Below are 41,000 nucleotides of genomic sequence, written 5' to 3' on the forward strand. Positions count from 1 at the left end.
TACGACGGTCGGCCGGCATCGGCGGATCAAGGCGGAGGACCTGTTCGCCTATAAGCAGAAGCAGGCGGAAAAGCGCGGTGCGGCCTTGTCCCGTCTTGCTGAACTCGACGCGGATCATCTCTGATCCATGTTCGCAAATCGCTTCACGGCCTTCGTCGATGCCTGCACGCTGGCCGGCGCATTGAAGCGGAATATTCTCCTGACCTTGGCGGAGGCCGAATTTTTCCGGATCCGCTGGTCGGCCGAGGTCCTGGCGGAAACGCAGAGCGCGATCGAAAAAATCCTCACGCACCGCGGTTTCGTCGATGCGGCGGACCGAGCGTATCGAGCCCGGCAATTCATGGAAGACGCCTTCGCGGAGGCACTGGTCGTCGATTTCGACGACTTCCTGTGTGCCTGCAATGGCCTGCCCGATCCCGGCGATGCCCACGTCGTGGCGGCGGCATTGAAAACGCGCGCGGCGACGATCGTGACGGATAACCTCAAGCATTTTCCCGCCGACTTATTGGCGCCGCTGAACATCGAAGTGCGGTCGGCCGACGATTTCATCGCCGACACGATCTCGCTCGATCCCGGTCGGGCCGTAGCGGCGCTGCGGCGGATGCGTGTCCGTCTGAAGAAGCCGGAGAAGACAGCGGAGCTTCTACTTCTCGACATGGAGGCCGTCGGCCTGGTCGGCACGGTCGACGTCCTCAAGCCGCACGCCCTGTCCCTCTGAAGCTGGCCGGCATGGGATACCGGCGTCGCAAGCCCTGGACAAGCGCCGCGACCGCGCCAAGATCGCGCTATCGGCCGCAGCGGGCGGCCTTCGACGAGGAAACGACAGCGATGACCCGAAAGATCACGATCGCCCTGAGCCTGGCGCTGGCCTGCCTGGCCGCCGCCTGCAACACCATCGAGGGCGCGGGCCGTGATATCCGGAATACGGGCGACGCCATTTCCGGCGCGGCGCGCGACGTCAAGGACGAACTCTGACGTCGGGCGCCGCCCGGAGCGGGGTCGCGGAGCCTATTCCGCCGGCTGCGGCGCCGGGGCGGGCTGGATCCGGCGCGAGAACAGGCTGCGGATCAGGAAGAAGAACACCGGCACGAAGAAGATGCCGAGGATCGTCGCCGCCAGCATGCCGCCCATGACGCCGGTGCCGATGGCGTTCTGCCCGCCCGAACCGGCGCCGGTCGCCAGCACCAGGGGCAGCACGCCCAGGATGAAGGCGAAGGACGTCATCAGGATCGGCCGCAGCCGGAGGCGCACCGCCTCGAGGGTCGCGGCGACCAGGTCCTTGCCCATCTCCTGCTGTTCCTTGGCGAATTCGACGATCAGGATCGCGTTCTTCGCCGAGAGACCGACCGTGGTCAGCAGGCCGACCTGGAAATAGATGTCGTTCGACAGACCCCGCAGGTTGGCCGCGATCACGGCGCCGAGGACGCCGAGCGGCACCACCATGATCACCGAGAAGGGCACCGACCAGCTCTCGTAGAGGGCGGCGAGGCAGAGGAACACCACCAGGATCGAGATGGCGTAGAGCGCCGGCGCCTGATTGCCGGACGAACGTTCCTGATCGGACAGACCGGTCCATTCGAAGCCGACGCCGGGCGGCAGCTTGGCGATCAATTCCTCCATCGCCAGCATGGCGTCGCCCGACGACAGGCCGGGCGCGGCCGAGCCCTGAATCGAGAACGACGGCATGCCGTTGTAGCGTTCGAGGCGCGCCGGGCCATAGTCCCAGCGGGCGGCGGCGAAGGCCGAGAAGGGCACCATCTCGCCCGACGCGTTCCGCACGTGCCAGCGGTTCAGGTCATCCGGCGACATGCGGTAGGGCGCATCGGCCTGGACATAGACCTTCTTGATACGGCCGCGGTCGACGAAATCATTGGCATAGGTGCCGCCCCAGGCGGTCGCCAGGGTCGCATTGACGTCCGCCAGCGACAGGCCGAGCGCGCCGGCCCGGAGGGTATCGATCTCGACCCGGTACTGCGGCTCGTCCTCCTGGCCGTTGGGGCGCACCTGGGTCAGGCGCGGATCCTGTCCGGCCATGCCGAGCAGCATGTTGCGCGCCTCGAGCAGCTTGTCGTGGCCGATGCCGCCGAGATCCTGGAGCTGCAGGTCGAAGCCGGTCGCATTGCCGAGCTCGATCACCGCCGGCGGCGCGAAGGCGAAGACCATGGCGTCGCGGATGCCCGCGAAGGCCCCGAAGGCCTTGCCCGCTACGGCGCCGACGGCGAGATCCGGGCGCGTGCGTTCCGCCCAGTCGCGCAGGCCGATGAAGCCGATCGCGACATTCTGGCCGTTGCCGCCGAAGCTGAAGCCCTGGACCGTGAAGATCGAGCGCACGGCTTCCTTCTGGTCCTCCAGGAAGTGGTGCTCGATCTGCTTCACGACGTCCATCGTGCGCTCCTGGGTCGAGCCGACGGGCAGTTGCGCCTGGGTGAACATGATGCCCTGGTCCTCGTCCGGCAGGAACGAGGTGGGCAGCCGCACGAACAGGAAGCCGAGGCCGACCACCAGCGCGATGAACACCACCATGACATGAGGCACCCTGCGCAGCAGCCCGCCGACGGTCCGCTCGTAGGCCCGGCTCGATGCCTCGAAGCCCCGGTTGAACCAGCCGAACGGGCCCTTGCGGGCCATGCCGTGGCCCTTTTCGACCGGCTTCAGCATGGTGGCGCACAGCGCCGGCGTCAGGATCAGGGCAACCAGCACCGAGAGCACCATGGCCGAGACGATGGTGACCGAGAACTGGCGGTAGATGACGCCGGCCGATCCGGTGAAGAAAGCCATGGGCACGAACACGGCGGACAGGACCAGGGCGATGCCGACCAGGGCGCCGGTGATCTGCGTCATCGACTTTCGCGTCGCCTCGCGCGGCGGCAGGCCCTCCTCGGACATCACGCGCTCGACGTTCTCCACGACGACGATGGCATCGTCGACGAGGAGGCCGATGGCCAGCACCATGGCGAACATGGTCAGCACGTTGATCGAATAGCCGAGCGCGAACAGGACGCCGAAGGTGCCGAGCAGCACGACGGGCACCGCGATCGTCGGGATCAGGGTGGCACGGAAGTTCTGCAGGAAGACATACATGACGATGAAGACGAGGATGATCGCCTCGATCAGCGTCTTCACCACCTCCTCGATCGAGATCTTCACGAAAGGCGTGGTGTCGTAGGGAAAGACGACCTGAACGCCTTGGGGGAAGAAGGCCGACAGTTCGGCCATCTTGGCGCGCACCGCTTCCGCGGTGGCGAGCGCATTGGCGCCGGAAGCGAGCTTCAGGCCGATGCCGGCGGCCGGCTGACCGTTGTAGCGGGCGATGACGTCATAACCCTCGGCCCCGATCTCGATCCGGGCGACGTCGGCGAGGCGGACCCGCGATCCGTCCTCGCCCGCCTTGAGCAGGATGGCGCCGAATTCCTCGGGCGTGTTCATCAGCGTCTGCGCCACGATGGTCGCGTTCAGCTGCTGGCCGGGCGCGGGCGGCGTGCCGCCGAGCTGACCGGCCGAGACCTGAATGTTCTGCGACTGGATCGCCGCCACGACGTCGCCGGTCGTGAGGTGGAAGGCCGTCAGCTTCGCCGGGTCGAGCCAGATCCGCATCGCGTACTGATTGCCGAAGACCTGAATGTCGCCGACGCCTTCCACGCGGCTGAGGGGATCGACGAGACTTGAGCCGATGTAGTCCGCCAGATCGACCTGGCTCAGCCCGCTCTCGCCGGAGACGAGGCCGATCACCATCAGGAAATTGTCCGTCGCCTTGGCGACGACGACGCCCTGCTGCTGCACCGACTGCGGCAGGCTCGGCGTCGCCAGCGACAGCTTGTTCTGCACCTGGACCTGGGCGATGTCGGGATCCGTCCCCGCCTCGAAGGTCAGGGTGATGATCGAGAGGCCCGAGGACGAGGACGTCGACGACATGTAGCGGAGGTTGTCGATCCCCTTCATGCGCTGCTCGATGACCTGGGTCACCGATTCCTCGAGCGCCTGCGCGGACGATCCCGGATAGGTCGATGTGATCGAGATGGTGGTCGGCGCGATCGCCGGATATTGCGAGACCGGCAGGCCCATGATGGCGAGCCCGCCCGCCATCATGATCACGATGGCGATCACCCAGGCGAAGATCGGGCGGTCGATGAAGAAACTGGCCATGGTATCCCCGCCTCAGTTCGCGGGCGCCGTTGCGGGCGCGCCGTTCTGCGCCGTGGCGCCGGCGGGCACCGGCGTCACCTCGGCACCCGGATGGATCTTCTGCAGGCCGTCGACGATCACCCGGTCGCCCGGCTTCAGGCCCGAGGTCACCAGCCATTTGTCGCCGATGGCGCGGTCCGCCACGACGACGCGGGGCTCCACCTTGTCGCCCTCGCCGACGACCATGGCGCTGGCCTGGCCGGTCGGCGTGCGGGTGATGCCCTGCTGCGGCACCAGAAGGCCCTGGGGATCGACGCCCAGCTGGATCTCGGCGCGGACGAACATGCCGGGCAGCAGGCGCTGGTCCGGATTGGGGAAGACGGCGCGCAGGGTCACGGCGCCCGTGCCCTCGTCCACCGTCGCCTCGGAGAATTTCAGGCGCCCCTTGACGCCGTAGGTCGAGCCGTCCTCGAGGAACAGGGTGACTTCGGCGCTTTCGGCATTGACGCCCGTCAGCCGGCCGCTCGCCATTTCCGCCTTCACGCGGAGCAGCTCCGCGCTCGACTGGGTGACGTCGACATAGATCGGGTCGAGCTGCTGGATGGTGGCCAGCGCCGTCGCCTGATTGGCGGTGACGAGGGCGCCCTGGGTCACCGTGGAGCGGCCGATCCGGCCCGGAATGGGCGCGATGATGCGGGCGCGGTCGAGGTTGATGCGCGCGGTCGACAGGCTGGCCCTGGCGGCGGCGAGGTCGGCCTGGGCCTGCTTCAGGGCGGCGACCGCGTCGTCGTAATTCTGGCGGCTGACCGCATTGGTCTTCACGAGCTGGCGATAGCGCTTCTCGTCGAGACGGGCGATCTCCACCCCCGCCTCGGCCCGGGCGAGGCTGGCCTCGGCGGCGTCGACCATGGCCTGATAGGTCACCGGATCGATCTGATAGAGGGGATCGCCGGCCGCGACCTCGGCCCCTTCCTCGAACAGGCGCTCGGTGATGATGCCGTCGACCTGGGGCCGGATCTCGGCGATCCGATAGGCCGCCGTCCGGCCCGACAATTCGCTGGTGATGGTCACAGGGGCGGCTTCGATGGCGACGACGCCGACCGGCATCGGACCGCCCATGCCGGGCATGCCGCCACCGCCGCCGGCCTGCTGTTCGTCGCAGCCGGCTAGGGTCAGGGCGCCGGCCAGAAGGACGGCGGAAAAGGCGATCGACAAGGGAACCCGCGACGGCATAGGCATGACACACCTTTGAGAGTACTGGATGGCCGCCGGAACGAGCCCGGCCGTTTGCCCATCGGCTTCCCCCCCGATGCCGAATGGTGCCGTTCTAATGCGACGTTGCCTAGAATGAACGTTCATTCTAATATGAAGTCAAGATGCATTTCCGAAAGGGTGGTAGGCATGGGCATGGGCGACGCGGCCGGGACCGAGACGCGCCAGGAATCGCGGCGCCGTCAGATTCTCGACGCCGCCATTCGCTGCTTCCGCAACAATGGTTTCCATGCCACCTCCATGGCCGCGCTCGCCAAGGAGGCGGGCATGAGCGTCGGCCACATCTACCATTACTTCGAGAACAAGGAGGCGATCATCGCCGCCTTCATCGAGGAGAAGTTCGAGGATTTCCGCACCTATGTGGAAACCCTGAAGCAGCACCAGGGCTCCATCGCCGACGCCATGATCGAACAGGTCGAGGCCGGCTACGACGGCATGAGCGATCCTGACAAGGCGGGCCTGTTCCTCGAGATCACGGTCGAGGCGTCGCGCAACCCGAAGGTCGCCGCCATGGTGCAGGAAGCCGACCACACCATGCGCACCACGCTTGCCGGCATGATCGCCGAGAGCTGCGGCTGCACCGAACCCGACACCGAGGACCGCCTGATGGCCCGGGTCGACATGATCGTCACCCTATACGAAGGCCTGACGATCCGCGCCATCCGCAATCCCGGCATCAACCGCGACAGCGCCATCGAGGCCATGCGCCTCGCCTTCGACCGCCTGCTGTCGCCCTGAAGCTCATCCGGTCAGGCCGAAATCCGCCAGATCGCGGTCGCGCTGAACCGCGTCCTCCTCCAGGAAGAATTCGTCGAGCTGCGGTGGCGCCACCGGCGTTCCTGAGAGCATGGCGTGGACCTGCCCCCGGTGATGGATCTGATGGATGAAGAGATGGGGCAGCACCGTGCCCCGCGTCTCGCGGCGCAGGCCCCGCGCGCCGCGATCGAGAATGACGGCGCGCGCGAGATCGCCGTCGCCCTGCCCCCGGCACAGGGCCAGCAGGCGCCGGTCGACCGCCCGCTGGGCTTCGACCAGGGCCGGAACGTCCGACACCTGATCCATTTCGCCGCGGACCGCGGGATCGGCCCGCCCCGTTTCCAGCCCGCCGACATAATAGAGGTCGACCAGCAGGATATGGTTCAGGGTCTCGCGCAGGGAGGGAAAGAAGCTCGTCCGCGTCGCGGTGTACTGCGCATGATCCAGGCCCGCGACGGCGCCAAGCAGGCGCGCGTTCGACCAGGCATTGTTCAGCGCCATGCGCTCGAAATGGCGGGCGAGGCCGGTCATCGTCGTCCCCTTCTCAGGCCGGCACCGTGCCGGGGGCATTGGCGTCGCCCGGCGCGGTCTCGACCGCCAGCTCGGGCACGGCGATCACGCGCTGGCCCCTGAAGTCCGTGCGCATGACCAGAAGACCGCATTCCTCGAGATAGGCGAGGAGCCGCCGCGCCCGACCGAGGGACTGGGTGCCATAGGCCCGCGCCACTTCGGCGTCCGGCGGGCAGGGCCGGCCGTCGATCGCCGCCTGGGCGATCAGCAGGAACACGCCCTGCAGATCCTCGGTCAGGCGCGACGCCATCTCGACCGCGCGGGCCGCCGCCGAATCGTCGCCGGCGGCGGGATCGATGCCCGCGCGCACCATGGACAGCAGGCGGCGGAAGGCCGGCAGTTCGGGCACCGCGCCGGTCAGGCGGCGAATGCGCCGGCGCACCAGGAAATCCTGGTAGAGCACGGCATGGGTGCGATAGGCGGCGTCGGGATCGGCCAGGATCTCGGCCATGATCTCCTGATGGATGCGGTCGCGTTCACCGGCGTCGAGGCCGTCGTCGGGCTCCTCGGCGGCCGGCGGCGGGCCGAGGCCGGCGGGCCGCCCGCGCGCCAGTTCCAGCATGACCTCGGCCGTCGGCGCGGCCTGGGGCACGCGCGGCGCCGGCCGGAACACCGGCGGCTCGTCGGCCCCCGCCGTGAAGATCAGATCGGCGGCGTCCGCCGGTGGTTGTTCCGGCAGGGGCACCAGAATGGGGCTTGTCGAGCGGCTGGAGGTTTCGACCGCGCCGATCCGGATCGCCAGCGGGGCGCGCGACAGCGCGGGACCCAGCGCCACGAAATGGCCGCGTTCGAGATCGCGGAACATTTCCGCCTGGCGCTTGTCCATGCCCAGCAGATCGGCGGCGCGCGCCATGTCGATGTCGAGGAAGGTGCGCCCCATCAGGAAGTTGGAGGCTTCGGCGGCGACATTCTTGGCCAGCTTGGCCAGGCGCTGGGTGGCGATCACGCCGGCCAGCCCGCGCTTTCGCCCGCGCGACATCAGGTTGGCCATGGCGCCGAGGGTGAGTTTCCGCGCCTCGTCCGAGACCTCGCCGGCGGCGGCGGGCGCGAAGAGCTGTGCCTCGTCGACCACCACCAGCATGGGGTACCAATGGTCCCGTTCGGCATCGAACAGCCCGCCCAGGAAGGCGGCGGCGGCGCGCATCTGCGCCTCTGCGTCCAGCCCTTCGAGATTCAGGACGACGGAGACCCGGTGCTGGCGCACCCTTGCGGCGATCCGGGTCAGATCATCCTCGCTCCGCGTCGCGTCGACCACGACATGGCCGAAACGATCGGCCAGGGTGACGAAATCGCCCTCCGGGTCGATCACCGCCTGCTGGACATGGGGCGCGCTCTGTTCGAGCAGGCGGCGCAACAGATGGGATTTGCCGGAACCGGAATTGCCCTGCACCAGAAGGCGCGTCGCCAGCAGTTCCTCGAGGTCGAGCATCGCCGGCGCGCCGTTGCGCTGGGCCCCCATCTCGATCCCGATCTTCATCCCGATAAACCCCGCCTTACAATGCAACGACCCCGGCGGATGCCGCCCGCCGGGGTCATGCATTCTAGCGGGCGGCGGGGCGCCCGCAACCGGATCGGGCGCTCAGACCGCCCGAAGTTCGCTCATGCGCACCAGGCGGCCCGGGCGGGCACCGGTCAGTTCGTCGTTCTCGATCACAGGAACACCCGCCACCAGGGTGGCGCGATAGCCGACCGCATCCTGCAGCAGGCGCTGGCCGCCCGCCGGCAGGTCGTGGACCATATGCGGCGCCTTCAGGGTCAGGCGGTCGAAATCGATCACATTGATGTCCGCGCGCTTGCCCACCGCGAGGGTGCCGCGATCACGGAAGCCGCCATGGGCGGCATTGGCGCCGGTCAGCATATGGACCGCCTGTTCGATGGTCAGACGCTCGCCCCGCACCCGGTCCCGCGCCCAATAGGCGAGAAGGAAGGTGGAGAAGCTGGCATCGCAGACCGTGCCGACATGGGCGCCGCCGTCCGACAGCCCGGCCAGCGCAAGGGGGTGGCGCATCATGGTCAGCACATTGTCGAGAGAGAATTCGACATAGTTCGAGAAGGGGAAATAGAGCATCGCCCGCCCCCCGTCCTCGAGCATGGCGTCATAGATCGCCGACAGCGGCGAAACGCCGAGGGCCTGGGCCCGCGCATACATCGATTTCTCGAACGGCTGTTCGTAGTCCGGCGTCTCGCCCAGTTGGAACAGCATGGTCGAGACGAAATCGACGGCACCCAGGAATTTGTCGACCATGGGCGGGACCGAGGAACCGTCGGCCGCCATCTTGTCCGGCGTCTCGGCCATGATGCGGGCCTTGACCTCGGGATCGCACAGGCGCGCCACACGCTCCGCCAGGGGCAGATGGGCGATCGCCTTGTAGGACGGATGGCCCATGAAGGGATGGAAGGTGCATTGGAAGCCGACCATCACGCCGACGGCACGGGGCGCCGTCTGCATGCGGATGGTGATGCCCTTCGCCTTCGCCGCCTCGGCCCGCGCCACGATCTTCTTCCATTGCGCGGGATCGAGCGGGCGTTCCATCAGGGTGATGGAGGTCGGGTGGTCGGGCGCGGTGGCGGCATAGGCTTCGACGATGTCGAATTCGCGCTCGAATTCCGCCGGGCCCTTTTCGAGATCGAAATCGGAGACGGCCTGGAGCACGCCCCAGTCGAGACCCTTCATGGCTTCGGCGATACCCGAAAGCTCGGCGATGGTCGCCTCGGACGCCGGGGTCGCCAGACCGTCGGAGGTGCGGTGGGTGTCGCTGCGCCCGGTGGCGAAGCCGAAGGCGCCGGCCTCCATCGCCTCGCGCACCAGATCGCGCATCCTGGCGACATCCTGGGCCGTCGCCGCCTCGCCGTGGACCGCGCGCTCGCCCATGACATAGACGCGCAGCGGATCATGCGGGACCATGGCGGCGAAATCGATCGTATGGGGGAAGTCGATCGCCTTCATGTAGTCGGGGAAGCTTTCCCAGTTCCAGGTCAGGCCCTCGGCCAGCGCCACGCCGGGGATGTCCTCCACCCCTTCCATCAGGCGGATCAGGCAGTCGTGATCCTGCGGCCGCACCGGCGCGAAGCCGACGCCGCAATTGCCGAGCACGGCGGTGGTGACGCCGTGATTGACCGAGGGGCGGAGATCCGCGTCCCAGCTCACCTGGCCATCGTAATGGGTGTGGAGGTCGACGAAGCCGGGGGTGACGATGGCGCCGGTCGCGTCGATCACCCGCGCGGCATCGCCCGGGCAGGCGCCCAGCGCGACGATGCGCCCGTCCTTCACCGCGACGTCGCCCTCATAGGCGGGCGCGCCGGTACCGTCGACGATGGTGCCGCCGGTGATCTTCAGGTCGTAGTCCATGCTTCCCTCCCCTTGGCGGCGACGCCGCTTTTTTATTTCGTCATCCCGGCGCCGGCCGGGATCTTTTGCAGAACGGGCGCCCCTTCCGTCGAAAGGTCCCGGCCTTCTGCCTGGACGACGATGTAAAGCGCATCCCTGTCGATGATCAGATTTAGTCTCGTTTCAGTCTGGCGTCATTGACCGGCACCGCCTGAAAATTGACATTTCGTGCCAGCATGCCGAAAATCCGATCATGATCGGCAGCGGCGTTTCCACCGCCTATGTGCGGACCGTGATCGAGACGGCGGCTGGCCTGGTGCCGGGCCTCGCCCCCGGCGACGTGCTGGCGCGCGCCGGCGTGGATCCCGCCCGCCTTTCCCGCGCCGACGGGCAATTGACCCTGGGGGAGGTGGACCGCATCTGGCAGGCCGCCGCCGCCCTGGCGGCGACACCCGCCCTCGGCCTCGCCGTCGGACGCCAGGCGCAGCCCGCGAGTTTCAGCCTGGTCGGTCAGGTGATGATGACGGCGCCCGACCTCGGCACCGCGCTGCGCGAGGCGGTGCGCCTGACGCCGCTGATCGGCGAGGGCGGCTTGATCGAGATCGGCCACGAACCGGGCCGCGTGCTGATGCGCTATACGCCCGCCAGCGCCGACTGGGTGCTGAAGGAAATGCGCGTCGACGCGGCGCTGGGCGCCAGCCTGATGCTGGCGCGCATGATCACCGGCCACGACCTCTCGCCCGTCGAGGTCCGGCTGGAGCGGTCCGCGCCCCGGGACGCCGGCCCCTGGGCCACCCTCTTCGGCACCAAGGTCCGCTTCGGCGCCGGACAGAATGCCCTGGTCTGGAACCGCGACCAGATGGCCATGCCGCTGCGCGCGGCGAACGAGGCGGTGAACCGCTTGCTGCTGGCCCATGCCGAGGATGTGTGCCGCGAGCGCCTGTCGGGCGGCGGCATGCCGGCGGCGCTGCGCCGGGTGCTGCAAGGCCTGCTGGCGGCGGAGAAAGGCCCGAGCGTGGAAGCGGCGGCGGACGCGCTGAACACCAGCGTGCGCAGCCTGCAGCGGGCGCTGGACGCCGCCGGCACGACGTTCAGTGCGGAGCGCGATGCGGTGCGCCTGGCGCTGGCCCGGCGTTACCTGTCGCGTCCCGACCTGAAGGTGGAGGCCGTCGCCGCCCGTCTCGGCTTCGCCGAGGCCGGGGTCTTCGTCCGTGCCTTCCGGCGCTGGACCGGGCAGACGCCGGCGCGCTGGCGCAGGGTCACCCTCGGTGAATCCGGTCTCAGTGGATCCCCATCATCGGCTTCATCATCCGGCGCAGCAGACCCGGGAACAGACCCGCGACCTTGAGCCCGAAGGAGACCTGACCGTTGCCCGGCCAATGGACCTTGTCGCCCTGCGCCGCCTTATAGGCGAGATTGGCGATATCCTGCGGCGTATGGGCGATGCCGCCCATCTTGGCTACCGCCTCGCCGGCGCCGTGGCCCTGGCTGTGCACCATGTCGGTCGCGACGAAGCCGGGCAGGATGTCGGTCACCTTGATGCCCAAGGGGGCGAATTCCTGGGCCAGCGCCTCGGTCAGGGCGCGGACGGCGAATTTCGTCGCCGAATAGACCGCGAGCCCCGGCGTGCCGTACATGGCGGAAGCCGAGCACAGCGACACGATCGCGGCGCCCGGCGTCTGCTTCATGTAGGGCAGCGCCGCGTGGAAGCCGTTCACCACGCCCTTCAGGTTCACGTCGATGGTCTTGGCGTGGAATTCCGGCGTGATCTGCTCGAAGGCGGCGAATTTGGCGATGCCGGCATTGTTGACCAGCACGTCCAGCCGCCCGCCCGCCGCCGCCACGAAATCCGCCATGACCTTTTCGAAGGCGGCGAAATCCGTGACGTCCAGCGTGGCATGGAAGCAGCGGTTGGCGCCCAGTTCCGACGCCAGTTTCGCCACCCCCTCGGCGTCGAGATCGACGAGACCGACGAAATAGCCCTCGCGCGCGAAACGCCGCGCGATCTCGGCCCCGATGCCGCGCGCGGCGCCGGTGATGAAGACGGATTTGGTCATGCGTTCTCCCCTTATTTTACTTGGACGTCATCCCGGCGAAGGCCGGGATCTTTCGTCGTGTTTTCGATGCCCGCCGCGAGGGCGGCGTGTCTCTCTTTCAGGCTCCCCACAGGTCCAGCGGCACCTCGAACGGCTTGTTCTGATAGGCGGGCCGCGAGGGCGTCATGGCCGCGACCGCGCCGGTCAGCCGTCCGTCGAGGCCGAGCAGCCCGTCGGCGATGGCGATGATGCGCCGGTTGGGCGAGGCGGCCGGCGATTGCAGGCGGATCGCCTCCGCCGCCGCGCGCTCGCGCCCCGGATTGTGCAGGGCGAGCGTGATCAGGGCACTGGCGGTCGAGCGCGATATGCCGGCGAAGCAATGGATCAGGATCGGCTCGCGCGCGTCCCAGCCGCGCAGGAAGGCGATCAGGGCACGCACATGCTCGACTTCCGGCACGACCATGCCCTCCTGGGCTTCCGCGTAGTCATGGACGCCGACCCGGTGGTGCCGCTCGGGCACCACTTCGGGCGGGGTTTCCGGCCAATCGTCGGGATCGAGCAGGGAGACGAGATGACTGGGGCGGACGCGCCGCGCCACCATGGGCAGATCGGCCCAGGGACAGACATGGACGACCGGCATTTTCCCCTCCCCGCGCGTCGCCGGCCTTAATCCGGCGATGCGCCATTGCCTGCGCACCCTAATGTGATCAATACTCATGTACAAGCGCCCGCAAGTGGCGCCGACGGAGGAGGATACAAGATGGAAGCCGCCTTGCCGCTGATTTTGGCGGCCCTTGCCGCCGCCGGCCTGATGGCGGCGATCTGGTTCGTCTCGCGCGGGGCCCGCCCCCCCGCCCTGGACGAGCCGCTGGCGCGCCGCCGCCTGACCGAGGACTGGCAGGATTTCGAGCCGGCGGAAGTCTGGATCGCCGCCGATCGCGGCGCGGCGCTCGCCACCGACCGGGCCTCGAGCCGGCTCGGCCTCGTCTTCGCCTTCGGCGACAAGCTGCCGAGCCGCCTGCTCGGCCCCGGCGACGTCGTCTCCTGCCGGCTGGAGGGCGGTCGCCTGCTGGTCGAGACCAAGGATTTCGGCCGCCACCATTTCGAGATGGCGTCGACCGGCGACGCCGCCACCCGCCCCTGGGTCGACCGGCTGCGCGGCCTGGCCCACGGCTGAGGATAGAGACGCCATGGAAATGCTCGCCCTGCTGCAATATGCGGTGCCCGGTTTCGTCCTCCTCGTCCTGGCGGAACTCGCCTGGATGAGATGGCGCGGCGGCGTCGCCTATGAATGGCGCGACAGTGTCGCCAGCCTGACCATGGGCCTCGGCAATCTGGTGGACGGCGCCCTGATCGCCCTCGTGCTCTATCCCCTCTTCGCGCTCCTTTACGAATACCGGCTGTTCGACTGGGACGCGGCGGTATGGTGGGCCTTTCCCGCCGTCCTCCTGATCCAGGATTTCTGCTTCTACTGGAGCCATCGGCTCAGCCATCAGTGGCGCTGGTGGTGGGCGGCCCATGTCACCCACCATTCGTCCCTGCACTTCAACCTGTCGACGGCGCTGCGCCAGCCCTGGTCCGGCTTCTTCGCCATGTCCTGGATCCCCTATGCCCTGATGCCGGTCGTGGGCATCCCGGTGGAGGCGATCGCCGTCGCTCACGGCGTCTCCCTGGTCTATCAGTTCTGGATCCATACCGAGGCGATCGGCAGGATGCCGGCATGGTTCGAGGCGGTGTTCAACACCCCGTCGCACCACCGCGTCCACCATGCCACCAACCCGCGCTATCTGGACCGCAATTACGCCGGCACGCTGATCATCTGGGACCGCCTGTTCGGCACCTTCGAGCCCGAGAACGCGATGGACCCGCCGCGTTACGGCATCGTGAAGAACATCGGCACCTTCAATCCGGCGGTCATCGGCTTTCACGAATGGGTCGGCATCTTCCGCGACCTGCGCGCGGCCCGGACCTGGCGCGGCCGCGTCCTGACCCTGTTCGGCCCGCCCGGCTGGCGCGAGGACGGCAAGGGCTCCACCTCCGAGACCATTCGCGACGCCTGGCGCCGTCGGCCCGAGGCAATGCCAGCCGAATAGGTCAGCGCGCCAGGCGGCGCGCCGCCGCCATGCCCACCAGCGCCAGGGGCACGCAGGCGACGAAGATCCAGGGTCCGGCGGCCAGTGCCGTCGCCGGGCCCGGATCGGCGCCGAGCCCCCTTGCGTTGGCGACGATGCCGGCCCCGGCGGCGCCCAGCGCATAGCCGAGCAATTGCACCGTCGGCACCACCGCCGCCGCGAGGCCGCGCTCTCCCTCGTCCACCGCCTCGACGATACGGCGGGTGACGAAGGCCCAGACCATGCCCATACCGCCGCCCTGCAGGAAGGCGACGACCGCCACCCAGAAGAGGCCGCCGAAGGGCACGGCCCAGGCCGAGAGCGGCACCGCGAGGCCGGCGGCGGCGGCGCCCGCCAGGATCACCCGGCGCTCCGCCCTGGGCCCGACGCCGGCGAAGACGACGGCGGTCAGGGTCCAGGCCACCGCCTCCACCGCGATGACGTAGCCGACCACCAGGGGCCGCGTGCCGTGCAGATGTTCCATCAGGATCGGCGCGAAGACGGTGAACGGCATGGTGGCGATCGAGACCGCGAGCACCAGCATGAAGCCGGCGGCGGCCGCGCCGGGCCGGAAGGTGGCGCGCGGCAGGATCGGCACCGCCGCCCGCCGGTCGAGGCCGATGGCAAAGCCGAGCAGCGCCAGCCCGGCGAGCCCGGCGCCCAGCGCCGACGGCACATGGCCGATCACCCCCGCCGCCGCGATGCCGAGCACGCCGAGCGCGACGACGAAGAGCCGGGCGAGCGGCATGGGCGTCGGCGCCTCTCCCGCCCGGGCCTTCGCCGTGCCGTCGCCGGGCAGGAAGCGAGCGAAGGCGAGTCCCAGCACGAGGGCCTGGGCGGCGAAGGCCCAGAAGGCGCCGCGCCAGAATCCCGCCTCGGTGAAGAGACCGCCGATCAGTGGCCCGAACAGCGCCGCGACGCCCCAGATCACGGCGACGACGGCGAAGAGGCGCGGCCAGAGCGCCGCCGGAAACAACCGCTCCAGCGCGACATAGGCAAGCGCCACCATCGCCCCGCCCCCGGCCCCCTGGAGCGCCCGGCCGAGCAGCATCACCGCCATGTCGGGTGCCGCCGCGCTGGCGACGCAGCCGACGCCATAGAGCAATGCGCCGCCCGTGATCGCGGCGCGGATCGTGAAGCGCCGCATCGCCGAGCCGGCGGCGGCACCCGCGACGATGGAGGCAAGGACATAGAGCGCCGTCGCCCAGGCGAGATAGGCGGCGCCGCCGATCTCCGCCACCACGGTCGGCATCGCCGTCGCCACCAGCAGGCTGTCGGCGGCATGAAGCCAGATGCCGAAGCAGAGCAGCAGGAAAACCGGAAAATGGCGTTCCCGCAGGACGTCGGCCCAGCGCGCCGTGGCACCGTCGCTCATCGCGGGACCGACCCGTTGCGACGCATCATCATGGTTCGACAGATCGTGTTTTGGCGGTGACCGCGCCGGGGTGCCCCGCTAATATCCACGAAAAACATGAGGAAACCCCCGGCATGACCCTGCCCGATCCGGTGTTCTATGCCATTCCCGCCTTCGGGATCCTGATCTTCGCCGAACTCGCCTGGATGAAGCTGCGCGGCGGCGTCGCCTATGAGGGCCGGGATGCGGCGGCGTCCCTGACCATGGGCTTCGGCAGCCTGATCCCCGGCCTTCTGAAGGGGCTGGTGCTCTATGGCGCCTTCGAATGGGTGCATGGTTTCGCGCTCTTCGACATCGGTTTCCAGTGGTGGGCCTTCGTCGCCGTCTTCTTCGCCGAAGACCTCTGCTACTACTGGTTCCACCGTCTCAGCCACGAGCATCGCATCTGGTGGGCGGCCCATATCAATCACCATTCCTCGCAGCACTACAACCTCTCGACCGCGCTGCGCCAGACCTGGACCGGGCAATTGGCCCTGACCTGGATCTGCTGGCTGCCGCTCGCCCTGATCGGCTTCCCGACGGAGCTGATCTTCTTCCAGATGGGCGTCAGCCTGATCTATCAGTTCTGGATCCATACCGAGGCGGTGGGCAGGCTGCCCGCCTGGTTCGAGGCCGTGTTCAACACGCCATCGCACCACCGGGTCCATCACGCCACCAATCCGCGCTATCTGGACGCCAATTACGCCGGCATCCTGATCGTCTGGGACCGGATGTTCGGCAGCTTCGTGCCGGAGGACGGAACGGAGCCCTGCCGTTACGGCATCGTGAAGAACATCGGCAGTTTCAATCCCCTGGTGATCGCCTTCCACGAATGGCGGTCGCTCGCCCGAGACGTCGCCCGGGCGCGGACCTGGCGCGGCCGGCTGCACACGCTGTTCGGCCCGCCCGGCTGGCGCGAGGACGGCAAGGGCACCACCTCGGCCGAGATCCGCCGCCTCTGGGCCGCGCGTCAGGCCGCGGTCCGGCAGCACGTCCAGCCGGCCGAATGACCGGACGCCGGGAATCCGGCCCGAAACATCGGGGGATGATTTAGGGGAGAGCTTTCCGGAAGCGGATCACGCCGCCGAAATCGTCGCCCGCCGGACCGATCAGCGGCGGCAGGCCGTCGTCGCGCGGGCCGCCGAAATCGAAGGATTCGCCGCTGCCGCCGGAGCGCGCCGTCGGACCGGAGCGCGCCGTCAGGCCCGGCGGCGACGCCAGGGGTCGCAGGCCGGGGCTCGGCGGTACCATGGCGGTCAGCCCCGGCACCGTCGGCCCCAGGGCCGGACCCGAGCGTGGAATGGTGACACGCGCACCGTCCCGTCCTTCGCCGATCGCCCGCCCGTCACCGATGGCGGGCGCGATGTCGACCTTGCCGGAGTCGCGCAGACTCTCGGCCCGGGCCCCGAGGCCCGCGCCCCCCCATAGGGCAGCCGCCACCGCGATGGCGGAGAGTATCGACCGGAAGGCGTGCATGAATGCACGCTACGCCCCGAGCGGGCGGAGTCCAGCAGGACTGCGACCAATGCGGTTCGACCCGATTCGGGAGGGTCAGGCGAGCGGCGTCGAGGGGTCGTGCTGGCGCGCCAGATAGCGTTCGCCACCGTCGACGGCGATCACCTGCCCGGTCACCTGGGCAGCCCCCGCGAGGAAGACGACGGCATCCGCGATGTCGCCCGGACCGAGCCCGGGACCGAGGGGCAGCTTGCCCTTTTCGGCGGCGAAACGGGCCTCGTCCTGGAACGGACTGATCAGGGTCAGGCCGGGCGCGACCCCGTTCACCCGGATGCGCGGCGCATAGTGGCGCGCGGCGAGATCGGTGATGGTCGCGAGTGTCGCCTTGCCGAGCGTATAGGAGAGAAAATCCGGGTGCGGCCAGGCCAGCTTGGCGTCCAGCACGTTGACCACCGCGCCCCCGTCTGCGCCGCGTGCCCGGTCGAGGGCCTGGATCAGCATCAGGGGGGCGAGCGCGTTGACCGCCATATGGCGGTTGAAACTGCCGGGCGTGAGGCTGGCGAAATCGTCCGGCTCGAAACGCGAGGCATTGTTGACGACGAGGCCGATGTCGGGCCGGCGCGCGAAGAGATCATCGATCCGGGCCGCCAGCGCCGCCGCATCCCCGAGGTCGAGGGTCACCAGGTCAACCGCCGCGCCCGCCGCGCCGAGATCGGCGAGAAAGCCGGGATCGACCGTCGCCGGGTCACGCGTCTGCAGCACGAGGTCGTAGCCCGCCGCCGCCAGCGCCCGGGCGATGGCGCCGCCGATGCGCCGCGTGCCGCCGGTGATCAGGGCGGTCCCGGCGCGCTTGCCGGCGCCGGCCGGTTCGCGATCGCTGCCGTTCATGGTCGATTCCTCCTCCGGCCCATTGGTAATGGCTGAAGGGCCCATTCGCCACGATGTTTGTGTGATAGGGCAAATCGGCTATGATCCGGCGCCGGCGCGCCGGCGCCTCGGCACCATGTCACATTGGGGGGAATCACCATGTCCGAAGAACTGACCATCAAGCGCGGCACCAAGATCGACGAGGCGGATGCCGCCTCCATCGACAAGTCGAAGCTCGGCATCCTGCTGGCCAAGCCGCCCCAGGACGCGACCGAGGGCCAGGCCCGCTACAACGGCTATACCCAGTGCCCCTGGTGCGGCCACGTCGGCTGGACCGTCGGCCTCGACACCAATTACTACGTCAACGTCGTCTGCGGCTCCTGCGGCGGCCTCTTCCGCGCCTGATCCGGCCCGCGCCCGCCGGACACCTTCCGGTGTCCGGCTCTCGCGCCGCGCTCATCCGACCGGACGCGGCTGTCCCTTGGCGTCGATCGCGACGAAGGTGAAGGTCGCCTCGGTCACCTTGTAGCGATCCTCGCTGTCGCGGCTGCGCCGCCAGGCTTCGACGTGGATCTTCATCGACGTCCGGCCGACCGAAAGCAGCGTCGCATAGAGACTGACCTCGTCCCCGATCGCGACCGGGCGCAGGAACACCATGCCGTCGACGGCGATGGTGGCGCAGCGCCCCTTGGCACGGCGCGCGGCGGCGCTGCCGGCGGCGAGATCCATCTGCGCCATCAGCCAGCCCCCGAAGATGTCGCCCGCGGGATTGGTATCCGCTGGCATCGCGATGGTCCGAATGACGGCTTCGGCCTGGGGCGGTACTTCGTTGCTCATGCGCTGGGGCTTCCCGAGGGGATTCGATGCCGGATCCTACCTCAGAATTTCCGATCAATAGTCGCGCAGACGATCGATATCGAGGAAGCGTGCCATGTCCCGGTCGAGGATCGACCAGTCGGCGGTCATGGTGATGCGGTTGTAGCGCTGGCCGATGACGTTCCAGAGCACATAGTTGCGCGCCATCCACAGGCCCGAGTCCGGGGTGAAATCCAGGGCGTCGTCCAGCACGCGCCACAGCCGTCCGCGCTGGTCGTACATCTCCTGGTACTGGGCGTAGTGGAATTCCTTGTCGATGTAGAGCAGGCGCCGGCCATAGACGTAGTTGCCGGACTTGTCCCTGACCTCGAGGTACCAGACCGGGCGCAGTTCGAGGTCGATGGTCTCGATCTCGCATTCGTTCTCCGAATATTGCGCGGGATCATAGGCGTGGCCGACCTCGGGTTGGGACAGCACGAAACCCTCGCCCACGATCTCGAAATCGAATTTGCGCGGATCCGGCTTCAGCCAGGACTGGCGCCATTCGTCCCAGGTCGCCTCGATCCCCGGCGTCATCGGGTCCTGGGTGTCGGAACCGCCCAGGATGCGGGTGCGGCGCATGGTCGGGACATAGCCCCGGAAATCGTCCGGCTTGTCGGCGGAGGCGAAGCGCCGCCTCGTGGCGGCCAGGCCCTTGATGTCGCGCGGCGAGAGAAAGACGATGGAACCGGCCTCGACCGTATCGTCCTCGCCCCGGACGTCGCCCAAGGGTTCGCTGTCGACCCTTCCATGCATCTTCTGCCACCAGAGATGCATTTCATAGCGCCGCTCCACCCGGTTGTCGGGCAGGCAGGAGACCAGTTCCATGGGCTTCAGGGCGGCATTGTCGTTGCCGACCCCGCGCGAGAGAAAGGCCCAGTAGAGCTCCAGCCCGTTGCTCGGCTTCATATAGGGCAGGCCCGCTTCGGTCAGCAGCGCGAAATCGCCATTGGCGTCGAGCAATTCGCCCTTCTCGTTGATCGAGAATGTGCCGGCCTTCTTCGTCGCCTCCAGGCGCCCGCGCGACATCGTATAGGGTGTCGTCGGCACGATGCGGATCTTCTTCCAGCGGAACCAGTCGCCGGAGGTCAGGCGGTCGTAACTGGGGCCGGGCAGGTAATCCTTCAGCCACGGGTAATCGCCGACATTCGCCGCCGTGATCTCCAGGCCCGGCTTCAGGTCCGGCGGCAGATCGGCGGCCGCGACCAGGCTGCGGGCGGAATAGCCGCGAAACGCCGTCCAGTCCTCGGCCAGGGCGACGGCCTTCGGGTCCGCCAGCATTTCGGCGAAGCGGGCGTGACCTTCGAAGCCGGTCCTGGCCGCCAGGGCGCGCCATTCATCGACCCATTCCGCCGCCGGGGCCGGCGTGGCGATCAGAGCGAGGGCCGCCGCCAGGGCGAGCCGGCGCCAGCCCCTCATGCCTCACCCGAGAGGAAGTCGTCGACCAGCATGTTGAAGCGCGCCGCATGCTCGATCTGGGTCCAATGGCCACATTGCCCGAACATATGCAGTTCGGCGCGCGGCAGCAGGCGGAACAGGCGTTCGGCGTTGCTGGGCGGGATCACCCGGTCCTCGCGGCCGTGGAGGATCAGGGCCGGCTTGTCGATCGCGGCGATATCCGCCTCGGGCGTCGCCAGCGCCGTCACCCAGCGCTGGCGCGGGGCCGGGAACAGGGCGGCGAAGCGCTCCTGCACGCCGGCGCGGATGCTGGCTTCGTAACGCATGCGCACCAGGTCGTCGGTGGCGCGGGACGGATCGTAGGAGAAGATGCCGATCAGGCGGCGCATGGTCTCGATCGACGGCTGGTAACCCCAGACGTCGTCCAGCCCCCTGGTGATGGCGAATTCGACCCCCGCCGCGCCCATCAGCACCAGACGGCGCACCCGTTCCGGGGCATGGACGGCAAGCGCGAGCGCCAGCGCCGCCCCGAAGGAATTGCCGACGATGTCGACCTGCTCGTCGAGCTCGAGGGCTTCGAGAAAGCCGGTCAGATGGGCGACGCAACGCGCCATCGAAAACTCCAGCCCCGGCGGGCTTTCGGTATAGCCGAAACCCAGCATGTCGGGCGCCAGCACCCGGCGCGACGCCGACAGCGGCGCCATGTTCAGGCGCCAATTGGCATAGGCCGAGACCCCGGGGCCGGAGCCGTGGATCAGCAGCAGCGGCCGCCCCGCGCCCAGGTCATGGTAATTGGTGGCGATACCGCCGGCGGTGACGCGCCGGCCGATCTCCGGATTCTGCTCCATGGTGCCAGTCCTTGGAAGTGTTCAGTCCTTGGAAGTGCCGGGCCTCAGAAGAAACGGTCGTAGTGGATCTGCTCGAACGGCACTTTCAGATCCAGCATCAGCATGCGCTGCAGGGCTTCCGCCATGGGCGGCGGCCCGGCGAAATAGATTTCGGCCTCGCGCAGGCTCTCGCCCATCTGGCGCCCGACGACCTCGTGGACGAAGCCGGACAGGCCCTGCCAGCCCGCGCTCAGGGGATCCTCCAGGGTGGAGACGACGGGGTGGTAGAGCAGACTGTCGCCGAAGCCCGGCAGGTCGACCAGATGGGTTTCGCCGCAGATGTCCGCCGCCGTGCGCCCGCCATAGAAGAAATCGAGGCGGCGCGACGGATCGGCCCCGATCGCCCGCGCCAGGGAGATCATGGGCGCGAGGCCGGAGCCGCCGGCGATCAGCACCACCGGCCGCGTCGAATCCTCGACCAGATAGGCGAGACCATAGGGCCCGTCGAGGTCGAGCGTGGCGCCCGGTGCCATGTCGAACAGGGCGTTGCTGACCGCGCCGCCGGGCACGCGCTTGATCTGGAATTCCCAGATCCCTTCCGCATTCGGCAGGTTCGACATCGAATAGCAGCGGCGCAGGCCGTCCCCGGTGCGCAGGATGGCGTATTGGCCGGGAATGAAATCGGCCGGCCCGGGGGCGCGGAAGCTGAATTCGCGGATGTCGCGGGTCAGATCGCGCGTGGCGGCCAGTTCCAGGGTCGTGACCTGCGGCGTGACGCGCGGCGCGCAAGCCCGATCCAGGCCGACCTTGATGGTGACGTCGCCACAGGCGCGGGTCTGGCAGGCCAGTTGCAGGCCCTTTCGCCGGTCGCGCGCGGAAAGCCCCGGCGCGTCGGGCCAGAGTGTCTCCACCTCGCCCGCCAAGACCTGGATCCGGCACGAGCCGCAGCCGCCCGACGAACATTCGTAGGGCAGGCCGAGGCCGGCGCGAAGGGCCGCCTGCAACAGCGAGGCATCGCCCGGATTCTGCACGAAGCTGGCGCCGCCCTCGATCGTCACCAGGGGGGCGGCATCCGTCTGGCGGGCCGGCGACGCGGTCATGACGATTCCGCCTTGGAGACGCCGGCGACGCCGAAATGGGCCGCCGGCACTTCCCAGATGATCACCCGCACCGCCTGGCGCGGCACTTCGGCCGCGCGCTCGGCGGCGTCGGTCAGTTCCTTGATCAGCTTGCGCTTGGTCTCGGCCGAACGGCCCTCGATCAGGGTGACGTTGATGATGGGCATGGTCAGTCCCCCACGGTGATGGCGACGCGGCCGAGACCTTCGATGTCGGTCTGGACGTATTCGCCGATGCTGAGCGCATGGGCGGCGGTGATGCCGCCCGCCATGACGATGTCGCCCGGCTCCAGGCTCTCGCCCCATTGCGCGACCATGCGGGCGGCGGCGACCAGGGAGCGCACCGGGTTGCCGAGGATCGCGGCGGTGGAGCCGATCTGGCGCGGCATGCCGTCGACCGAGAGCACGACGCCCAGGTTGGAGAGATCGAAGCTGGGCTTCACGAAACTGCCGATGACGAGGCCGGAGGACGAGGAATTGTCCGCGATCACATCGGGCAGGGCGAAGCGGAAGGCCTGGTAGCGGCTGTCGATGATCTCCATCGCCGGCGCCACGCCCTCGACCGCCGCCATGGCTTCGAGCGCCGTCACCTTGCCGGCGAGACGCCGGCCCATGCGATAGACCACCTCGGGTTCCGCGCGGGGATGGACATAGCGGGCGCGGGACAGCGACGCGCCCTCTTCCAGCAGCATGGCATCGGTCAACCGGCCCCAGATCACTTCGTCGACGCCGACCTGGATCATCTTGGCCCGGCTGGTCAGGCCCATCTTCACGCCGATGCGGCGCTCGCCCCTTTCGAGGCGGCGGCGGATCGAAAGCGCCTGGATGGCATAGGCGTCGTCGATGCCGAGGTTCGGCAGTTCGTCCGTGATCTGCGGGATCGCGGTCGCGTTGCGGGCCGCCTCGTCGACGCGCAGGGCGAGTTCATGCAGGGCCGTCATCTCAGGCCTCCTCCTCGAAGCGGCAACGGACGGCGCCGAGGCCGGAAATCCGCAATTCGACCACGTCGCCGCCCTTGACCGGGGCAAGCGGGCCAAGGGCGCCGGACAGGATCGTGTCGCCCTTCTTCAGCGGACGGCCGACCTCGACCATCTTCTTCGCCAGCCAGAGCGTGGCGACCAGCGGATTGCCGAGGCAGGCGATGCCGGCGCCGGTGGAAATCGGCTCGCCCCGGCACGACATGACCATGCCGCAGAGCACGGGATCGAAAGCCGTCAGCGGCCGGGGCTGGCTGCCCAGGACATAGAGGCCGGAGCTGGCATTGTCCGCGACCGTATCGACGATCTTGATGTTCCAGTCGGCGATGCGGCTGCCGACGATCTCGATCGCGGCGACGGCATATTCGATCGCATGCATGACGTCGGCCAGGGTCAGGGCGTCGCCGTCCAGATCGTCGCGCAGGTAGAAGGCGATCTCGCCCTCCACCTTCGGCTGGCTGACGCGGGCGACCGGAATGGTCTCGCCGTCGCCGAAGGCCATGTCGGCGAAGAGCATGCCGTAGTCCGGCTGATCGAGACCGAGCAGGTTCTGCACGGCCTTGGATGTCGCGCCGATCTTGCGGCCGACGAGGCGGCGGCCTTCGCCGATCCAATGGCGCGTATTGGCTTCCTGGATGGCATAGGCGGTCGCGGCGTCCGGGTTTTCCACCCGGTCGCGGAGCGGCGCGATGGGCGTGCCCGTCGCCACCGCGTCGCGCAGCAGCGCCGCCGCCTGCTCGACGTTGATAAGTGCTTCTGTCACGTCACGGGTTCCTTAGAGCTTGACGCAGACGTTGGAGAGTTCGGTATAGAACTCCAGACTGTGGACACCGCCCTCGCGGCCGATGCCCGATCGCTTCGAGCCGCCGAAGGGTGTGCGCAGATCGCGCAGGAACCAGGAATTCACCCAGACGAGACCGGTGTCCATCTGTCCCGCGACGCGATGCGCGCGGCTCGAATTCTCGGTCCAGATGGAACAGGCGAGGCCGTAGTCCGTATCATTCGCCCGCTCGATCACTTCGTCCTCGTCGTCGAAGGGCGAAACGTGACAGCACGGACCGAAGATCTCCTCGCGCATGATGGCGCTGTCGTCGTCGAGACCGGCCCAGATCGTCGGCTGCACCCAGGCCCCCTCGGCCAGATCGCCGGGCATGCCGGGCACGCCGCCGCCGGTGACGACATCCGCCCCCAGTTCGCAGGCCTTGGCGTAATAGGACAGGACCTTCGACTGATGCTCGCGCGAGACCAGGGGCCCCATGTTGGCGGCAGCATCGTCGGGCGTGCCCAGCACCAGGCCATCCGCCCCCGCCTTCAGGCGTCCCAGGAATTCCTCGAACACCGGGCGCTGGACATAGACCCGCTCCGTCCCCAGGCAGACCTGACCGCAATTGGCGAAGGCCGAGCGCATGGTGCCCTCGATCGCCTTGTCGAGATCGGCATCGGCGAAGACCAGGGCCGGGTTCTTGCCGCCCAACTCCAGGGAGACGGGACGGATCAGATGGGCACCCGCCCGCATGATCGCGGCCCCCGTGCCGGTCTCGCCGGTGAAGGTGACCGCATTGACGTCGGCATGGCTGGTGATGAATTCGCCGGCGCTGCCCGGGCCGAAGCCGTGCACGACGTTGTAGACGCCCGGCGGCACGCCCGCCTCGTTCATCACCTCGCCGAGCAGGGCCGCGGTCGACGGCGTCTCCTCCGACGGCTTCACGACGACGGTATTGCCGCACGCGAGCGCAGGCCCGACCTTCCACGTCATCAGGAGAAGCGGCAGGTTCCAGGGACAGATCACGCCGATCACGCCCTTCGGCCGGCGCAGCGCATAGTTGACGGCGCCGGCACCGTCCGGCGTGTCGAGCATGAAACTCTCGGTCGGCACGTTCTTCACGAGATCGGCGAAGATCTTGAAGTTGGCGGCGCCGCGCGGAATGTCGATATGGCTGGCCAGGCTGCGGGGCTTGCCGGTATCCCGGCATTCCGCCGCCAGGAACTCCTCGAAGCGCGCGGTGATGCCGTCCGCCACCCTGTGCAGGATGGCGGCGCGCTCGTGCACCGTCATCTTGCCCCAGGGCCCGCGCAGCGCCCGCTTGGCGGCGGCGACGGCGGCGTCGACCTCGTCCCGTCCCGCCTCCGCCACTTCGGCGAAGACGGCATTGTTGCAGGGATTGCGCTTCTCGAACCAGTTCACTCCCTCGCGGTAGGAACCGTCGATGAAGTTCAGGATCTTCTCCGTGTTCATCAATGCACCCGATCAGGTCACGACCGTCATGAAGCGGTCGTTCAATGCGCGCTCGTAATAGAAGATGGCCTTGCCGACCTCGTCGGTGCTCCAGGTCCGGACCGGGTGGTCGGGATAGAAGGTATAGCCGCCGGCGAAGACTTCGTTGCGGTTGCCCGATGGATCGAAGAAATAGATCGTCTGGCCGCGGGTGATGCCGTGGCGGGTCGGGCCGATGTCGACCGACATGTTGTAGCGGCTCATGATGTCCGCCGCGTGACCCACGTCGTGCCAGCTTTCCAGCAGGAAGGAGACGTGGTGCAGCTTGCCCTTGCCCTCGTGCCGGACCAGGGCGAGGTCATGGGCCTTCATGCCGCAGGAGAGGAAGGTGGCGATCACCGTATGGTCGGGCGTCACCACCTGTTCGGTCACGGAGAAGCCGAGGACGTCGACGAAGAGCGCCTTGGCGCCGTCGATGTCGTCGCCGTAGAGCAGGCAATGATCGAAGCGCAGCGCGCGCATGCCGCGCGGTTCCGCATGCCAGAGTTCGGGGTTGTTGACCATGGGCCCGATCTGCGCCAGGTCGATGGTCGCGAACAATTCGAAGCGGTGGCCGGTCGGGGCTTCGAAGGCCAGGCGCCGGCCGACCGCCGGCATGTCGCCCGGCTCGATCTCCTCGACCGGGACGCCCGCCGCCAGCAGCTTCTCGTGCAGTTCGTCGAGCGCGCCTTCGGACATGACCTTGAAGGCCATGAAATCCATGCCCGGCTCGTCCGCCTCGCGCAGGATGATCGAATGGTGGTCGAATTCGTCATAGGCCTTGAGGAAGACGCGGCCGTCGTTCGTGGTGGTCACGACGTCGAGACCGATGCGGTCGCGGTAGTGTTCCAGCGCCGCCGCCATGTCGAGCACGCGGACCTGGACGTAGCCGGGCCGCAGGACACCAGATATCGCCATGATTACCTCCCGTTTTGCCCCTCGGGGCTTGATTGTCGTGAGACCTGCCGGTCCAGATCGGTGGCGAGCCGGACCCGGAGATCGGATTGGGGATAGATGCGGCACGCCAGCGCCAGACCGAGATCGGTATGGCCGGGCGGTACGTGCCGGCAGCTCATCGGGCCGGCCTTGAAGGCCCCCTGGGTCACCCGCACGAGGCACAGGCCGCAGCCGCCGTTGCGGCAGCCGACGGGGATGGAGCGCGCCCCCAGGCGTTCCATCGCCTGAAGCAGTCCCTCGCCGGCCGGACAGCGAAAGCGCGTGCCGCAATCCTCGACCTCGATCGTGTGGTGGACCGCCATCGCCTACATCCTCTGCGACAGGGGACTGCGCTGCGGCGCCTTGTCGTCCGCCTTGGTCAGGAAGCTTTCGGTGTGGATGTCGCGGTCGAACAGCCGGCCCTTCATCAGGGCGCGGATGCCCGCCTCGATCATCGGCGGCGGACCGCAGAGATAGGCCTTGTGGCCCCGGAACATCCCGTCGAACAGGCGCACCGCCGCCTCGTGGACGAAGCCGGTCTCGCCCGTCCATCGGTCTTCCGGCTGCGCGTCCGAAAGCACGGGGACATAGGTGAAATTGGCGTGGGTCTCGGCAAGCCGCCGGAACAGGTCGTCGTAATAGAGATCCTGGCGCTGGCGGACACCGTGCAGCAGGGTGATCTTCTGTTCGAAGCCCCGGGCCAGAAGATCCTCCACCATCGACTTGGGGCTGGAGAGGCCCGAACCGCCGGCGATGAAGATCATCGGCAGGGAGGAGGATTCGCGGACGTAGAAGCGGCCATAGGGGCCCGAGACCGAAAGCCGGTCGCCGACCTTCAATACGTCGTGCAGATATTCCGTGCCCTTGCCGCCGGGCACGCGCCGCACATGCAGTTCGAGCCGGTCGCCGCCCGGCGCATTGGCGAGGGAGAAGGCGCGCTCGCCCTGGACGCCCGGAATGCGGAGCTGGACGTATTGCCCGGCCTGGAATTCGAAATCGATGGCGCTGGCGTCGAGCCAGATTCCCTTGATGTCGCGCGCCAGCGGGCGGATGTCGACGACCTCGGCCTCGAAGTCGAGGACCGGGCAATTGCGCGCGTCGGGATCGACGTCGATATCCGCCTCGATCGTCACGTCGGACAGCGGCCGGGCGCAGCAGGCGAGCGCGCGCCCCTCCTCGCGCTCGAAATCCATCAGCGCGAAGGGCGACGCATCGCCGAGGTCCACCTCGCCCTCGATCACGGAAATCTTGCAGGTGCTGCAAAGGCCGTGATTGCACTGATAGGGCAGGTAGATGCCGCCGCGCAGGCAGGCATCGAGAATGGTCTGTCCTTCCGCGACCTTGATGGCCTGTCCGAGGGGTTCGACCATCAGGGTGTAACTGGTGCCGCTCATCGCTCCGTCCGTCCGTTCAGCAGGTGGCGATGCCGCCGATACCGTGCAGGCCGGGGGTCCAGAAGCGCAGCAGCGACTTGTGGCCGATGTGGTTGGCGGCGAGGCTCGCGTCCATCACGGGCTTGAACGGGCGCGAATCCAGCATCCAGGTCACCCTGGACCAGTCGACCTGCGGCCATTCGGGATGCAGGCCGTAGCAGCCGGGCAGGATGTCGGTCAGCACGGTGCGGAACGGCATGGCGGGCGGCAGGGGCAGCGCCAGGCCCGCGCAATAGAGCAGGTGCTCCTCCCAATGGAAGTAGACGACCTGATTGCCGTGGAAATTCTCCAGCCGGTCACGCGCCTTGAACTCGTAACGGCCGATTGCTGAGACTGTCATGATTCCTCCCAAGTTCCTTGGGACGGGCGTGCGCCGGCGCCCGTCCCCTTCTTTTCGCGTCAGACGGGGTTGGCGGCCTTCTGGGCCTGCCATTCGTCCCAGAGCTTCTGGTCGGGCGAGCCTTCGTAGTCGAAATTGTCGACGCCGAAGTTGAGGTGATACCAGGCCAGAACGTCCTTCACCTCGGCACCGCCGCAGTTACCCATGTAGATCTGATGGACCGGCAGCCAGGACTGCACGTATTTCTCCGGCTCGTGGCAGAAGATGTCCTTGCAGCCGTCGGAGCAGAAGTGATAGCGCTCACCCTTGTATTCCGCCGAGCGGAAGCAGATGGTCGTCGGATCGTCCGGCTCGGTGAAACCCATGGGGATCTGGCAGGTGGTGCAGAGCTGGGGCAGGGTCTGGTTGTAGAAGCGCTTGCCCTCGGCCGCCATCTCGCTCCAGGCCTTGAAGCGCGGGCGGTAGTACTTGTCGAAGGTGTCGGGATATTTCGCCGACAACCAGGTCATCTCCTCTTCCGACGGCAGCCAGGTGTGGAACGCCGCGGCCTGGGTGTAGTTGTAGAAGATCGACCACACCTCGTGGCTGAGGCGGTGCTTCTCCTTGGCCGCGACCTCGTGATATTTCGGCTTGCGGATGCCGTAACGCGACAGGTCCTCGAACAGGGCATCGCCCGCCTGCTCGAAATACATCTCCCAGGACTCGGCCCAGGACATGATCCGCTTCGGCAGCATGTAGTCCATCATCATCGAGACGAGGCTGAGCAGGCGATAGCCGCGCCAGAACCACTTGTCGATCCAGCGCTGGACGATCGGCACATTGCCCTCGTCCTGCTCCAGCATGAACTTGATGATCTCGAGGCCGAGCGTCATGTGCCGCGCCTCGTCGGACTGCGCCGAGAAACCGAAGGTCACGGTCGCCATGTCGCCGTTGTAGGCGGCACCCGACATGAAGGGCACGAACAGCAGATTGGTCAGGACATATTCGAAGCTGAACGAGATCGCGGTCAGGAATTCGAACGGGCCGGCCGTGCAGGCATCCTCGAAGAACGATTTCGGCACCGAGAGGTACCAGACGCGGTCGTGCATGTGACGCGCGTCGTGCAGCCCGTCGAAGAACTTGTTGTAGTGGCTCATCGTGTGGATCTGCGTCTGGGCATGACGCAGTTCGTCGATCGCCTGCATCTGGCAGGCGATGCGCGGCCCGGCGCCGACGAAGTGGCGGCCGACATGGGCATAGCCGCGATGGGCCGAATATTCGAGCGGCGAGACGCCGGTCAGGAACAGCTTCAGCGCATTGACGTAGCGCGCGTCGGTGATGTTCAGATGGCCGTTGTTCTGGGCGAAGCTCTCGATCACGGCATAGAGCTTGCGCTCCTTCTCCGCCTGGTACTTCCAATAGGCGTCCATGGTCAGGCGGAACGGGTCTTCCCACGCATCCCAATCGTGGATCTTGATGCCCTCGTAGGCGACATAGGGAAACACCTTGTCCATCGGCTGATAGGTGGTCTCCCAGCCGAGGTCGCGGGTGAGATGGGCGTAGCGCTCCTTGAGGCTCAGTTTGCGCTGCTTCTGCAGCGGCGGCATGGCATTCATGGGTCGTCTCCTCAGGCGTTCTTGGTGGCGGGGCCCGCTTCCCAGGCCAAGGTGAAGCTGTCGTCGTCCTCGTCGACGTTGCCGGCGAGGGAGATCAGGGACAGCTGGAGTTCCTGCAGGTCGAAGGACCGGCCGAGGCGCTCCTCGATCGTCTCGCGCTTCAGGCACAGGCGGCCCTCGCAGTCGATCTTGGTCAGGGCCGGCATGCGCGATACCTCCGCCGCCGGGTTGTCGGAAACGATGGCGTCCACGATCTGACGGCCGTCGTCGGTGTTCTGGAGGGTGATGGAAACCTTGCTCATGACCGCCCCCTTCAGACCGCGAGACCGAGCTTGCGGCCGCGTACAGCGAGATCGGCGGCGATGCCGTCGAGGGTCGCGTCGGCCGCCGGGCCGAGCACGGCCCGGGCGATCGGCGTCACGGCCTCGCGGGCGCGCTTCGCCCAATCGTTCGTCCAGCGCGAGAGATGGCCGGCGTTGGCCTCGTTCTCCCGGGCCGCGGTGCCGATCACGGCATCGACCCAGCGCGAGGTCTCGTCGAACCAGTCGAGCATGAATTCCGTCAGGGGCGAGATCGCCCCCCCGCCATGGCCCTGACCCGCCTCGTCGAAGGCGCGATAGGCCAGGGGATAGACGAAGCCGTCGAGGACGAGGTTCTGGGCGACGAAGACTTCGAACCAGTCGGGGGCGACCAGCAGATCCTCGATCGCATGGCGCAGGCCCTGCCAGTCCGGATGCTCGATCCAGTCCTGCTTGGCCGCGGTCAGGCTGGTGCCCGAGCCGCCGTCGGTCAGCAGACCGATGCGGCTGATCACCTGCGCGATGCCGAGCCGGTCCATGGTGGCGAACATCGTCGCCTCGGTGATCGTCGAGCCGAAGCCGATATCGGTGATGTTGCAATTGTTCATGTTCGCGCCCCACTCGTAGTGGCGGAGCGGGAGCAGATAGTGACGGAGGACGGTCATCCAGTCCTCGGCGACGCCGCTGACGCGACCGCGCTTCTCGGCATAGGCGAAGGCCTTTTCCGTCGCCTCCATCATCCGGGCGCGGGCAATCGTATAGGTTCCATAGTAGAACTGACGGGGATCGCGCAGGACGTGCCAGTCCTCGAGTGCGATCGCGGTACGGCTCGCATCGAAGAGATCGTATTCCGGTGCCCAGGTCGGGCGATAGTGGAACGCGCCGGTCGCCTGGAGATCGAACATCGACTCCTCGTAACGCGACGCCGGACGGTCCGCCCCCAGACGGCGCGCGACGTTGGCATAGGTCTGCCGGCGCGGCTGAATGGTTGCGGTCTTGATGTCGATGGTCATGAGCCGATTTCCTCCGGGTATCGATTTCACTGCTGGCGGGCGAGCGCGCTGAAGGCTCCGACGGCGGCATCCGCGATCTCCAGCTCGGCGCGCTGGGCATCGCGAAACTCGAAGAGGGCAGCGATCGGCATCACCATCTCGACCATCAGGTCCGGATCGCCGAGGGTGAATTCGAACAGGACGAAGGGGGCCTTGACTTCCGTCACCCGGATCCAGCGCGCCGCCATGTCGAACGGCGGCATATCGGCATCGGCCCTTTCCATCTGCGTTCCGTTTCCCTGTCTTCGTCGTCGTTGGATCTTCTTTGTCGCCGGGCGCTTTCCGCAGCCTCGATCGGATTACTGCAAGCGTCATGCCAAGGGTCGAATCGATGGAACCTTTTGCATCGCACACAGGCGCTTGACGCCGCGACAGCGTCGCTTTCTCCCGATTCGCGGCAATGCGCCGTGACGGGCCTTGCGGCACCGCAACACGGCATTCCGGACGGTGCGCCGATACAGTCAATGAAATGGTGAAACCGCCGATCCGGCCTTGGATCATTTTCGACAAAAAAAAGCGGGCAACGCGATCGGGATCGCGTTGCCCTTGAGTTACCCGGGGGGGACCCAGGGGGAGAGAGAGGAGGGGCGCCGCCCGATCGGGGGCGGCGCGCCGGTCACTTGTAGTCGCGCAGCTGGTCGATATCGAACAGGCTGGGCGTCGGATTGGTGTCGAGGTTTTCCCAGCGCGATTCCATCTCGAGCCAGGTGATGCGGTTGGAGATCACGTTCCAGAGCGCGACCTGACGCCACTGGGCCTGACCGGTGTTCGGCACCCAGTCGCGGCTGTCGTACCAGACACGCATCAGGTTGCCCCGGGCGTCGTAGAACTCGTTGGCGACCGGATAGTAGAATTCCTTGTCCAGGTAGATCCGGCGCTTGGAGTAGATGTATTTGCCGGTCTTGTCCTTGATCTCCAGGATCCAGACGGGACGCAACTCGAGCTCGACCGTATCGACCGCGCAGGAACCGTCGCGCTGGGCCGCCTGATAGAAGTGGCCGGTGTGAGGGAAGCCCAGGGTCCAGCTTTCGCCGACCAGTTCGTAGTCGAACTTGCTGGGATCGGTCTTCACCCAATAGGCACGCCAGTCGTCCCAGATCAACTCGAGGCCCGCGGCCAGCGGATCCTGGCCGTCGGTGGCCGAGAGGATGCGGGTGCGCTTCAGGGTCGGCACGAAGACCTTGAAGTCGTCTTCCTTGCTGGCGTCGGCATAGCGCTTGCGCACGCCGGAGAGACCGCGCACGTCACGGGGGTCGGTGAAGTAGACCGCGCCGCCCTCGACGACGCCATCCATGCCGTTGATGTCGCCGAACGGCTCGACGTCCTTGCGGCCGTGCATCTTCTGCCACCACAGTTCGGCCTTGTACTGGCGTTCCAGGCTGCCGCTGCTGTTGCAGACGTCCATGGTGATCGGGTGGAAGTTCAGATTGTCGTTGGCGATGCCGTGGGCGACGAAGGACCAGGTGGCCTCCAGGCCGTTCTTCGGGTTGAGGAAGGGCATGGCCCCCTGGGTCGCCAGGGCGAACTGGCCGTCGGGGGTCAGCAGATTGCCGTCGGGGGTGGCGTTGAAGGCGGTGCCCTTGGCGGCTTCGCTCTGCTCCAGGGTGCCCTTCGGCATGTAGTAGGACGCGGTCGGCACGATCACCGCCTGCTTCCAGCCGAACCAGGCGCTGTCCTTGAAGCGCTCGGCCAGGGACGGCAGGATATAGGGCTTCAGCCATTCGGCATCGACGTTGCCGGCATTGATCACCGTGCCCGGCTTCAGCTCCGGCGGCAGGCTGGCGCCGGCCAGCATGCCCGGCGCGTCGTAGCCGCGAAGCGCCGACCAGCGCTTGGCGACGGCGAGCGCCTCGGCCGAGCCGAGGGCGTCGACGAATTTCGAGCGGCCGTTGCCTTCGCCGTGTTCGGCGATGAAGGCCTTCCATGCGGCGACGCCGTCCTCCGGACTGGCCATCGCGACCTGGGATGCGCCGATCGTGGCGCCTCCCAGGGTCAGGGCGGCGACGATGCCGGTCGCCATGGATCTGATCTTCATACGTTCCTCCCGTGGTGGTTGGTTTTCGTTAGAACTGATAGGTGAGCGAGAACTCGATCGCGTCGGCATTGTCGTAGAGGCCCATGAGCCCCTGTTCGTTCTTGCCTTCGTAGTGGATGAGTTCGATACGCGGCCGGATGTTGTCGCCGAAGTAGTTCAGGTCGACGCGCTGGCGATAGGCGAAGCCTTCGTTCTGGAAGTCGTAGGCGGCCAGCCCTTCGAGATAGAGACGGCCCTGGTCCAGCGCCTTCCACCACAGGAAGGTGGCGTAGGTCTGCACCGGGTGGACCTTCGAGCCATAGGCCGCATAGGGCGACTGGAACATCAGGTCCTTGGAATCCTGGGTGATGATGTTGAAGAGCTGGAAGCTGGTGAAGATCGAGCTTTCCTGGCCCTCCCAGAACGGCAGCCACAGGAAGTAGTCGAAGCCGGTCATGATCGAGATCTGATCGCGGAAGGTTACGCTCTCGTCCGGGTTGGAGATCAGCGCCGGCGTGCCGTAGGCCTCGGTGCCGACGTTGGTGTTGACACGATAGCGGTTGAAGGGCTTGTCGAACTCGTAGGACGCCTCGACGCGGAACACCGGCGCCACGTCCTTCGGCCCGAAGGCGAGTTCGACCATGTCGCGGGTGAAGGTCGCGCCGATCAGCTTCTTGCGGTACTTGTAGTCCAGCTCGAAGTTGGTGGTGACCGAGCACATGGGCGGCAGGATGCCGGTGGCGCAGCCGTAGAGATTGATCGGATAGGCGCCGAGCAGATCACCGAGCGAACCGAGCAAGCCGCCCGTCGTGGTGCGCATGGCGTCGAGATAGCCGACCCCCGGCGCATGCACCAGGGTCTCGAGCAGGGACTGGCTGAGCGGTACGTTCAGCAGCGCCTCGTCGGCATTGTGGGTCGCGCTGCCGACGTGGAGCGTCGAGTCGCGCATCTTCACGATCGGCAGTTCCTGCCAGCCGTAATAGGCGTTCAGGGTGCCTTCGCCGTGCAGCGCCTGAAATTTGAAACGTGCCGCCAGGGTCGCGTCCGTCATCGAGAACTCGCGCGGCGTCACGTCCGAGAGATGGGCGGCGAAATAGGGGATGCCCTTGCCCGAGACCGGATCGATCAGATAGGGGAAGGGAAAGCCGTAGAGCCCGCCGGATGTGGTGTCGCCCGGGGTCGGATTGTTGATGACGAACTGGTCGTGATGGGTCTCGGGCATGAAGATCAGCTCGAGGCCGGGCTTCTTCAGGCCGATCCATTCGAAGGGCGCGGCGATGCCGATCTCGTCGAAGTTCAGGTCGAGGGCGGCCATCCAGCTCGGGATGCGGATCTCGTCGCTGTCGCCGAGCACGCCCTTCATGCGCAGGTCCTGGGCATGCAGCACGTCGAGGAGGCGGATGCCGTCCGACTGGCCCCAGCCGCGCACGAACTTGCCGACCTTGAGGGCGAAGCGGTTGTAGTCGTCGGTGATCTTGATCGCCAGCTCGCGGATCATCTCGTCTTCGAAGTCGTCGAGATAGCGGTTCTGGCGGTCGACCGTATTGCCGAAGGGATCGTCCCTGCCGCCGCCCCGGCGGTTCAGGTGATAGCCGTACTGCTGGGTCGCGTCGTAACTGTAGGGGTTCTGGATGCCGCTGCCCTTGATGTCGGCGCCCCAGCTGTCGACCCAGTCGCCGCGCAGCCAGAAATTGCCGGTGACGGCGATATTGCGCGACGGTTTCCAGCTGATGTCGGCTTCGGCGATGTAGTTCGCCTGGGCGAGCTTGAACATGCCGTCCGTCAGTTCGGAATAGCCGAAGGCCACCCCCTGCTTCACGCGTCCGCCGATGCTGACGTTGTCGAACCCTTCGGCCAAGCCGGCCAGCGCACCCGCTGCCGCACCGCCCAAAATGGTCGACGCCAGCAGGATGTTCACCAGTTTCATGTTAGCCCCCTGCCTCGTTACGGCGGTCCTCGAACCGCCTTCCTCCCAAGCGTCTTGTCTCTTTGGCCGGCGGACGGTTCCGCCGGCTTACCTCTTCCTCTTCCGGCGGATCACTCCGCCGGCTTTCCCAATGCTTCGGCGCCCAGGGCCACCTTCGCCTCCGTGCGACCATGGGCGTGTTTCGCCAGCGACTTCGGGCGGAACAGCAGGACCATGCAGGGCACGAAGATCAGCGCGCCGAGCATGTTGAAGAACAGCACCACGGCATGGAGCACGCCCATCTCGGCCTGGAAGCGCAGCGCCGAGAAGAAGGCCCAGGGCATGACCGGCGCGATCATGGTGATCGCCGTGATCATCACCGCGTTGCCCGAGGTGCGCAGCGCGTGGCCAATGGCCTCCTCGTAGCTCTCGCCCTCGGCCAGGGACTCGCGGACCCGGTGCAGGATGTAGATGCCGTAATCGGCTGCGAGGCCGACACCGAGTGCCGCCAGCGGCAGGGTGTTGATGTTGAGGCCGATCCCCATCAGCCACATGAAGGTGTCGGTCATGAAGGTGGAGGTCAGCAGGGCGAAGATCAGCACGCCCGTGACCCACAGCGAGCGGAAGGCGAGGAAGATGCAGCCCGCGATGAAGACCACGATCGCGATCAGGACGGCATCCTTGGTCTGCTCGATCTCGGTGTTCACCGCTTCCGCGATGCCGACCTGACCGCCGGCGACCATCAGTTTCGCGCCGTTCGGCAGCGGCGGCATGGCGGCGATGAAGTCGCGCGCCAGGCTGGTCACCGCCTTCACCGTGGTGCCGGTCTTGTCGTCCAGCGGCACGATGATGTTGCCGATGCGCCAGGTCTCGTCGGTATAGGCCTTGAAGTCGCCCGGCTCGCCCTTGGAGGAGTAGAGATAGACGTTGAACGCCACCTCGTCCGCCGTCTCCGGCACGATGGCATAGGACGGATCGCCCTCGTAGAGCACCTGGTTCACCGCCTGCACCATGGGCACCATGCTCTGCGGGTGGCGGGCCTTCGGCTCGTTCTGCCAGATGTAACGCGACAGTTCCTCGATCGCGCGATAGGTCGCGGGCTGGATCATGGTCTCGTCCGGGCCTTCGACATAGACCAGCATGACGTCGGTGCCGACCCCGGCGAAGCGCTCGTTGATCAGCGCGTTGTCCTCGTTGTAGCGGGCATCCGGCCACAGGATCGGGCTGCCCACGGCATCGCCGATGACGACGAAGCGCGCGCCGAAGATGCCGCCCACCAGGCACAGCGCGGTGACCGCGATGACGATCCGGGGATAGCGGTTGAACCGGGCGTATTTCCAGACCGTCTCGACCCAGGTGGTGCGGGCGCGGAAGCGCCCCGGGCGCGGCATCAGGCACAGCAGCGACGCCGTGAAGATCAGCGCCGGCGCGATCGCCAGCAGCCAGGCGCCGCAGATGATGCCCAGCGCCTGCAGGCTGGGCACGCCGATCATGACGAGGACGAAGAAGCCGCCCGCCGCCGCCACGATCGCCGTCAGGCTGGGCACGAAGACCTGGGCCAGGCCGCCGACCACGGCATCGCCCATGGCGACGCCCGGCTGCAGGCGTTCGAACACGCGCGACATGAACTGCACGCAGTGCGACAGCACGATGGCGAAGACGAAGACCGGCAGGATGATCAGCAGCGGATCGAGATTATAGCCGACCAGCGCCATGGCGCCGGTGCCCCACAGCGTCCCGACGCCCGCCGTCAGCATGGGGATCAGCACCCCCATCCAGGAGCGGAAGTAGACGAACAGGATCAGGCCCGAGAACACCAGCGAGATCGCCACGAGGGTGATCGTCGCGCCGAGATCGTTGTAGATCGTGCCGAGCAGGATCGGCCGGCCGACCATATGGACCTTCACGCCGTTGGCCGCTTCCTTCGCGCCCAATTCGTCGATGAAGGTGACCAGCGTGGCGTAATCCGTGTCGTCCTTGAAGTCGGCGATGATCATCCCCGCCTTCTCGTCGTTGGAGACGAGGAGACCGCGGTACTGCGCCTTGATCGCCGCTTCGAAATTCGCCCATTCCTCGGGCGCGCGGGGCAGGTCGGGCCAGGCGATGGCGTTGATGTCGATGCGCCCGGCCGAGCCGACGATGGCCTTGGTCTTGCGCAGCGTCAGGGCCTGCACCAGATGGCGCTCGACCGAGGGGTGGAAGAAGATCTCGTCCGCGACGCGCTTGTAGGCGGTCATGAACTTCTCGTTGTAGATCGTGCCTTCCGTGTTCTCGACCATGATCAGGGTCGTGTTGGCGCCGCCGAACTGGGCGCCGAACTTGGCCATCAGCTCCACGTTCGGGTGGTGCACCGGCAGCATCGCCTCCAGCACCACCTTCAGGGAGAGTTGGGTGAAGGACATGTAACCGAGGAAGGCCGTCAGCAGAACCATGCCCGCGGTGATGAGTTTGGCGCGCCGGCGCACCAGGCCGGCAATTCGGGTCGCGATCATTGGGTCACCTGCTCGATCTCGGTCGAAGGCGCGGCATCGGATGCCACGGTGGCGGCGGGCGTGAAGGTGCCGTCCAGCGCGTCGGCGCGCAGGATGGCGCCGCCCTGGCCGACCGCCACCGCCCTGCCGTCGTCGCCGATGGCGACGCCGCCGATCCAGGAATAGGACAGCGGGAACCGGTCGGAGACGTCGGCCGGCGCCAGCCCCTTGGCCGACAGCGTCAGCAACAGCCCGTTGCCGCCGATCAGCCCGCCCGCGCCGTCCGCCGAAAGCGCCACCGCGAGGAAATGCTGCTCCGTACCCGTCGGAATCGGCGAAACGTCCCAGGCGCCGTAGTCGTCGCGCCGAAGCGACAGCAGCGTTCCGTTCAGGCCGACGGCAAAGCCGCGGTCGCCGGCGACGGCAACGTCGAGCAGGGTCGGATAGGACTGTTCGGTGAGCACGCGCCAGGATCGGCCGGCGTCCTCGGTCACGGCCACCACGCCGAATTCGCCGACCGCCATGGCGCGGCGCCGGTCGATCGCGGCGACGCCGCTGAGGCGCGGCAGATCGCGGCCCTGATAGTCCGACAGCGCCTGTTCCCGCCAGCTCTTGCCGCCGTCCGAGGTGTGAAGAATGGTGCCGCCGTGACCGACCGCCCAGCCCCGCTCGGCATCGGCGAAATCGACGGCCCGCATATAGGTGCCGGCCTTCTCGTGGATCACGCGCCAGTCGCGACCGTCCTGATTACTTTCGAGGATCCGGCCACGATGGCTGACGGCGACATAGCCGCCTTCGGGGCGTCGCACGACGCGACGCAGCAGATCACTCGTGCCGCTCGACACGGCGACCCAGGTGGAGAGGTCGCCGTCAGCGATGGCGACCGCGCCGTGATAGCCGCTGGCGACGGCATGCTCGCCGTCGATCGCGATTCCGAACAGCGAATCCGGATAGAGGCGGGGTGCCGGGACGGCGGCCCTGGCAGGCCCCGACAGGGCGAGCACCCCGGCGGTGAAGGCGGTGCCGGCCCCCAGCATCAGCAACTGCCGCCGCGAAAATTCCATCGAAGGCAGGTTTCTCTTCATACCGTCCGCACCCGATCGGCTGTGGCCGGCTGCCTCCTGTTTCTTGAACGCTCCCACGGCGTCGTTCCTCCCATCATTCGCGGTCCATGCCGCGTTGCCCCCCTTCCTGCAAGAACGTTGCCAATCGTGCCGATGCGGCAGCGCGGAATTTACAAAGCCCTGAATTTCCTGGAATTTTTCATTTGCCGTGACGCCGCGCGACACGGCGGTCGGCAGCTTTGACGCAACGCAACTTTCTGATTTAGAGAAGCGCCGACGGTCCGGCGGTGAATTTCGATAAACCGATGACGGCGATCGAAATCGCCTCTCCCGCGATCACGCCGCCGCGTATCCCGAGTGGATACATTCGCCCCGCGAACCATGCGCGCCCCGGTCGAAAGCGGACGCGGATACGAACGCGCGCGAACCCGCCGGGTCACGCCGCCCCGCCGAACGGCGAACGCCCCGCGACGGGGCGCGGGGCGTCGGCGCAACGGAACCGCGGATTAACCCTGGAGACCGGCGGCCAGATCGCCGTCGCCGAATTTCTTCATTCGATACGCAAGTTGCGCGCGCGTCAGGCCGAGCGCCCGCGCCGCTTCCGACAGATTGCCCCCGGCCCGCTCGACCGCGGCCCGCAGCAGGCATTCCTCGAGTTCGTCGAGCGGGGTGCGCGATTGCAGCACCTGATCGACGACGTCGGTCACCCGGCCCTGGCGGCTGTCGGGCGACATGTCGCTGAGCCGGCCGTCGGCGCCCATCTCCATGACATAGGGATCGACCCGCTCGCCCGAGGTGAAGAGATGACAGAGATCGATCTGGCCGTCCGCCGGCACCAGGATGACGCCGCGCTCCACCATGTTCTCCAGCTCGCGCACATTGCCGGGCCAGCCATAGGCGTAGAGTCCGGTGATCGCGCGCTGGGTGAAGCCGGCCACCGGCTTGCCGTGGCGCGCGGCGAAGAGTTGGAGGAAATGGTTCAGCAGCACCGGAATGTCGGCCCGGCGGTCGCGCAACGGCGGGATCACCACGGGAAAGACGTTCAGGCGATAGAACAGATCCTCGCGGAAGCGGCCCCGGGCGACGCTGTCGCGCAGGTCGACATTGGTCGCCGCGACCAGGCGCACGTCGACCCGGCGCGCCTTCACGTCGCCCACGCGCTCGATCTCGCCCTCCTGCAGGGCGCGCAGCAGCTTGCCCTGGGCGGAGAGGCTGAGGGTGCCGATCTCGTCGAGGAACAGGGTGCCGCCGTCCGCCCGCTCGAAGCGGCCGGGACGGGAGGCGACGGCGCCGGTATAGGCGCCCTTTTCCACCCCGAACAATTCGGATTCGAGCAGGTTTTCCGGAATCGCAGCGCAATTGACGGCGACGAAGGGCCGGTCGGCCCGGCCGCTGATCGCGTGCAGGGTCTGGGCGAACATTTCCTTGCCGACACCGGATTCGCCGAGCAGCAGCACCGTGGCGCTGGTGCCCGCCACCTTCTCGATCATGTGGCAGACGACGTTGAAGCCGGCCGATGCCCCGACCAATTGCCGCGTTGCCGACAGGGGGCCCGCCGGCGGCGGTGCCTCGGGCGTCCGGTCCGGCGTCAGGCCGACGACGATGCGGCGCTGGTCCGCCTTGTTGGCGAAGGCATGGGGCTGGAGATAGCGGATGTCGTCGTCCGCGTCGGACCAGTCGGCGACGGGCTTGCCGATGATGCGGCAGGCGGAATGGCCGGTGGCGCGGCACTCGACCTCGCGGAACAGCACCGGCCGGCCCATGATCACGCTGGTATAGCCGGAGGCATAGCCGATCTGCATCCAGCAGGCGGATTCGGTGCCGATGCCGTGGGAGGCGATATGGACCTCGTCCTCGCTGGAATCGTGCCACAGCAGTTCGCCGTAGAAATGGCCGGTCTTCACGTCGCGCTCGATGCGCAGCGGCTCGACCGTGACGATGCCTTCGAGCATGTGGAGCTGCGGCCCGACGGTGAAGAAATCGAAGAAGTCGCAGGCCCCGCCGCCCCGCACCTTGATCGCCAGTTCGGCGTCCTGGGCACCGGAGGCATAGCCCATGCGGGTGAGAAGGGCCCGCGCCCCCTGCATGCCCACGGTCTCGATCAATTCGTTGCGGAGCGCGCCGAGAGCATGGACGTGGAGCAGGATCATGCGGCTGTCGTCGAGCCAGATCCGCCCCGCCTTCGGGCAGAAGCGGATGCGCGCCGCCAGATCGTCGATGCTGGGCAGGGTATCACCCCTACCCGTGCTGGTGCGGCCGATGCGGCCGATCACCGGATCGGTCTGGTCCACTGTCGGTGCCATGTCGTCTCCCCCTTTTTGTGTCCCCCCTTGGCGTCATCCCGGCGCAGGCCGGGATCTCGTGGGCGAAGGGCTTTGTGCCTTCTCGTCGAAAGGCCCCGGCCTGCGCCGGGGCGACGCTTCGAAAGACCTCAGAACGTGACGACGGCGCGGATGGACTTGCCGTCGTGCATCAGGTCGAAGGCGTGGTTGATCTGTTCCAGCGGCAGGACATGGGTGATCATCGGGTCGATCTCGATCTTCTTGTCCATG

At 67.4% G+C, this 41,000-nt stretch carries 40 protein-coding genes (1 of these 40 only partly in view); 9 read left to right on the forward strand and 31 right to left on the reverse strand.

From position 1 onward, the window contains the following. From L2U69_RS08685 to L2U69_RS08695, 3 genes are all read left to right on the forward strand, one after another. Nucleotides 1–124 carry the 3' end of a helix-turn-helix domain-containing protein gene (locus L2U69_RS08685; protein WP_236106389.1) on the forward strand. 335 nt of this gene lie to the left of the window's left edge, so only the last 124 of its 459 coding nucleotides appear in the window; its start codon lies off the left edge, out of view; the stop codon is at nt 122–124. Nucleotides 125–127: 3 nt separating this feature from the next. Beyond that, complete coding sequence (locus tag L2U69_RS08690; protein ID WP_236106390.1) at nt 128–718, forward strand: PIN domain-containing protein; 591 nt, start codon at nt 128–130, stop codon at nt 716–718. Nucleotides 719–828: 110 nt separating this feature from the next. Next, nucleotides 829–975: an entericidin A/B family lipoprotein gene (locus L2U69_RS08695; protein WP_236106391.1), complete on the forward strand. Its 147-nt coding sequence runs from the start codon at nt 829–831 to the stop codon at nt 973–975. A gap of 33 nt (nt 976–1,008) precedes the next feature. Here the strand turns inward: L2U69_RS08695 and L2U69_RS08700 are convergent, their stop codons facing one another. Both L2U69_RS08700 and L2U69_RS08705 read right to left on the reverse strand, forming a co-directional pair. Further along, complete coding sequence (locus L2U69_RS08700) at nt 1,009–4,143, reverse strand: efflux RND transporter permease subunit (protein ID WP_236106392.1); 3,135 nt, start codon at nt 4,141–4,143, stop codon at nt 1,009–1,011. Between the two features lie 12 nt (nt 4,144–4,155). Further along, nucleotides 4,156–5,361, reverse strand: coding sequence for an efflux RND transporter periplasmic adaptor subunit (locus L2U69_RS08705; protein ID WP_329605383.1), 1,206 nt, complete (start codon nt 5,359–5,361; stop codon nt 4,156–4,158). 162 nt (nt 5,362–5,523) lie between these two features. Here L2U69_RS08705 and L2U69_RS08710 point away from each other — a divergent pair, with 162 nt between their 5' ends. Further along, nucleotides 5,524–6,132, forward strand: coding sequence for a TetR/AcrR family transcriptional regulator (locus tag L2U69_RS08710; RefSeq protein WP_236106393.1), 609 nt, complete (start codon nt 5,524–5,526; stop codon nt 6,130–6,132). Nucleotides 6,133–6,135: 3 nt separating this feature from the next. Here L2U69_RS08710 and L2U69_RS08715 read toward each other — a convergent pair whose 3' ends face one another. From L2U69_RS08715 to L2U69_RS08725, 3 genes are all read right to left on the reverse strand, one after another. Beyond that, nucleotides 6,136–6,681 carry a DinB family protein gene (locus L2U69_RS08715; RefSeq protein WP_236106394.1) on the reverse strand — a complete coding sequence of 182 codons (546 nt, stop codon included), beginning with the start codon at nt 6,679–6,681 and terminating at the stop codon, nt 6,136–6,138. Nucleotides 6,682–6,694: 13 nt separating this feature from the next. Beyond that, the gene (locus tag L2U69_RS08720; RefSeq protein ID WP_236106395.1) at nt 6,695–8,197 is read right to left on the reverse strand and encodes an ATP-binding protein; all 1,503 of its coding nucleotides are present in this window, start codon (nt 8,195–8,197) and stop codon (nt 6,695–6,697) included. Between the two features lie 102 nt (nt 8,198–8,299). After that, nucleotides 8,300–10,069, reverse strand: coding sequence for an N-acyl-D-amino-acid deacylase family protein (locus L2U69_RS08725; RefSeq protein ID WP_236106396.1), 1,770 nt, complete (start codon nt 10,067–10,069; stop codon nt 8,300–8,302). Nucleotides 10,070–10,301: 232 nt separating this feature from the next. On the opposite strand from L2U69_RS08725, the gene L2U69_RS08730 reads away from it, so the two are divergent. Continuing rightward, entirely contained in the window at nt 10,302–11,396 is a 1,095-nt protein-coding gene (locus L2U69_RS08730) for an AraC family transcriptional regulator (RefSeq protein ID WP_236106397.1), read from the forward strand. On the opposite strand, the gene L2U69_RS08735 is transcribed toward L2U69_RS08730, so the two are convergent. After that, nucleotides 11,329–12,105, reverse strand: coding sequence for an SDR family oxidoreductase (locus tag L2U69_RS08735; RefSeq protein WP_236106398.1), 777 nt, complete (start codon nt 12,103–12,105; stop codon nt 11,329–11,331). The genes L2U69_RS08730 and L2U69_RS08735 overlap by 68 nt on opposite strands. Before the next feature lie 97 nt (nt 12,106–12,202). Next, a complete protein-coding gene (locus tag L2U69_RS08740; protein ID WP_236106399.1) occupies nt 12,203–12,724 on the reverse strand; it encodes a tyrosine phosphatase family protein in 522 nt (173 codons plus the stop codon). A gap of 120 nt (nt 12,725–12,844) precedes the next feature. Between L2U69_RS08740 and L2U69_RS08745 the strand changes: the two genes are divergently transcribed. Then, nucleotides 12,845–13,261 (forward strand): hypothetical protein, encoded by a 417-nt coding sequence (locus tag L2U69_RS08745; RefSeq protein WP_236106400.1) that lies wholly within the window; start codon nt 12,845–12,847, stop codon nt 13,259–13,261. Between the two features lie 13 nt (nt 13,262–13,274). After that, nucleotides 13,275–14,177 (forward strand): sterol desaturase family protein, encoded by a 903-nt coding sequence (locus L2U69_RS08750; protein WP_236106401.1) that lies wholly within the window; start codon nt 13,275–13,277, stop codon nt 14,175–14,177. Between the two features lies 1 nt (nt 14,178). Here L2U69_RS08750 and L2U69_RS08755 read toward each other — a convergent pair whose 3' ends face one another. Beyond that, nucleotides 14,179–15,570, reverse strand: a complete 1,392-nt coding sequence (locus tag L2U69_RS08755; protein ID WP_236106402.1) for an MFS transporter — start codon at nt 15,568–15,570, stop codon at nt 14,179–14,181. 113 nt (nt 15,571–15,683) lie between these two features. On the opposite strand from L2U69_RS08755, the gene L2U69_RS08760 reads away from it, so the two are divergent. Continuing rightward, nucleotides 15,684–16,598, forward strand: coding sequence for a sterol desaturase family protein (locus tag L2U69_RS08760; RefSeq protein WP_236106403.1), 915 nt, complete (start codon nt 15,684–15,686; stop codon nt 16,596–16,598). 40 nt (nt 16,599–16,638) lie between these two features. On the opposite strand, the gene L2U69_RS08765 is transcribed toward L2U69_RS08760, so the two are convergent. Together L2U69_RS08765 and L2U69_RS08770 are read right to left on the reverse strand one after the other, a co-directional pair. Continuing rightward, the gene (locus L2U69_RS08765) at nt 16,639–17,064 is read right to left on the reverse strand and encodes a hypothetical protein (RefSeq protein WP_236106404.1); all 426 of its coding nucleotides are present in this window, start codon (nt 17,062–17,064) and stop codon (nt 16,639–16,641) included. 75 nt (nt 17,065–17,139) lie between these two features. Beyond that, nucleotides 17,140–17,931, reverse strand: a complete 792-nt coding sequence (locus tag L2U69_RS08770) for an SDR family oxidoreductase (RefSeq protein ID WP_236106405.1) — start codon at nt 17,929–17,931, stop codon at nt 17,140–17,142. Between the two features lie 138 nt (nt 17,932–18,069). Between L2U69_RS08770 and L2U69_RS08775 the strand changes: the two genes are divergently transcribed. Next, entirely contained in the window at nt 18,070–18,315 is a 246-nt protein-coding gene (locus L2U69_RS08775; RefSeq protein ID WP_236106406.1) for a hypothetical protein, read from the forward strand. 51 nt (nt 18,316–18,366) lie between these two features. On the opposite strand, the gene L2U69_RS08780 is transcribed toward L2U69_RS08775, so the two are convergent. From L2U69_RS08780 to L2U69_RS08880, 21 genes are all read right to left on the reverse strand, one after another. Further along, nucleotides 18,367–18,747 (reverse strand): acyl-CoA thioesterase, encoded by a 381-nt coding sequence (locus tag L2U69_RS08780; RefSeq protein WP_236106407.1) that lies wholly within the window; start codon nt 18,745–18,747, stop codon nt 18,367–18,369. A gap of 54 nt (nt 18,748–18,801) precedes the next feature. Next, nucleotides 18,802–20,184 (reverse strand): outer membrane lipoprotein-sorting protein, encoded by a 1,383-nt coding sequence (locus L2U69_RS08785; RefSeq protein ID WP_236106408.1) that lies wholly within the window; start codon nt 20,182–20,184, stop codon nt 18,802–18,804. Further along, nucleotides 20,181–21,011, reverse strand: a complete 831-nt coding sequence (locus tag L2U69_RS08790) for an alpha/beta fold hydrolase (RefSeq protein WP_236106409.1) — start codon at nt 21,009–21,011, stop codon at nt 20,181–20,183. Before L2U69_RS08790 ends, L2U69_RS08785 begins: the two co-directional genes overlap by 4 nt. 44 nt (nt 21,012–21,055) lie before the next feature. Then, nucleotides 21,056–22,090 carry a 2Fe-2S iron-sulfur cluster-binding protein gene (locus L2U69_RS08795; RefSeq protein WP_236106410.1) on the reverse strand — a complete coding sequence of 345 codons (1,035 nt, stop codon included), beginning with the start codon at nt 22,088–22,090 and terminating at the stop codon, nt 21,056–21,058. Next, entirely contained in the window at nt 22,087–22,275 is a 189-nt protein-coding gene (locus tag L2U69_RS08800) for a tautomerase family protein (RefSeq protein ID WP_236106411.1), read from the reverse strand. Before L2U69_RS08800 ends, L2U69_RS08795 begins: the two co-directional genes overlap by 4 nt. A 2-nt stretch (nt 22,276–22,277) precedes the next feature. Continuing rightward, on the reverse strand, nt 22,278–23,048 hold the full coding sequence (locus L2U69_RS08805) for a 2-keto-4-pentenoate hydratase (RefSeq protein WP_236106412.1): 771 nt from the start codon (nt 23,046–23,048) through the stop codon (nt 22,278–22,280). A 1-nt stretch (nt 23,049) separates the two neighbouring features. Further along, entirely contained in the window at nt 23,050–23,847 is a 798-nt protein-coding gene (locus tag L2U69_RS08810) for a 2-keto-4-pentenoate hydratase (protein ID WP_236106413.1), read from the reverse strand. 12 nt (nt 23,848–23,859) lie between these two features. Beyond that, nucleotides 23,860–25,320, reverse strand: coding sequence for a 2-hydroxymuconic semialdehyde dehydrogenase (locus L2U69_RS08815; RefSeq protein WP_236106414.1), 1,461 nt, complete (start codon nt 25,318–25,320; stop codon nt 23,860–23,862). A 12-nt stretch (nt 25,321–25,332) separates the two neighbouring features. Then, the gene (locus L2U69_RS08820) at nt 25,333–26,256 is read right to left on the reverse strand and encodes a catechol 2,3-dioxygenase (RefSeq protein ID WP_236106415.1); all 924 of its coding nucleotides are present in this window, start codon (nt 26,254–26,256) and stop codon (nt 25,333–25,335) included. A gap of 2 nt (nt 26,257–26,258) precedes the next feature. Then, entirely contained in the window at nt 26,259–26,597 is a 339-nt protein-coding gene (locus L2U69_RS08825) for a 2Fe-2S iron-sulfur cluster binding domain-containing protein (protein WP_236106416.1), read from the reverse strand. Between the two features lie 3 nt (nt 26,598–26,600). Beyond that, nucleotides 26,601–27,668, reverse strand: a complete 1,068-nt coding sequence (locus L2U69_RS08830) for an NADH:ubiquinone reductase (Na(+)-transporting) subunit F (protein WP_236106417.1) — start codon at nt 27,666–27,668, stop codon at nt 26,601–26,603. Nucleotides 27,669–27,684: 16 nt separating this feature from the next. Then, on the reverse strand, nt 27,685–28,047 hold the full coding sequence (locus L2U69_RS08835; RefSeq protein ID WP_236106418.1) for a phenol hydroxylase subunit P4: 363 nt from the start codon (nt 28,045–28,047) through the stop codon (nt 27,685–27,687). Nucleotides 28,048–28,106: 59 nt separating this feature from the next. After that, a complete protein-coding gene (locus L2U69_RS08840; protein WP_236106419.1) occupies nt 28,107–29,642 on the reverse strand; it encodes an aromatic/alkene/methane monooxygenase hydroxylase/oxygenase subunit alpha in 1,536 nt (511 codons plus the stop codon). An 11-nt stretch (nt 29,643–29,653) separates the two neighbouring features. Continuing rightward, nucleotides 29,654–29,944: an MmoB/DmpM family protein gene (locus L2U69_RS08845; RefSeq protein ID WP_236106420.1), complete on the reverse strand. Its 291-nt coding sequence runs from the start codon at nt 29,942–29,944 to the stop codon at nt 29,654–29,656. A gap of 11 nt (nt 29,945–29,955) precedes the next feature. Further along, on the reverse strand, nt 29,956–30,954 hold the full coding sequence (locus tag L2U69_RS08850; RefSeq protein ID WP_236106421.1) for an aromatic/alkene monooxygenase hydroxylase subunit beta: 999 nt from the start codon (nt 30,952–30,954) through the stop codon (nt 29,956–29,958). A 26-nt stretch (nt 30,955–30,980) separates the two neighbouring features. Further along, nucleotides 30,981–31,217, reverse strand: coding sequence for a phenol hydroxylase subunit (locus tag L2U69_RS08855; RefSeq protein ID WP_236106422.1), 237 nt, complete (start codon nt 31,215–31,217; stop codon nt 30,981–30,983). Between the two features lie 392 nt (nt 31,218–31,609). Continuing rightward, the gene (locus L2U69_RS08860; RefSeq protein WP_236106423.1) at nt 31,610–33,028 is read right to left on the reverse strand and encodes an outer membrane lipoprotein-sorting protein; all 1,419 of its coding nucleotides are present in this window, start codon (nt 33,026–33,028) and stop codon (nt 31,610–31,612) included. 28 nt (nt 33,029–33,056) lie between these two features. Next, complete coding sequence (locus tag L2U69_RS08865; protein WP_236106424.1) at nt 33,057–34,934, reverse strand: DUF1302 domain-containing protein; 1,878 nt, start codon at nt 34,932–34,934, stop codon at nt 33,057–33,059. A gap of 110 nt (nt 34,935–35,044) precedes the next feature. Then, nucleotides 35,045–37,405 (reverse strand): efflux RND transporter permease subunit, encoded by a 2,361-nt coding sequence (locus tag L2U69_RS08870; RefSeq protein WP_236106425.1) that lies wholly within the window; start codon nt 37,403–37,405, stop codon nt 35,045–35,047. Next, the gene (locus tag L2U69_RS08875) at nt 37,402–38,448 is read right to left on the reverse strand and encodes a WD40/YVTN/BNR-like repeat-containing protein (protein ID WP_236106426.1); all 1,047 of its coding nucleotides are present in this window, start codon (nt 38,446–38,448) and stop codon (nt 37,402–37,404) included. Before L2U69_RS08875 ends, L2U69_RS08870 begins: the two co-directional genes overlap by 4 nt. Before the next feature lie 506 nt (nt 38,449–38,954). After that, on the reverse strand, nt 38,955–40,751 hold the full coding sequence (locus L2U69_RS08880; RefSeq protein WP_236106427.1) for a sigma-54-dependent Fis family transcriptional regulator: 1,797 nt from the start codon (nt 40,749–40,751) through the stop codon (nt 38,955–38,957). Nucleotides 40,752–41,000: the final 249 nt, after the last annotated feature.

It is taken from the genome of Zavarzinia marina (assembly GCF_021568905.1).
In the GTDB taxonomy this organism is placed as follows: Bacteria; Pseudomonadota; Alphaproteobacteria; order Zavarziniales; family Zavarziniaceae; genus Zavarzinia; species Zavarzinia marina.

Coding starts and splice junctions, on each gene's coding strand:
- L2U69_RS08690 (WP_236106390.1), top strand. CDS start 128: ATGTTCGCAAATCGCTTCACGGCCTTCGTCGATGCCTGCACGCTGGCC.
- L2U69_RS08695 (WP_236106391.1), top strand. CDS start 829: ATGACCCGAAAGATCACGATCGCCCTGAGCCTGGCGCTGGCCTGCCTG.
- L2U69_RS08700 (WP_236106392.1), bottom strand. CDS start 4,143: ATGGCCAGTTTCTTCATCGACCGCCCGATCTTCGCCTGGGTGATCGCC.
- L2U69_RS08705 (WP_329605383.1), bottom strand. CDS start 5,361: ATGCCTATGCCGTCGCGGGTTCCCTTGTCGATCGCCTTTTCCGCCGTC.
- L2U69_RS08710 (WP_236106393.1), top strand. CDS start 5,524: ATGGGCATGGGCGACGCGGCCGGGACCGAGACGCGCCAGGAATCGCGG.
- L2U69_RS08715 (WP_236106394.1), bottom strand. CDS start 6,681: ATGACCGGCCTCGCCCGCCATTTCGAGCGCATGGCGCTGAACAATGCC.
- L2U69_RS08720 (WP_236106395.1), bottom strand. CDS start 8,197: ATGAAGATCGGGATCGAGATGGGGGCCCAGCGCAACGGCGCGCCGGCG.
- L2U69_RS08725 (WP_236106396.1), bottom strand. CDS start 10,069: ATGGACTACGACCTGAAGATCACCGGCGGCACCATCGTCGACGGTACC.
- L2U69_RS08730 (WP_236106397.1), top strand. CDS start 10,302: ATGATCGGCAGCGGCGTTTCCACCGCCTATGTGCGGACCGTGATCGAG.
- L2U69_RS08735 (WP_236106398.1), bottom strand. CDS start 12,105: ATGACCAAATCCGTCTTCATCACCGGCGCCGCGCGCGGCATCGGGGCC.
- L2U69_RS08740 (WP_236106399.1), bottom strand. CDS start 12,724: ATGCCGGTCGTCCATGTCTGTCCCTGGGCCGATCTGCCCATGGTGGCG.
- L2U69_RS08745 (WP_236106400.1), top strand. CDS start 12,845: ATGGAAGCCGCCTTGCCGCTGATTTTGGCGGCCCTTGCCGCCGCCGGC.
- L2U69_RS08750 (WP_236106401.1), top strand. CDS start 13,275: ATGGAAATGCTCGCCCTGCTGCAATATGCGGTGCCCGGTTTCGTCCTC.
- L2U69_RS08755 (WP_236106402.1), bottom strand. CDS start 15,570: ATGAGCGACGGTGCCACGGCGCGCTGGGCCGACGTCCTGCGGGAACGC.
- L2U69_RS08760 (WP_236106403.1), top strand. CDS start 15,684: ATGACCCTGCCCGATCCGGTGTTCTATGCCATTCCCGCCTTCGGGATC.
- L2U69_RS08765 (WP_236106404.1), bottom strand. CDS start 17,064: ATGCACGCCTTCCGGTCGATACTCTCCGCCATCGCGGTGGCGGCTGCC.
- L2U69_RS08770 (WP_236106405.1), bottom strand. CDS start 17,931: ATGAACGGCAGCGATCGCGAACCGGCCGGCGCCGGCAAGCGCGCCGGG.
- L2U69_RS08775 (WP_236106406.1), top strand. CDS start 18,070: ATGTCCGAAGAACTGACCATCAAGCGCGGCACCAAGATCGACGAGGCG.
- L2U69_RS08780 (WP_236106407.1), bottom strand. CDS start 18,747: ATGAGCAACGAAGTACCGCCCCAGGCCGAAGCCGTCATTCGGACCATC.
- L2U69_RS08785 (WP_236106408.1), bottom strand. CDS start 20,184: ATGAGGGGCTGGCGCCGGCTCGCCCTGGCGGCGGCCCTCGCTCTGATC.
- L2U69_RS08790 (WP_236106409.1), bottom strand. CDS start 21,011: ATGGAGCAGAATCCGGAGATCGGCCGGCGCGTCACCGCCGGCGGTATC.
- L2U69_RS08795 (WP_236106410.1), bottom strand. CDS start 22,090: ATGACCGCGTCGCCGGCCCGCCAGACGGATGCCGCCCCCCTGGTGACG.
- L2U69_RS08800 (WP_236106411.1), bottom strand. CDS start 22,275: ATGCCCATCATCAACGTCACCCTGATCGAGGGCCGTTCGGCCGAGACC.
- L2U69_RS08805 (WP_236106412.1), bottom strand. CDS start 23,048: ATGACGGCCCTGCATGAACTCGCCCTGCGCGTCGACGAGGCGGCCCGC.
- L2U69_RS08815 (WP_236106414.1), bottom strand. CDS start 25,320: ATGAACACGGAGAAGATCCTGAACTTCATCGACGGTTCCTACCGCGAG.
- L2U69_RS08820 (WP_236106415.1), bottom strand. CDS start 26,256: ATGGCGATATCTGGTGTCCTGCGGCCCGGCTACGTCCAGGTCCGCGTG.
- L2U69_RS08825 (WP_236106416.1), bottom strand. CDS start 26,597: ATGGCGGTCCACCACACGATCGAGGTCGAGGATTGCGGCACGCGCTTT.
- L2U69_RS08830 (WP_236106417.1), bottom strand. CDS start 27,668: ATGAGCGGCACCAGTTACACCCTGATGGTCGAACCCCTCGGACAGGCC.
- L2U69_RS08835 (WP_236106418.1), bottom strand. CDS start 28,047: ATGACAGTCTCAGCAATCGGCCGTTACGAGTTCAAGGCGCGTGACCGG.
- L2U69_RS08840 (WP_236106419.1), bottom strand. CDS start 29,642: ATGAATGCCATGCCGCCGCTGCAGAAGCAGCGCAAACTGAGCCTCAAG.
- L2U69_RS08845 (WP_236106420.1), bottom strand. CDS start 29,944: ATGAGCAAGGTTTCCATCACCCTCCAGAACACCGACGACGGCCGTCAG.
- L2U69_RS08850 (WP_236106421.1), bottom strand. CDS start 30,954: ATGACCATCGACATCAAGACCGCAACCATTCAGCCGCGCCGGCAGACC.
- L2U69_RS08855 (WP_236106422.1), bottom strand. CDS start 31,217: ATGGAAAGGGCCGATGCCGATATGCCGCCGTTCGACATGGCGGCGCGC.
- L2U69_RS08860 (WP_236106423.1), bottom strand. CDS start 33,028: ATGAAGATCAGATCCATGGCGACCGGCATCGTCGCCGCCCTGACCCTG.
- L2U69_RS08865 (WP_236106424.1), bottom strand. CDS start 34,934: ATGAAACTGGTGAACATCCTGCTGGCGTCGACCATTTTGGGCGGTGCG.
- L2U69_RS08870 (WP_236106425.1), bottom strand. CDS start 37,405: ATGATCGCGACCCGAATTGCCGGCCTGGTGCGCCGGCGCGCCAAACTC.
- L2U69_RS08875 (WP_236106426.1), bottom strand. CDS start 38,448: ATGGAATTTTCGCGGCGGCAGTTGCTGATGCTGGGGGCCGGCACCGCC.
- L2U69_RS08880 (WP_236106427.1), bottom strand. CDS start 40,751: ATGGCACCGACAGTGGACCAGACCGATCCGGTGATCGGCCGCATCGGC.